Source organism: Dysosmobacter sp. HCP28S3_G4, assembly GCF_052065175.1.
In the GTDB taxonomy this organism is placed as follows: domain Bacteria; phylum Bacillota; class Clostridia; order Oscillospirales; family Oscillospiraceae; genus Oscillibacter.
On sequence record NZ_JBQHUP010000005.1, the window covers coordinates 1 to 56504 of the forward strand.

General features: G+C 62.3%; 57 protein-coding genes (1 of these 57 running past the window's edge). 19 read left to right on the forward strand and 38 right to left on the reverse strand.

Annotated elements, in window-relative coordinates:
- Positions 1 to 216 (forward strand): hypothetical protein (locus tag ACTNBU_RS02235; protein WP_441030283.1); only part of this gene is annotated, 216 nt, incomplete at its 5' end.
- 77 nt (positions 217 to 293) lie between these two features.
- On the opposite strand, the gene ACTNBU_RS02240 is transcribed toward ACTNBU_RS02235, so the two are convergent.
- From ACTNBU_RS02240 to ACTNBU_RS02265, 6 genes are all read right to left on the reverse strand, one after another.
- Positions 294 to 1550, reverse strand: coding sequence for an acetyl-CoA C-acetyltransferase (locus ACTNBU_RS02240; protein WP_441030285.1), 1257 nt, complete (start codon positions 1548 to 1550; stop codon positions 294 to 296).
- 256 nt (positions 1551 to 1806) lie between these two features.
- Positions 1807 to 2922, reverse strand: a complete 1116-nt coding sequence (locus ACTNBU_RS02245) for a hypothetical protein (RefSeq protein WP_441030287.1) — start codon at positions 2920 to 2922, stop codon at positions 1807 to 1809.
- 391 nt (positions 2923 to 3313) lie between these two features.
- Positions 3314 to 6220, reverse strand: a complete 2907-nt coding sequence (locus tag ACTNBU_RS02250; protein ID WP_441030289.1) for an S-layer homology domain-containing protein — start codon at positions 6218 to 6220, stop codon at positions 3314 to 3316.
- Positions 6221 to 6543: 323 nt separating this feature from the next.
- Complete coding sequence (locus ACTNBU_RS02255) at positions 6544 to 6816, reverse strand: hypothetical protein (RefSeq protein WP_441030291.1); 273 nt, start codon at positions 6814 to 6816, stop codon at positions 6544 to 6546.
- Between the two features lie 97 nt (positions 6817 to 6913).
- The gene (locus ACTNBU_RS02260; protein ID WP_441030293.1) at positions 6914 to 8956 is read right to left on the reverse strand and encodes a SpoIIE family protein phosphatase; all 2043 of its coding nucleotides are present in this window, start codon (positions 8954 to 8956) and stop codon (positions 6914 to 6916) included.
- Positions 8957 to 9119: 163 nt separating this feature from the next.
- Positions 9120 to 9650, reverse strand: coding sequence for a nitroreductase family protein (locus ACTNBU_RS02265; RefSeq protein WP_441030295.1), 531 nt, complete (start codon positions 9648 to 9650; stop codon positions 9120 to 9122).
- A 279-nt stretch (positions 9651 to 9929) separates the two neighbouring features.
- Between ACTNBU_RS02265 and ACTNBU_RS02270 the strand changes: the two genes are divergently transcribed.
- Together ACTNBU_RS02270 and ACTNBU_RS02275 are read left to right on the forward strand one after the other, a co-directional pair.
- Positions 9930 to 11093, forward strand: coding sequence for a pyridoxal phosphate-dependent aminotransferase (locus tag ACTNBU_RS02270; RefSeq protein WP_441030297.1), 1164 nt, complete (start codon positions 9930 to 9932; stop codon positions 11091 to 11093).
- Between the two features lie 32 nt (positions 11094 to 11125).
- A complete protein-coding gene (locus tag ACTNBU_RS02275; protein ID WP_441030299.1) occupies positions 11126 to 11725 on the forward strand; it encodes an N-acetyltransferase family protein in 600 nt (199 codons plus the stop codon).
- A gap of 73 nt (positions 11726 to 11798) precedes the next feature.
- Here ACTNBU_RS02275 and ACTNBU_RS02280 read toward each other — a convergent pair whose 3' ends face one another.
- From ACTNBU_RS02280 to ACTNBU_RS02295, 4 genes are all read right to left on the reverse strand, one after another.
- Positions 11799 to 12038, reverse strand: coding sequence for a hypothetical protein (locus tag ACTNBU_RS02280; RefSeq protein ID WP_441030301.1), 240 nt, complete (start codon positions 12036 to 12038; stop codon positions 11799 to 11801).
- A 150-nt stretch (positions 12039 to 12188) separates the two neighbouring features.
- Positions 12189 to 13388, reverse strand: coding sequence for a vWA domain-containing protein (locus tag ACTNBU_RS02285; protein ID WP_441030303.1), 1200 nt, complete (start codon positions 13386 to 13388; stop codon positions 12189 to 12191).
- Position 13389: 1 nt separating this feature from the next.
- Complete coding sequence (locus ACTNBU_RS02290; RefSeq protein ID WP_441030305.1) at positions 13390 to 14214, reverse strand: AAA family ATPase; 825 nt, start codon at positions 14212 to 14214, stop codon at positions 13390 to 13392.
- 185 nt (positions 14215 to 14399) lie between these two features.
- Positions 14400 to 14681, reverse strand: coding sequence for a hypothetical protein (locus ACTNBU_RS02295; RefSeq protein WP_441030307.1), 282 nt, complete (start codon positions 14679 to 14681; stop codon positions 14400 to 14402).
- A gap of 263 nt (positions 14682 to 14944) precedes the next feature.
- On the opposite strand from ACTNBU_RS02295, the gene ACTNBU_RS02300 reads away from it, so the two are divergent.
- The 6 genes from ACTNBU_RS02300 (at position 14945) to ACTNBU_RS02325 (ending at position 19841) form a co-directional block, all read left to right on the forward strand.
- A complete protein-coding gene (locus ACTNBU_RS02300; protein WP_441030309.1) occupies positions 14945 to 15703 on the forward strand; it encodes an ABC transporter ATP-binding protein in 759 nt (252 codons plus the stop codon).
- The gene (locus ACTNBU_RS02305; RefSeq protein ID WP_441030311.1) at positions 15696 to 16526 is read left to right on the forward strand and encodes an ABC transporter permease; all 831 of its coding nucleotides are present in this window, start codon (positions 15696 to 15698) and stop codon (positions 16524 to 16526) included. Before ACTNBU_RS02300 ends, ACTNBU_RS02305 begins: the two co-directional genes overlap by 8 nt.
- Before the next feature lie 52 nt (positions 16527 to 16578).
- The gene (locus ACTNBU_RS02310) at positions 16579 to 17577 is read left to right on the forward strand and encodes an ABC transporter substrate-binding protein (protein WP_441030313.1); all 999 of its coding nucleotides are present in this window, start codon (positions 16579 to 16581) and stop codon (positions 17575 to 17577) included.
- Between the two features lie 176 nt (positions 17578 to 17753).
- Complete coding sequence (rsmH, locus tag ACTNBU_RS02315) at positions 17754 to 18815, forward strand: 16S rRNA (cytosine(1402)-N(4))-methyltransferase RsmH (protein ID WP_441030315.1); 1062 nt, start codon at positions 17754 to 17756, stop codon at positions 18813 to 18815.
- Complete coding sequence (locus ACTNBU_RS02320) at positions 18812 to 19147, forward strand: nucleotide pyrophosphohydrolase (RefSeq protein WP_441030317.1); 336 nt, start codon at positions 18812 to 18814, stop codon at positions 19145 to 19147. The genes rsmH and ACTNBU_RS02320 overlap by 4 nt, the downstream gene beginning before the upstream one ends.
- Position 19148: 1 nt before the next feature.
- A complete protein-coding gene (locus ACTNBU_RS02325; protein ID WP_441030319.1) occupies positions 19149 to 19841 on the forward strand; it encodes a DNA alkylation repair protein in 693 nt (230 codons plus the stop codon).
- 258 nt (positions 19842 to 20099) lie between these two features.
- On the opposite strand, the gene ACTNBU_RS02330 is transcribed toward ACTNBU_RS02325, so the two are convergent.
- The 3 genes from ACTNBU_RS02330 to ACTNBU_RS02340 all read right to left on the reverse strand — a co-directional run bounded on the left by ACTNBU_RS02330 (position 20100) and on the right by ACTNBU_RS02340 (position 22226).
- Positions 20100 to 21125 (reverse strand): rod shape-determining protein, encoded by a 1026-nt coding sequence (locus tag ACTNBU_RS02330; protein ID WP_441030321.1) that lies wholly within the window; start codon positions 21123 to 21125, stop codon positions 20100 to 20102.
- A gap of 161 nt (positions 21126 to 21286) precedes the next feature.
- Positions 21287 to 21997 (reverse strand): ComF family protein, encoded by a 711-nt coding sequence (locus ACTNBU_RS02335; protein WP_441030323.1) that lies wholly within the window; start codon positions 21995 to 21997, stop codon positions 21287 to 21289.
- Between the two features lie 4 nt (positions 21998 to 22001).
- Entirely contained in the window at positions 22002 to 22226 is a 225-nt protein-coding gene (locus tag ACTNBU_RS02340) for a helix-turn-helix domain-containing protein (protein ID WP_441030325.1), read from the reverse strand.
- 180 nt (positions 22227 to 22406) lie between these two features.
- On the opposite strand from ACTNBU_RS02340, the gene ACTNBU_RS02345 reads away from it, so the two are divergent.
- Positions 22407 to 23063, forward strand: coding sequence for an HAD hydrolase-like protein (locus tag ACTNBU_RS02345; RefSeq protein WP_441030327.1), 657 nt, complete (start codon positions 22407 to 22409; stop codon positions 23061 to 23063).
- 82 nt (positions 23064 to 23145) lie between these two features.
- Here ACTNBU_RS02345 and ACTNBU_RS02350 read toward each other — a convergent pair whose 3' ends face one another.
- The 7 genes from ACTNBU_RS02350 to ACTNBU_RS02380 all read right to left on the reverse strand — a co-directional run bounded on the left by ACTNBU_RS02350 (position 23146) and on the right by ACTNBU_RS02380 (position 28546).
- Positions 23146 to 23592 carry a GNAT family N-acetyltransferase gene (locus ACTNBU_RS02350; protein ID WP_441030329.1) on the reverse strand — a complete coding sequence of 149 codons (447 nt, stop codon included), beginning with the start codon at positions 23590 to 23592 and terminating at the stop codon, positions 23146 to 23148.
- 21 nt (positions 23593 to 23613) lie between these two features.
- Complete coding sequence (locus ACTNBU_RS02355) at positions 23614 to 24963, reverse strand: MATE family efflux transporter (RefSeq protein ID WP_441030331.1); 1350 nt, start codon at positions 24961 to 24963, stop codon at positions 23614 to 23616.
- 323 nt (positions 24964 to 25286) lie between these two features.
- Complete coding sequence (locus ACTNBU_RS02360) at positions 25287 to 26054, reverse strand: sulfite exporter TauE/SafE family protein (RefSeq protein ID WP_441030333.1); 768 nt, start codon at positions 26052 to 26054, stop codon at positions 25287 to 25289.
- Positions 26055 to 26088: 34 nt separating this feature from the next.
- Entirely contained in the window at positions 26089 to 26919 is an 831-nt protein-coding gene (locus tag ACTNBU_RS02365; RefSeq protein WP_441030335.1) for a deoxyribonuclease IV, read from the reverse strand.
- A 166-nt stretch (positions 26920 to 27085) separates the two neighbouring features.
- Positions 27086 to 27595, reverse strand: a complete 510-nt coding sequence (locus tag ACTNBU_RS02370) for a GreA/GreB family elongation factor (RefSeq protein ID WP_441030337.1) — start codon at positions 27593 to 27595, stop codon at positions 27086 to 27088.
- A gap of 3 nt (positions 27596 to 27598) precedes the next feature.
- Positions 27599 to 28030 carry a cell division protein SepF gene (locus ACTNBU_RS02375; protein ID WP_441030339.1) on the reverse strand — a complete coding sequence of 144 codons (432 nt, stop codon included), beginning with the start codon at positions 28028 to 28030 and terminating at the stop codon, positions 27599 to 27601.
- A gap of 150 nt (positions 28031 to 28180) precedes the next feature.
- The gene (locus ACTNBU_RS02380; protein WP_441030429.1) at positions 28181 to 28546 is read right to left on the reverse strand and encodes an arsenate reductase family protein; all 366 of its coding nucleotides are present in this window, start codon (positions 28544 to 28546) and stop codon (positions 28181 to 28183) included.
- Between the two features lie 218 nt (positions 28547 to 28764).
- Here ACTNBU_RS02380 and ACTNBU_RS02385 point away from each other — a divergent pair, with 218 nt between their 5' ends.
- The 5 genes from ACTNBU_RS02385 (at position 28765) to ACTNBU_RS02405 (ending at position 34344) form a co-directional block, all read left to right on the forward strand.
- Entirely contained in the window at positions 28765 to 29628 is an 864-nt protein-coding gene (locus ACTNBU_RS02385; RefSeq protein ID WP_441030341.1) for a patatin-like phospholipase family protein, read from the forward strand.
- Positions 29629 to 29863: 235 nt separating this feature from the next.
- Entirely contained in the window at positions 29864 to 31615 is a 1752-nt protein-coding gene (locus ACTNBU_RS02390; protein ID WP_441030343.1) for a Na/Pi cotransporter family protein, read from the forward strand.
- A gap of 308 nt (positions 31616 to 31923) precedes the next feature.
- Entirely contained in the window at positions 31924 to 32784 is an 861-nt protein-coding gene (locus ACTNBU_RS02395) for an ABC transporter substrate-binding protein (protein WP_441030431.1), read from the forward strand.
- Between the two features lie 74 nt (positions 32785 to 32858).
- A complete protein-coding gene (locus tag ACTNBU_RS02400) occupies positions 32859 to 33635 on the forward strand; it encodes an amino acid ABC transporter permease (RefSeq protein ID WP_441030345.1) in 777 nt (258 codons plus the stop codon).
- Entirely contained in the window at positions 33622 to 34344 is a 723-nt protein-coding gene (locus ACTNBU_RS02405; protein WP_441030347.1) for an amino acid ABC transporter ATP-binding protein, read from the forward strand. Before ACTNBU_RS02400 ends, ACTNBU_RS02405 begins: the two co-directional genes overlap by 14 nt.
- 290 nt (positions 34345 to 34634) lie before the next feature.
- Here ACTNBU_RS02405 and ACTNBU_RS02410 read toward each other — a convergent pair whose 3' ends face one another.
- From ACTNBU_RS02410 to ACTNBU_RS02495, 18 genes are all read right to left on the reverse strand, one after another.
- Positions 34635 to 37022, reverse strand: a complete 2388-nt coding sequence (locus ACTNBU_RS02410) for an endonuclease MutS2 (protein WP_441030349.1) — start codon at positions 37020 to 37022, stop codon at positions 34635 to 34637.
- Between the two features lie 29 nt (positions 37023 to 37051).
- Complete coding sequence (locus ACTNBU_RS02415) at positions 37052 to 37486, reverse strand: hypothetical protein (protein WP_441030351.1); 435 nt, start codon at positions 37484 to 37486, stop codon at positions 37052 to 37054.
- A 48-nt stretch (positions 37487 to 37534) separates the two neighbouring features.
- A complete protein-coding gene (gene recO / locus ACTNBU_RS02420; protein ID WP_441030353.1) occupies positions 37535 to 38311 on the reverse strand; it encodes a DNA repair protein RecO in 777 nt (258 codons plus the stop codon).
- Between the two features lie 254 nt (positions 38312 to 38565).
- Positions 38566 to 39465, reverse strand: coding sequence for a GTPase Era (gene era, locus ACTNBU_RS02425; protein WP_441030355.1), 900 nt, complete (start codon positions 39463 to 39465; stop codon positions 38566 to 38568).
- Between the two features lie 162 nt (positions 39466 to 39627).
- Positions 39628 to 42456, reverse strand: a complete 2829-nt coding sequence (gene uvrA / locus ACTNBU_RS02430) for an excinuclease ABC subunit UvrA (protein ID WP_441030357.1) — start codon at positions 42454 to 42456, stop codon at positions 39628 to 39630.
- A 43-nt stretch (positions 42457 to 42499) separates the two neighbouring features.
- Positions 42500 to 42913: a hypothetical protein gene (locus ACTNBU_RS02435; protein ID WP_441030359.1), complete on the reverse strand. Its 414-nt coding sequence runs from the start codon at positions 42911 to 42913 to the stop codon at positions 42500 to 42502.
- Positions 42910 to 43419 (reverse strand): Cys-tRNA(Pro) deacylase, encoded by a 510-nt coding sequence (gene ybaK, locus ACTNBU_RS02440; RefSeq protein WP_441030361.1) that lies wholly within the window; start codon positions 43417 to 43419, stop codon positions 42910 to 42912. The genes ACTNBU_RS02435 and ybaK overlap by 4 nt, the downstream gene beginning before the upstream one ends.
- Before the next feature lie 5 nt (positions 43420 to 43424).
- Complete coding sequence (locus tag ACTNBU_RS02445) at positions 43425 to 44303, reverse strand: DMT family transporter (protein ID WP_441030363.1); 879 nt, start codon at positions 44301 to 44303, stop codon at positions 43425 to 43427.
- Positions 44304 to 44314: 11 nt separating this feature from the next.
- Positions 44315 to 44692, reverse strand: a complete 378-nt coding sequence (locus ACTNBU_RS02450) for an MmcQ/YjbR family DNA-binding protein (RefSeq protein ID WP_441030364.1) — start codon at positions 44690 to 44692, stop codon at positions 44315 to 44317.
- 147 nt (positions 44693 to 44839) lie between these two features.
- A complete protein-coding gene (gene uvrB, locus ACTNBU_RS02455; protein ID WP_441030366.1) occupies positions 44840 to 46813 on the reverse strand; it encodes an excinuclease ABC subunit UvrB in 1974 nt (657 codons plus the stop codon).
- Between the two features lie 131 nt (positions 46814 to 46944).
- Complete coding sequence (locus ACTNBU_RS02460; RefSeq protein ID WP_441030368.1) at positions 46945 to 47622, reverse strand: JAB domain-containing protein; 678 nt, start codon at positions 47620 to 47622, stop codon at positions 46945 to 46947.
- 160 nt (positions 47623 to 47782) lie between these two features.
- Positions 47783 to 48004: a hypothetical protein gene (locus ACTNBU_RS02465; protein ID WP_441030370.1), complete on the reverse strand. Its 222-nt coding sequence runs from the start codon at positions 48002 to 48004 to the stop codon at positions 47783 to 47785.
- Positions 48005 to 48244: 240 nt separating this feature from the next.
- Positions 48245 to 48925, reverse strand: a complete 681-nt coding sequence (locus ACTNBU_RS02470; protein WP_441030372.1) for a DUF2461 domain-containing protein — start codon at positions 48923 to 48925, stop codon at positions 48245 to 48247.
- Between the two features lie 102 nt (positions 48926 to 49027).
- The gene (locus ACTNBU_RS02475) at positions 49028 to 49945 is read right to left on the reverse strand and encodes an RluA family pseudouridine synthase (protein WP_441030374.1); all 918 of its coding nucleotides are present in this window, start codon (positions 49943 to 49945) and stop codon (positions 49028 to 49030) included.
- Complete coding sequence (lspA, locus tag ACTNBU_RS02480) at positions 49917 to 50417, reverse strand: signal peptidase II (RefSeq protein ID WP_441030376.1); 501 nt, start codon at positions 50415 to 50417, stop codon at positions 49917 to 49919. Before lspA ends, ACTNBU_RS02475 begins: the two co-directional genes overlap by 29 nt.
- Before the next feature lie 81 nt (positions 50418 to 50498).
- On the reverse strand, positions 50499 to 50918 hold the full coding sequence (locus ACTNBU_RS02485) for a PPC domain-containing DNA-binding protein (protein WP_441030378.1): 420 nt from the start codon (positions 50916 to 50918) through the stop codon (positions 50499 to 50501).
- A 39-nt stretch (positions 50919 to 50957) separates the two neighbouring features.
- Positions 50958 to 51638 carry an LrgB family protein gene (locus ACTNBU_RS02490; protein ID WP_441030380.1) on the reverse strand — a complete coding sequence of 227 codons (681 nt, stop codon included), beginning with the start codon at positions 51636 to 51638 and terminating at the stop codon, positions 50958 to 50960.
- Complete coding sequence (locus tag ACTNBU_RS02495) at positions 51635 to 52000, reverse strand: CidA/LrgA family protein (RefSeq protein WP_441030382.1); 366 nt, start codon at positions 51998 to 52000, stop codon at positions 51635 to 51637. Before ACTNBU_RS02495 ends, ACTNBU_RS02490 begins: the two co-directional genes overlap by 4 nt.
- A gap of 406 nt (positions 52001 to 52406) precedes the next feature.
- On the opposite strand from ACTNBU_RS02495, the gene ACTNBU_RS02500 reads away from it, so the two are divergent.
- From ACTNBU_RS02500 to aroB, 4 genes are all read left to right on the forward strand, one after another.
- The gene (locus ACTNBU_RS02500) at positions 52407 to 52955 is read left to right on the forward strand and encodes a zinc dependent phospholipase C family protein (RefSeq protein WP_441030383.1); all 549 of its coding nucleotides are present in this window, start codon (positions 52407 to 52409) and stop codon (positions 52953 to 52955) included.
- Positions 52956 to 53313: 358 nt separating this feature from the next.
- A complete protein-coding gene (aroF, locus tag ACTNBU_RS02505; RefSeq protein ID WP_441030384.1) occupies positions 53314 to 54327 on the forward strand; it encodes a 3-deoxy-7-phosphoheptulonate synthase in 1014 nt (337 codons plus the stop codon).
- A gap of 4 nt (positions 54328 to 54331) precedes the next feature.
- Positions 54332 to 55168 carry a prephenate dehydrogenase gene (locus ACTNBU_RS02510; protein WP_441030386.1) on the forward strand — a complete coding sequence of 279 codons (837 nt, stop codon included), beginning with the start codon at positions 54332 to 54334 and terminating at the stop codon, positions 55166 to 55168.
- Between the two features lie 339 nt (positions 55169 to 55507).
- Positions 55508 to 56504, forward strand: the 5' portion of a protein-coding gene (gene aroB, locus ACTNBU_RS02515; protein WP_441030388.1) for a 3-dehydroquinate synthase. 74 nt of this gene lie beyond the right edge of the window; the window shows 997 of its 1071 coding nt (coding positions 1–997); its start codon is at positions 55508 to 55510; its stop codon lies beyond the right edge, outside the window.

Consider the following 56504-nt stretch of genomic DNA (forward strand, 5'->3'; position numbering starts at 1 on the left):
CGTGCATTTTCTTCTGGGGTACGATTCTTTCTGGCCATATGTAATACCTCCGATGTGGTGCTTCTATTCTACACCACATCGGAGGTTTACACAAAATTTGGGATGGTCTCCATGAACCTCAAAAAAATGGCAAGGTGGAAATGGAATGGCTCTGCCCATTTCCTATTTTCGATTCTATTTTCCCGAATATGTGCTGAAAACCCGGTTGCCGCCTAATTGCGCAACCGGGTTTCTCGACAGCCTGAGGACCTCCGGTATCCCGGAGGTCCTCTTTGGGTTCAGTTTTCAGAAGCTCAGCACTTCTCGAAGACGGTGGCAACGCCCATGCCGCCGCCGATGCACAGAGTGGCCAGGCCCTTCTTGGCATCCTCGCGCTTCTGCATCTCATGCAGCAGGGTGACGATGATACGGGCACCGGAAGCGCCGACGGGGTGGCCCAGGGAGATGGCGCCGCCGTTGACGTTGACCTTGCTCATGTCGAAGTTCAGCTCGCGGGCCACGGCGATGGACTGCGCGGCGAACGCCTCGTTGGCCTCCACCAGGTCGATGTCGTCGATGGTCACGCCAGCCTTCTCCATGGCCTGACGGGAAGCGGGAACGGGGCCGACACCCATGATCTTGGGATCGACGCCGCCCTGGCCCCAGCCGATCAGCTTGGCCATGGGCTTCAGGCCGTACTTCTCAACAGCCTCGCCGGAAGCCAGCACGATGGCGGCGGCGCCGTCGTTGATGCCGGAGGCGTTGGCGGCGGTGACGCGCTGCTGGCCCTTGTCGTCGGAATCCTGGATGCCGGCGGGATCAAAGGTGTGGACCACCTGGGGAGCGGGAGACTCGGGACCCACGGGGAAGGCGCCCTTCAGCTTGGAGATGCCCTCGGCGGTGACACCGGCGCGGGGGAACTCGTCGACCTTGAAGTCCACGACCTGCTTCTTGACCTTCACGGGGACGGGAACGATCTCGTCGTCGAAACGGCCGGCGGCCTGAGCGGCCTCGGTCTTCTGCTGAGAAGCGGCGGCGAACTCATCCAGCTCCTTGCGGGTGATGCCCCAGATGTCGCAGATGTTCTCGGCGGTGGTGCCCATGTGGTAGTTGTTGAACGCATCCCACAGGCCGTCCTTGATCATTTCGTCCACCAGCTTCTTGTCACCCATGCGGGCGCCCCAGCGGGCGTCGTTGGAGACGAAGGGAGCGGCGCTCATGTTCTCGGTGCCGCCGCAGACCACGATGTCGGAGTCGCCGGCCAGGATGGAACGGGCAGCCTCGATGACGGACTTCATGCCGGAGCCGCAGACCATGCCCACGGTGTAGGCGGGGACGCTGTAGGGAAGACCGGCCTTGATGGAGACCTGACGGGCCACGTTCTGGCCCAGGCCAGCGGTCAGGATGCAGCCGAACATCAGCTCGTCCACCTGCTCGGGCTTCACGCCGGCGCGGTTCAGCGCTTCCTTTACCACGATGGCACCCAGCTCAGCAGCAGGGGTGCTCTTCAGGGAGCCGCCAAAGGAGCCGATGGCAGTACGGCAGCAGTTCACGACATAAAGATCTTTCATGATGTTCCTCCGTTTTGATGTAGATTTTTTTACAGGGCGTGGGGAAGGTTCCCCGTTCCCTATGGAGTACATTGCCGGGTAAAAGTTTGATAATTTTTTGACAAACGTCTTTCCACTATCAAGCACATGTTTGATTATAGGAGCTTTTTTCTGTTCCGTCAATGGAAATTTCGATGCTTTCCGCATTTTTGTTAAATCTTTGACAAATCGCGTCATTATTTGGGCAGATTGTCCAAGCATTCCTCTTCCATCCTGTCTATTTAGCCGACAGCTCTCCGTCAGACGGTCCGAAGGCACTCTGCGTCGCGCCGGACCGGTCCAGTTGTTCCCTGGCGCTGGTGAGCGCCGCGTAGAATGCCGCCGGGTCGATTTCCTCATATTCATGCGTATATTCCACCTTGGCGGAGACCGCGGCCTGCTGAAGACGGCTGTCGAACCAGTCGGCGGCCACCGCCGTCTCGTCCAGGGGCCGCCGCAAGAGGATGGCTAATCCTCCCGGCACCCCCACTACGCCGCTCCACTGATTCTCTCCCAGCTCCGCGGAGGCCCGCTCCACCGCCCCGCTGACCCGGCCGTCTCCGGGGGAGAAGGTGACGCCCTCGGGACAGTCCTCCCGTCCGGCGTCGCTGTACATCCCCGCCAGTGTGGAGAAATACTCCGCCGGCGCGGCGCTGGACTCCAGCTTGGACAGTGCCAGCTCCGTCCGTTCCCGCTTCTCCGCCAGCGCGGCTTCGTCGTCCTTGGGGACGCCTGCCGTGGAGATGAAGATAGTGTCCACTGTCCGGTAATCCCCGCTCTCCGCGAAGGCGGACAGCTCCTCCGCCGGATAGAGTTCGCTGCCCGGCGTCACGGCCAGCTCCAGCAGCTTGCCGTAGCGGTAATAGTCCGCCGTAAAGGCTCCGGCGGCCTCCCTGTCCAGCCCCATCCAGGCCAGTTCCCCCAGACACCGCTCCTCGCCGCCGTATCGGGCGCACAGGCTTTTCCACTCCGCCTCCATGGCCGTCTGGTCCTCGTCGGTGATGCCGCACCCGTACTGCTCCGCCCAGTTTTCAATGACGGCGTACAGCACCGTAGTGTCCCGGGCCTGGTTCTTGACGTACTGGGTCAGGGGCACGCCGTTCCGCTCACCGCTCCAGTCCAGAGCCTGTCCCTCCGCGTCACAGACGTCTGTGAGATAGTCGCAGTCGTAGGCCAGCCAGTAGCAATACCGCCAGGCCGGGATCTTCCGTCCCTCCGCCGTCAGCAGGACGGTATTGCCCGGCATGCCGGTGATGTCACGATACAGCTCTTTCCCCGTCTCCTCTTCCCGGGCCGCGCAGCCCGTCAGCAGCAGGGCGCACAGCGCCAGCGCCGTCCATCGGAACCCCCGCATATTCTCAGCTCCTTTCCTGCCTCCATTCTATCGGACCGGCGGTGGGGAAACCAAGGGGAATGGGGAGCGTTCCGGATTTTTCGCACCGGGACCCGGGCAAAAAAAGAGAGACGGCTGAAAGCCGTCTCTCAGGCTGTCGAAAAAGTCCATTGGACTTTTTCAACAGCCTTCACAATGCCTCGCTTTTCTGCCCGCGCATCGGGCCGAAAAGCTGCCGCTGCGCGGCGCAAACGCCTGCTGACACAGGCTTTTTGCAGGCATTCGATCCAATACGAGGGGGCTCCCGCCCCCTCGTACTCCCCCTGCAAAAAAGGACTCTTTTCCTTCACGCAGGGTTTTTCGACAAGCTGAGAGACGGCTGAAAGCCGTCTCTCCTGGTCAGGTCGTTTACTTATTTGTCCAGCTGCCGCATCCGCCAGACAATGGCGGAAATCTGGCCGCGGGTCAGGGTGTTGTTGGGCTTGTAGGTGCTGGTGCCCTCGGAGAAGTATCCCTCCACCACACCGGCGGCGTTCAGCGCCTGGACGTAGGGGTCGGTGGTATCGGTGAAGGGCTTCACGCTGGAGAGGTTCTTGGTGTTCAGCTTCAGCGCCTTGGCGGCCAGCTGGGCCACCTGGAGGCGGGTGATGGGCTTGTTCAGGTCGATGGTCCCGCTGACCAGGCCGTCGGCCTTGGCCTTGGTGAGATAGCCGCTGAACACGTGGGAACCGGTGGGCTTCTGTTCCGCGTAGCCGGCGGTCCGCATGATGAGCTTCAGCGCCGCGCCGTAGGTGACGCTGCTGTTGGGCTGGAAGGAGCCATCCTTATAGCCGCTGATGACGCCGGCGTCACTCAGCTCCGCCACGTACTTGTAGCACCAGGTGGAGGAGGTGATATCCGTGAACTTCTTCACAGAGCTGACGATGCCCAGGCAGAACTTGCCGCTGGCGATGGCCGTTCCGCTGGCGTTATAGGCGAGGTACGTCAGCTCCATGGAGCCGGTGTAGCCGGAGGCGGGCACGAACCGCAGCTGGCTGATGCGCTGGCTGCCGCTGGAATAGCCGTACAGGGTCTTGGTGTCGGCCTTGGCGGAGGTGCCGGTGCCCACGTAGACCGTGCCCACAGAGGAATCCGGCAGGTCCAGCAGCCGGATGCTGCCCAGAGCCGTTCCCGTGGCGCTGGACACCGCGCTGTAGAGTGCCGGGGCGGGCATATCCACAGAGGTGTTCTTGGGCGTGACGCCGTACACGTCCGACACAGCCGCCAGCGTCACGCTGATGAGGATGGTGCCGGTGACGGACTTCCCACTGGTGCCGTAGGCGGTGAAGGGGATGCTCTCACAGTAGTTGGCCCGGCTGTTGGGTGTGAAGGTCAGCTCACTGAGGCTGTACTGGCTGGTGGAGGTGGGGCTGAAGTAGAACGATGTGGCGGAGACGCCGGAGGCGCTGATGGCCGTCTTGCGGGCGCCGTAGGTGCTGGTGCCGTAGTAGTTGTAGTACAGGGTGCCGGTGGAGGGTGCGCCGTTCAGCTTCACGTATTGCAGCGTGTCGCTGGGATAGGTCTTGTTGAAATGCCGGGCGATATCGTTGGGGTTGATCTGGAGATTGCTATTGTAGGTGGTGTTATAGCAGATATCCCCGCCGGTGATGGACGTGGTGCCGTCGGGCTTGATGACCAGCGTGCCGTCCACGGAGCGGCCGCCGGTGCCGTAGGCCCGGAATTTCAGGACCAGTGCGGAGTCAAAGCTCCGGCCCGCCGCGAAGGTCAGGGCGTCCAGGGTGTAGCCGTTATCATAGTCGTCCTCGTCCTCGTCGCTGAAATAGAACTCATAGTCGTCCATGGTGCTCCAGGACAGGATGGTCTCCTTGCTGGTGCCCCGGCCGAAGTAGATGATGCCGTTGGGGTTTTTCAGCTTGCCGGCGTTGGTGAAGCTGATGTACCGGAAGCTGCCGCCGCTGGCCTTGTCGTCGTAGAAATTCTCAAAGTCCTCCTCGTGGAAGGCAATCTCCTGGTTGGAGACGGCGGCGTAGTTGATGTCGCCCTTGACGCTGGCGCTGCTCTTGCTGGAGCGGATGACCACCGTGCCGTCCACGTGGCGGTTGCCGCTTCCGTATGCCCGGAATTCCAGCGTCACTGTGTCCTCAAATTCGTCGTCCGCCACAAAGCTCAGCCGGTCCAGGGCGTAATCGCTGATGTCGTCGTTATTGCCGTAGTAAAAATCCGTCTTTTTCAGGCCGGAAGCGGTATACTTCACCTCGCTGCTGCGGCCGTAGTTGCAGTATACATAGCCGTTGGAAGCGGTGAGATTCTCGGAGTCCGTAAAGGTCACGTACTGGAAGGTGCCGGAGGCGTTGTCCTTGTAGTACTCGTTGAAGTCCTCCTCGTCGAACTCCACTTCCTCTCCGGGATCCACCTCGTACTCGATGTCGCCCTCTTTCTCCCCGTCGCCGTTGCCGATGGTGATGACCAGGGTTCCCCGCATGGAGGCGCTGTCGCCGTCCTCGTCCACGCCGTAGGCCCGGAAGTTGATGGACAGCGTGCCGTCCTCGGCGTCCTCATCGGCCACGAAGCTCAGCTTGTTGAGGGGATAGTCGCCGTAATCGGCGGAGCTGTAGTAGAACGGGACGTCGCTGAGGGCGGTTTTGGAGAACCGCTTCTCATTGTCGGTATCGTAGTTGTAGTAGACGTATCCCACAGAGGAGCTGTAGCTGCTGTCCGGAGAGAAGACCACGTAGCGCAGGCTGCCGTTCCGGTACTCATCCTTGAAGCAGTCGGAGAAATCGCCCCGGCTGAAGGTGACTTTCTCACCGGCGTCCACCTGGTATTCGACGTCGCCCTCGGTGTCGGAATCGCTGCTGCTGATCTCAATGTCCAGCGTGCCCTTCCGGTAGACCTCGTCGCCGTCCTCGTCCACGCCGTAGGCCCAGAACTCGATGGTCAGCGTGGTGTCATCGGCGTCCTCGTCGGCCACAAAGCTCAGGTCGCTGAGGGGATAGTCGCCGTATTTGCTGCCGCTGTAGTAGAACTCATAGTCGTCCAGCGTGCTTCTGGAGAACCGCTTCTCGTCGCTGCCCTCGTAGTCGCAGTAGATGTAGCCCACGGAGGCGCTGTAGTCACTGTCCGCGGAGAAGGTCACATAGCGGAGCGTGCCGCCGTCGTATTTGTTCTCAAAGTAGTCCTTGAACTCCGTGCGGTCGAATTCTGCTTCCTCTCCGGCGTCCACCTTGATGAGAATGCTGCCGGAGGCCGCCGACGCGGCGGGCACCAGGCCCAGCATCATCACAAGGGCCATCAGAAAAGCCGGGAGTTTCCGTTTCATAAAGGCTTTCATCGAATTCCCTCCATTTTCAAGTCCGGTTCCATGGTTACATAACACATTTTACTGTTTGCTTATACCATAGCGGAAAAGCCGTTTCTATTCATGAACAAACTATGAACAACCGGGGATTTCACGCAATTTCCGGCCATTCTTTTTTCTGCCCGGAAAAATCTGCGGAAACCGTCTCCGCCGCACCGGAACCGGCGGTTTTCCGCGCCTGTTTGATCTCTGCATGGCAAACGCCCGGCGGCGGCCGGGCGGACGGCGCGGAGACCGGGTCCGCGTCTTCTCCTCCCGCCGCTGCCGGGCGGCGAAGTCTCGTGTCACATCAGCCATACCAGCAGCCACACCAGGCCGATGGCTGCCGCACCCATCAGGGCGTACAGCACCGGGGACAAGTCCCGGAACCGGCGGCTCAGGGTGCCGCCCCCGCCGGAGGCGTAGCTCTTCGCCACCCGCCGGGCCTCCTCCACCAGCTCCCGGGAGGACACGCCCTCCCCGGCGGCGTCGTTCCGCACGATGAAGATCGCCTGCTCAAAAAAACGCTGGTCCGGCGAGTCCACCACGACCACTCTTCTGGAAATTCCCTTGACCATCCTCGACACTCCTCCGCAAATGGATTTTGTTACATGCAGTCTGCCTCAGGACAGCCGGATTTATACCGCCGGACTGGAAAATTTCCGGGCTTCACCGCTACACCTGCCGGGTCTCCGTCTCCGGGTCCAGATACAGCACCTGGACGCCGCAGTCGTCCGCCAGACGGCCCCGCTTCACCGCCTCCCGCATCACCAGTGCCGCCAGCAGTTGGGGGTCCGTGCCGTCCCAGCCTGCCAGCAGATCCTGGAGCCACTCATCCCCCAGGGCATCCGCCACGCCGTCGCTGACCATGACGGTGAAGCTGCCGGTCTCCAGCCGGAACTTCGTCACATCCGGTGACGCGGGGGCATCCCGCAGTCCCACCGGCAGGGCATGTCCGGTGATGCGGCGGACCTTGCCGCCCTTCTTGATGTAGGTAGGTGCCGCGCCGAACTTGTACAGCGCCCCGTCTCCGGAGCGGAGATTCATGGTCAGCAGATCCATGGTGGCGAAGCTGCCGGTCTCCTCGCTGCGGAGGGCCAGGGCAGCGTTCAGCGTCTTCAGTGCCGCCTCCGGCTGGACACCCGCCTCCAGGAACTGGCGCAGCAGACGGTTCGTCAGGGCGGACTCCCGGCGGGCCCCCTCCCCGCTGCCGCAGCCGTCGCTGAGGAGCAGGCATAGCGTGCCGCCGTCGGTCTCAAAGGAGCTGAGGCTGTCGCCGCAGACCGCCTCCCCGTCCTTGGGCCGCAGGGCCGCTCCAATGCGGTAGGACAGTGCCGCCCCGGCGGACACCGTCACCGCGTCCCCCAGGCCCGCCGCGGTGGCGGACAGCAGTTCTCCCAGCTGAGCGTACTGCCCCCGGGCGCTGCGGCGGGCGTCCTCCAGCTGCTTCCGGTACTGCTGGCGCAGCAGGAACGCTGATGTCTCGCCGTTGATGGCGGTGAGAAACTCCGTCAGATGGATGCACCGGCTGGTGAAATAGCCGGGGTAGTCCTTGGCCAGCGTCCGTCCCCGCTCCAGCAGATAGGCGGTGGCATCATTGAGGGCGTTGAAGGTGGAGACGTACTCCTTCTTCCAGCACAGTCCGCACAGTGCGCAGTCCCGGCAGACCTTCTCCGCCGCCCGGTCAAAGATGACGGCGGGATTCTCCTCGGTGCTCTGGATGTTCCGCCCCAGGGTGTCGTACAGGTCCCGCAGGGCAGCGGCGGTCTTAGTGAGCCGGGCCTTCAGGCCCTCTACCGCCGCGGACTGGCGGGCCGGCTCCGGCCGTTGGAGCCGCTTGCCCCCCAGCGCCTTTCCGGGGATCAGAAGAAACACGGGGCAGGCCAACAGGGCCTCCCCCAGCAGCGGCAGTCCCATCTCGTCCCGCACGGTCAGCAGCAGGAGCATGGTGGCCCCCAGATAGATCACCGCTGCGGAAAAACGGTTCCGCCCCGCCCGAAGTCCGGTGATCAGTCCCGCAAAGCCGTAGGCCGCCGAGAAGAACAGCTCCCCGGTCCCGGCGCACAGGTCCATCAGCAGTCCGGCACACAGGCCCATGGTCATGCCCGCCGTGACGCCCTCCTGCCAGGCAGTGAGCATCACCAGGCAGGCGGTGAAGGCCCGTCCCAGGGAGATGCCGGCCACCTCCACTTCCGTCATGCCCGACAGCAGCGTCACCGCCAGGAACCGCAGGGCGTTGGGCTCCGGCGACGCCCGCCCCGGCTCCAGCAGGGGACCATAGGCCCAGGCGGACGCCCCGGTGAGGACGGCGGCGATGAGGCAGGCGGGCAGCCGCTCCAGCGGCGACAGGGATTGGACCACGTACATCAGATGCACCGTCAGATACAGCGCCGCGGCGCAGAAGGGCACCGCCCACTGCCGCCGCAGCAGCTTCAGCCCATGGAGGGCCGTGGCCGTGGTCACCATCAGCACCGCCACCGCCAGATGGGGCAGCCCCTGGTCAAAGGGCAGAAACAGCAGGGTCCCCAGTCCGGTGCCCAGCAGCGCCGCCATACCGGCCCCGCCCGCACCTGCCGCAGCCACGCAGCCCAGGGCAAAGGGCGCTCCGGCCTCCGGAAACTGCGCCGCTGTCAGCGCCGCCGCCAGAAAGAACCGGATGCCCCATCCCGCCAGCCGGGCCGACTGCTCCCGGTCCAGTGTCAGCTTCTTTTTCCACACGGCTTGTCCCTCCCACCCATGATTTTTCCACCATTTTACCGTCCCGTGTGGAAAAATCCCGTCGGGAAATGCAGCCCTCTCACATTTCCGGAAAAGGACATCCCGGACCCCGCCGCGGCGAGATCCGGGATGTCCCTTTTCTCATGTGTTTTTCTGGTTTCCGTCACACCCGGACGATGAAGCCGTCCTTTCTGGGCACCGCCGGACGGGGCTCCCCCGCCGGGTAGCCCAGGACGCAGTTGCCCACGCCCTCCAGCCGTTCCGGAAGGCCCCACTTCCGCAGCATGGTCTTGCCCTCGGACTTGTCAAAAAACTCCTTGGCCCGGTTGATCCAGCAGGACCCCACTCCCAGGGACGCGGCGGCGTTCATCATGTTGCCCATGACCAGGGCGCCGTCCCGCTGGGCGTTGAGGGGCGTTGTAGTGGCCTCCGGGTCTGCCAGGACCACTACCACGGTGGGCGCGCCGTAGAAGGGGTCCGCCTTCGTCCCCATGATCTCCGCGTTGGCGGCGGAGAGGGCCGTGATGGTCTCCTTATCCTGCACCACCACCAGCGTGACAGACTGCTTCCCGTGGGCGGAGGGGGCGTAGGTCCCCGCCTCCAGAATGGCGTCCAGTTCCTGGGGCGCGATCTGCTCCGGCCGGTACGCCCGGACGCTGCGGCGGGCCAGAAGGGTCTTGATGGTCTCGTTCATCGAACTGCTTCCTTTCCATGCACTGTCTCAGGCGTTCTCCGCCTGTCTCATGGCTTCGATTATACCACACCGTCGGGATTTCCACAGTTCTTTTTTCCGCGGAGGAAAATTTTCAGAGCCGGGGCTGGTTTTTCCCCCGCTTCTCTGCTATGATATAGACGGCTTCGGCCGGTCCCCACAGGTTTCCGCGGAAACGGCAAGCCCTTGAGGACTTTTCAGAGAACGATCCGCATCTTAGACATACATCACCATACATAAAATACATAAGGAGTGACGCTCATGCCGCAGCCCCTCTCTGACCGCACAGGCAGCTTTACCGATTCCGTCATCCGCCGGATGACCCGCATCTCCATGAAATACAACTCGGTGAACCTCTCCCAGGGCTTCCCCGACTTCGCCCCGCCTCAGGAGATCACTGACCGTCTGGCGGAGGTGGCCCTCACCGGCCCCCACCAGTACTCCGTCACCTGGGGCGCCCAGAACTTCCGGGAGGCCCTGGCCAAAAAACAGACCCGCTTCATGGGCCGAGAGATCGACCCCAACGGTGAGATCGTGGTCACCTGCGGCTCCACCGAGGCCATGATGTGTGCCATGATGACCGTGGTGAACCCCGGCGACAAGGTGGTGGTGTTCTCCCCCTTCTATGAGAACTACGGCGCCGACACCATTCTCTCCGGTGCGCAGCCCATCTACGTGCCTCTGCATCCCCCGGCGTTCACCTTCAATGTGGATGAGCTGGAGGCCGCTTTCCGCCAGCATCCCAAGGCCATGATCCTCTGCAACCCCTCCAACCCCTGCGGCCGTGTGTTCACCCGGGAGGAGCTGCTGGTCATTGCTGATCTGGCCGCCAAATATGACACCTACGTCATCACTGACGAGGTCTACGAGCACATCGTCTTCGCCCCCCACAAGCACACCTACTTCTGCACCCTGCCGGGGATGTGGGAGCGGACCATCTCCTGCTCCTCCCTGTCCAAGACCTACTCCATCACCGGCTGGCGTCTGGGCTATCTCATCGCCCCGCCGGAGATCATTGAGCGGGCCAAGAAGGTCCACGACTTCCTGACTGTGGGCGCTGCCGCGCCGCTCCAGGAGGCGGTGATCCCCGGTCTGGAGTTCGGCCAGGACTACTACGATGGTCTGGTGACCAAGTACACCCACAAGAAGGAGCTGTTCCTGAGGGGTCTGGACGATCTGCACATCGCCCACAACGACCCGGAAGGCGCCTACTATGTCTTGCTGGACATCGGTGAATACGGCTATGACAACGACCTCCGGTTCTGTGAGGACATGGCCCGGGAGGTCGGCGTGACCGCCGTGCCCGGCTCCAGCTTCTTCCGGGAGCCGGTGAACCATCTCATCCGGATGCACTTTGCCAAGAACGACGAGACCCTGAACGCGGCGCTGAACCGTCTGGAAGCGCTGCCGAAGCTGAAAAAATGACCGGCGGCACAGCCGCCACTGGAGGACACCCTATGAACAGCGGCATTCAGATCCGCGTCGCCGGAGAGGCGGACGCGGAGGCCCTTCTGGCCATTTACGCCCCCTACGTACAGCACACGGCCATCACCTTTGAGTACGAGATACCCTCTGCGGAGGAGTTCCGGGGCCGCATCCGGAACGTGTTGTGCAGATATCCGTACCTGGCGGCGGAAGACGGCGGGGAGATCGTGGGCTACGCCTACGTCAGCCCTTTCAAGGAGCGGGCCGCCTATGACTGGGCGGTAGAGACCTCCATCTACGTCCGTCAGGACCGGAAGCGGGGCGGCGTCGGCCGCAGGCTGTACCAGGCACTGGAGGACATTCTGAAAGCCCAGGGCGTCCTGAATCTCAACGCCTGCATCGCCTGCCCCGCCCAGGAGGACGAGTACCTGACCCGGGACAGCATCGCCTTCCATCAGCGGCTGGGCTATCAGATGGTGGGCGAGTTCCACCAGTGCGGCTGCAAATTCGGCCGCTGGTACAACATGGTCTGGATGGAGAAATCCATCGGCGAGCATCTGCCGGACCAGCCCCCGGTGAAGTCCTTTGACGAGATCCGTCCCCTGCTCCCGGAGATCCTGGGGACCGTCTGACGTTCCGCGATGATACAGCACAAACAAGGCGCCCGAAAGCCAAGGCTTTCGGGCGCCTGTTGTATGGATACGCTTATCTCAGATAGTCGCCCACGTCGTAGTTGTTGTACTGGCGTTTCAGGCGGACGATCAGGGAGCCGTCGGTCTGGGGCAGCTCCTCCAGCACCTTGTAGCCGGTGCGGTTCCGGTCCATCTGCTCCAGATAGTGGCGGTACTCCGCCTGGACCATCTGACGGGCCTCCTCCCGGGGGATATCGTCCTTCATAACAAAACGGATCGTCTGCTCCAGGCAGGCGGACTGAATGCGTTTCATGGGCATTGCCTCCTTTATGAGATGCCCATATTTTAACATTTTCCACCGGGGATTTGTAAGAAAAATTTCAGCCCGAAAATGGATTTTGTGAATTTTTGCAGGTTTCTATTCCGGAAAATTTGTTCATTTTTTTCATATCGCGGAACTTTTTCACCGGTTCACCATCAGCCGCTTCAAAGCGGCGTCCAGCCCCTCCAGCGACAGGGGATACATGTCCACCGTCTCCCGCAGCAGCTGGATGGAGGACCGGCCGTGGATATAGGACCACTGGTTCTCCGGGATGGGATTCAGCCACACCAGATGGGGAAACCGGGCAACGAACCGCCGCACCCAGGTGATCCCCGCCTCCTGGTTGTAGTGGTAGTAGTCGATGGAGCCGCCCTGCTCCGTCAGCTCCGACAGGGCCATGGCGCCGTCGCCCACAAAGATGACCTTCCACTGGGAGGACAGGTCGTGGAGCACCTTCTCCGTAGGGATATGCTCTCCGCTCCAGTAGTTGGCGGACAGGGACAGCGTCTCATAGGGGCAGTTGTGGAAGTAGTAGGTCCGCAGTTCCTTGAAGTGGCTGGACTGATGGACCGCCCGGAACAGCTGGCCGCACAGCTGGGTATAGGGCCACATGGAGCCGCCGCTGTCGAACAGGAGCAGCAGCCGTACCTGATTGGTCCGGGGCCGGTCGAAGGCCAGTTTCAGATGGCCGGCGTTGTCGCAGGTCTCCCGGATGGTCTCCTCCAGCTGCAATTCGTCCTTGGGGCCCTCTGTCCGGCTGGACAGCTGCCGCAGGCGGCGGAAGGCCATCTGGAACTGGCGGGCGTCCAGGGTGGTATCCTGCCGGAAGTCCCGGAACTGCCGCTCCGCCGCCACCTGGACGGCGTTGCGGTGGCGGCTTTCGCCGCCCACCCGGACGCCGGTGGGGGAATAGCCGGAGTTGCCGAAGGGGGACGTGCCGCCGGTGCCGATCCACTTGTTGCCGCCGTCGTGGCGCTCATGCTGGTCCCGGAGCCGCTGCTCCATCATCTTCCGGATGGTCTCCAGATCCAGGCCCGCGAAGCGCCGGTCCACGTCCTCCTTGTTGTACTCTCTGGGCTTGATGGGTCGGCTGAGCCAGTCCAGCAGTTCCTTGGGCAGCTCGTCGAAGGACTGGACGTCTCTGAAGAACTCCAGAAACGCCCGGTCAAAGCGGTCGAAATCCGCCTCGGATTTCATCAGGAGCATCCGGGCCAGATAGTAGAAGCCCGTCAGGCTGGAGTCATGAAGCCCCAGGCGCATGGCCTCCAGCAGGCTCATCCACTCGTTGAGGGACACCTTCAGCCCGCAGGACCGCAGATAGTAGAAAAAATCTGTAAACACGTTACCAGCTCCTGCGGCGGCTAATGGAGGAGACCACCTTGTTCAGGTCCTCCGTCTTTTTCAGCAGCACTCCGGCAAAGGGCAGGGTCTCCCGCAGCTTCTGCGGGTCCATGCCGCCGATGGACAGGGCCTGGACCCAATCCAGCAGCTCCGAGGTACTGGGCTTCTTCTGGACGCCGTAGTTCTCCCGGATGAGATAGAAGGTCTCCATGGCCTGGGCCAGCAGCTCGTCGTCGATGCGGGGATAGTGGGCCCGGACGATGCGCTCCATCATCTCCTTGTCCGGGAACTGGATATAGTGGAAGATGCACCGGCGCAGGAAGGCATCGGGCAGCTCCTTCTCCGCGTTGGAGGTGATGATCACCACCGGACGGTGCTTCGCCCGGACGGTCTCCTTGGTCTCCGGAATGTAGAACTCCATCCGGTCCAGCTCCCACAGCAGGTCGTTGGGGAACTCCAGATCCGCCTTATCGATCTCATCGATGAGCAGCACCACCTGCTCCTCCGACTGGAAGGCCTCGCCCAGCTTACCCAGCTTGATATATTTTCCGATGTCGTTGACACCCTCGCCGCCGAACTGGCTGTCGTACAGCCGGGCCACGGTGTCGTAGACGTACAGGCCGTCCTGGGCCTTGGTGGTGGATTTCACGTTCCAGATGATGAGCCGCATGCCCAGCTGGTCCGCCACCGCCTGGGCCAGCATGGTCTTGCCGGTTCCCGGCTCGCCCTTCACCAGCAGGGGCTTGCCCAGGGCACGGGCCACCTCCACGCTGCGCAGCAGTTCCTCTGAGGCGATATAGGTCTCGCTTCCTGTAAATTCCTTCATAGCTGTTCCTCCGTGATGCGTCTGGTTTTCCGCGTCGGTTCCTTCCCGCCGCGGCAGCTGCTCAAACAGGCATATTGTGAATATGATACCCTGTTTGACCGGATTTGTAAATCAGGGAATGGTGAAAAACGATGCAAACAGCCCCCTGATCCCGTCTTTGGGATCAGGGGACTGTCGTTCACGGTTTACGCTTTTTCCGCTGCTGCCAGATCCAGCTTGTGATTCCGGATGGTCAGCGCCAGGTCGATGGATACCATGAGGATATCCAGGAAGTAGACCGCCAGCACATAGGTGAACTGGCCGCTGATGAACTTGCCGATCACGCCGCAGATATAGCCGATGATGACGCAGGTCTCAAAAAGCATACTCTTGCCCTTGGCGGTGCGGGAGCGCAGGGATTTGGCGATATTGAAGGGCCAGGACACGCCGAAGCAGAGCAGCATAATGGTTTCAAATACTTGTGCCATAACAGAAATTTCTCCTCTCTGAAATACATGGTCTCTCCTTGCAGGAATACGTTCCTATTTTGCAAACTTTTTTTGCAGTTGTCAAGAATTGCAAAAAATTTTTACAGACCCTCCGGACGCCGACGGTCAGGTGCGCCGGACAGCCCTGCCGCATACGATGAGCAAGGAAATCATTTTCCTCCGCCGCGGCGATGCGCGCTGCGCGGTATCCATAGACTATGATCCGTTCCATACGATACAGACCCAAAGGAGGCTATTCTGGCATGATCATTGATCTCCGGCAGGTCGCCCTGACATATCAGTCGCCGGACGGCGAGGTGGAAGCTCTGAGAGAGATCACCTTCGGCATGGAGGACGGGGAGTTCGTCAGCATCGTCGGCCCCTCCGGCTGCGGCAAATCCACTCTGCTGTCCCTCATCGCGGGGCTGGAGAAGCCGGACAGCGGCATCATTCTGGTGGACGGGGAGCTGGTGACGGCACCCTCTCCCAAGATCGGCTTCATGCCCCAGCGGGACCAACTCTTTGAGTGGCGGGATATCTGGTCCAACGTGACCCTGGGACTCCAGGTCCGGCATCAGAACACCCCGGAGCGGCAGGCCCATGTTCGGGAGCTGCTGGACCGGTACGGTCTTGCAGGTTTCGTCCAAAAGCGCCCGTCCCAGCTGTCCGGCGGCATGCGCCAGCGGTGCGCCCTCATCCGGACGCTGGCCACGGAGCCCCGCATCCTGCTGCTGGATGAACCGTTCTCCGCCCTGGACTATCAGACCCGCCTGTCCGTCTCGGCGGATATCCACCACATCATTCGTCAGGAGCACAAGACCGCCCTGCTCGTCACACACGATATTTCCGAGGCCATCAGCATGTCGGACCGGGTGGTGGTGCTGTCCCACCGTCCCGCCTCAGTGCGGGCCATCCACGATCTGGGAAGTCTCCGATCCCTCTCCCCCATGGAGCGCCGGGATGCGGCGGACTTCCGCACATTTTTCAATCTCATCTGGAAGGAGCTGGATGTCAATGCCTGACGCGCCCGTTCTCTCCCCCCGCCGGACGGCCTACCTCCGGAGCAGGCACCGCCGGCGGACCGCTGTCCGGACGGTCCAGATCCTTCTGCTCCTGGCCTTTCTCATTCTGTGGGAGGTCGCCGCCCAGCTGGGCTGGGTGGACACCTTCATTGTCAGCAGTCCCTGCCGGGTGGCCGCCAAACTGGCCCAGCTGTACCGGGACGGGGACCTGTGGCTCCACGTAGGCACCTCCTGCTGGGAGACGGTGATAGGCTTCACCCTGGGCACGGTGCTGGGCACTCTTGCGGCGGTGGCCCTGTGGTGGAGCGATTTCGTCTCCCGGGTGCTGGACCCCTATCTGGTGGTGCTGAACGCCCTTCCCAAGACGGCCCTGGGTCCCATCTTCATCGTCTGGATGGGGGCCGGCACGGGAGCCATCATCACTATGACCCTGGCCATCTCCATCATCGTCACCATCCTCAACATGCACGTGGGCTTTCTCTCCACGGATCCCCGGAAGATCCAGCTCATGCGGACCCTGGGGGCCACCCGGCGGCAGATCTTCACCATGCTGGTATTCCCCGCCAATTACGCCACGCTGTTCAACACCCTGAAGGTCAACGTGGGCCTCTCCTGGGTGGGCGTCATCATGGGAGAGTTTCTGGTGTCCAAAGCCGGTCTGGGCTATCTCATCGTCTACGGCTCCCAGGTGTTCGACATGGACCTGGTGATGGCCACGGTGCTGCTGCTGGCCATCGCCGCGGTGCTGATGTACCAGGCCATCCTCTGGCTGGAAAAGCTGCTGAAAAAATGTCTGGGCCTGTCCGGAGCCGAGAGCCGGTAAAGCCCGCCGTCTTGTCAACTTTTGTGCCGGAAGGCACGTTGGAGGTTATACTATGAAAAAATTTCTATCCCTTTTCTTTGCTCTGGCCCTGACGGCGGCCCTCTGCTGCGGCTGCGGCTCCGGCGGGGAAACCACCGCCACCGTCCGTCTCAACGAAGTGACCCACTCCGTGTTCTACGCTCCACAGTACGTGGCCATGAAGGAGGGCTTCTTCGCCGACGAGGGGTTGGAGATCGAACTGACCAACGGAGGCGGCGCCGACAAGGTCATGACCGCCGTCCTCACCGGCCAGTCGGACATCGGCCTGGCGGGACCGGAGGCCTGCATCTACGTACACAATCAGGGCAAAGAGAACGCCCCCAAGATCTTCGCCCAGCTGACCAAGCGGGACGGCTCCTTCCTGGTGGGCCGCACCGGCGGCGAGTTCCGCTGGTCCGACCTGAAGGGCAAGACCGTCATCGGCGGCCGGAAGGGCGGCGTGCCGGAGATGACGCTGGAATACGTCATGCGGCAGAACGGCGTCATCCCCAACGAGGACGCCGTGGTGGACACCTCCGTCCAGTTCAACATGATGGCCGGGGCTTTCACCGGCGGCAGCGGGGACTACGTGGCCCTGTTTGAACCCACCGCCACGGAGGTGGAGCAGGCCGGCAAGGGCTATATCCTCTGTTCCATCGGCCAGGAGAGCGGCGAGATCCCCTACACCGCCTACTTCGCCGCCCAGGACTACATGGCCGCCAACCCCGGCGTCATCCAGGGCTTCACCAACGCCGTCGCCAGGGGACAGAAATGGGTACAGGAGCACTCCGCCCAGGAGATCGCCGAGGCCATCGCCGACCAGTTCCCCGGCACGGAGGTGGATACCCTGACCGCGGTGGTCCAGCGTTACAAGGACATCGACGCCTGGAACGACACACCGGTGATGAAGCAGGAGTCCCTGGAGCGGCTGGAGACGGTGATGGAATCCGCCGGTGAGCTGGACCGCAGTGAATGGGCGGACTTCGGCCAGCTGGTGGATAACTCCTACGCCGAGTCGGTCCAGGCCGACTGACCGCCGCGTCCGCCAGCCCGGGAAACTCGTTTCCATATATCGATGCAGCCGTCCGGCGGGGTACGCCCCGCTGGACGGTTCTGTTTTCCTCCATACGCGGCCCTTTTCTTTTTCCGGCCATCATGGTATGATGGGCATAATCGGGCAGCGCCCAGACGGACAAAGGAGCGATCCCCATGGAACAGGAGCACAAGAGACGGCCCCGGTACAAGGGCACCCATCCCCGGAACTACAGCGAGAAATACAAGGAGCTTCATCCGGAGCGGTATCAGTTGGAGGTGGAGAAGATCATCCGCAGCGGCCACACCCCCGCCGGGACCCACATTCCTATTATGGTGGACGAGATCCTGGACTTCCTTCAGATTCGTCCCGGACAGACGGGGCTGGATGCCACGCTGGGCTACGGCGGTCACAGCCGCCGTATGCTGGAGCAGCTTCAGGGGCAGGGGCATCTCTACGCCCTGGACGTGGACCCCATCGAGATTGAAAAGACGAAGGCCCGTCTGGCGGGCCTGGGCTACGGGCCGGACATCCTCACCGTCCGGCGCATGAACTTCGCGGACGTGGACCAGGCGGCCCCCGGCGAGAAATTCGACTTCGTGCTGGCGGACCTGGGCGTGTCCTCCATGCAGATCGACAATCCGGAGCGGGGCTTCACCTTCAAATACGACGGCCCTCTGGACCTGCGGCTGGATCCCACCTCCGGCGTCCCCGCCGCCCAGCGGCTTCGGGAGCTGGACGAGGAGGAGCTGACGGCCCTGCTGGTGGAAAACTCCGACGAGCCCTACGCCGCCAGAATCGCCAAGGCCGTCATGACCGTCTACCGGAAGGGTGGCCGCATCGATACCACCAAAGAGCTGGCCGCGGTCATCGAGTCGGCGCTGTCCTTCCTCCCCGCCGGGGAGCGGAAGGAGGCCGCGAAAAAATCCTGCCAGCGGGTGTTTCAGGCCCTGCGCATCGACGTGAACAGCGAGTTCGAGGTGCTGTACGCCTTCCTGGACAAGCTGCCCGACATCCTGAAGGACGGGGGCCGGGCGGCCATCCTGACCTTCCACTCCGGCGAGGACCGGCTGGTGAAGAAGGCCTTCCAGCAGTTTTACCGGCAGGGCGTCTACAGCGACGTGACCCAGGACGTGATCCGCCCCTCGGCGGAGGAGTGCTTCCGGAATCCCCGGGCCCGGTCCACCAAGCTGCGCTGGGCCATCCGGGCGGACCGGGAAAAGGAGGAAACCATATGATCTCCGATGAAACCATTCAGCGGGTATTGCGATTCCGGGATGACCGGAACTGGCGGCAGTTCCACACCCCCAAGGACCTGGCCGTCTCCCTGAGCCTGGAGGCGGCGGAGCTGCTGGAGATCTTCCAGTGGAGCGGCGGCGACCTGGAGTGCGCCGGAAAGCGGGACCATCTGAAGGAGGAGCTGGCGGACGTGCTGAGCTACTGCATCTCCCTGGCGGACGTCTGCGGGCTGGACCTGGACCAGATCCTCAACGAGAAGATCACGAAGAACGAGGCCAAGTACCCGGTGGAGAAAGCCTATGGCCGGGCGGACAAATACACGGAGCTGTGATATGAAAGCCATCGAACAGACCATCCGAGCACGGCTGTTTGCCCTTCAGGACGAAACCTATCAGGTCTTTCAGGCCAAGCTGATCCCCAATGTCCCGCCGGAGACCGTCATCGGCGTCCGGACGCCGGACCTGCGGAAGCTGGCGAAGGAACTGTCCAAAGACCCCGCCGCGGCGGAATTCCTCACCTGCCTCCCCCATGCCTATCTGGAGGAGAACAATCTCCACGGCTTCCTCATCGAAGCCATGAAGGACTACGGCGAGGTGATCCGGGCGCTGGAGGAGTTCCTCCCCTATGTGGACAACTGGGCCACCTGCGACCTCATGTCTCCCAAGGTGTTCAAAAAGCATCTGCCGGAGCTGTATGAGCAGATCCCCATGTGGCTCCGGTCCGAACATCCCTACACGGTGCGGTTCGGTCTGGAGATGCTGATGCGCTGGTATCTGGACGGCGATTTCCGCCCGGAGGTACTGGAGCTGGCCGCCGGCGTCCGGTCGGAGGAGTACTACGTCAATATGATGACCGCCTGGTTCTTCGCCACAGCCCTGGCCAAGCAGTACGACGCCGCCCTCCCCTATCTCACCGGCCGCCGTCTGGACGTCTGGACCCACAACAAGGCCATCCAGAAGGCCGTCGAGAGCTACCGCGTCACCCCGGAGCAGAAGGCGTTCCTGCGGACGCTGAAAATCAAATGATTTTTCCCTGACTGCTCAGATTTCTGAGCATCTCCTGTGATAGGATGGGTACAACAGAGAACCCAAACTCATATGACAGGAGGATTTCAGCATGAAGGGTTATTTCACGGCTCAGGGCTTCTACGGACTGGTAAACGGGCAGTACGTCCTGTTCTCTTGCGACAGCGACTACTTCGAGATGATGGAGTCCGCCTCTGAAGAATAACGAAAAACGCGCCCCTTTCGCATCAGCGAAAGGGGCGCTGCGCTTTTCGGAGCTCAGTTCATCTGCTTCCGGCGGGACAGGTTCATGGTGCCGTCCTGCATGTTGTTCAGCTCGTCCAGGCTCTTGCCGGTGCCCAGGGCCACGCAGGAGATGGCGTCGTCGGCGATGACGGTGTGGATGCCGGTGCGGGCGGAGACCAGCTTGTCGAAGCCGTCCACCAGACTGCCGCCGCCGGTCATGACGATGCCGTTGGTGGAGATATCCGCCACCAACTCCGGGGGCGTGCGCTCCAGCACGGAGTGGATGGCCTCCACGATGCGCTCCACCGGCTCCTCGAAGGCGTCCATCATCTCCGTGGAGCTGACGGTGACCACCTTGGGCAGGCCGGTCAGCAGGCAGCGGCCCTTGACGTCCAGCGTGGCCTCCTCCTCCTTCGGGAAGACGCAGCCGATCTTGATCTTCATATCCTCGGCGGTGCGCTCGCCGATGAGCAGGTTGTGCTTCCGGCGCATATACTTCACGATGGACTCGTTGAGCTGGTCGCCGGCGATCTTGATGGAGGCGGACTCCACCACGCCGCTGAGGGAGATGACGGCGATGTCCGCCGTGCCGCCGCCGATATCCACCACCATGTGGCCGTCGGGCTTGGTGATGTCGATGCCCGCGCCGATGGCGGCCGCCACCGGCTCCTCGATGAGGTAGACCTTCCGGGCGCCGGCCTGGATGCCCGCGTCGATGACGGCGCGCTCCTCAACCTCCGTGATACCGGAGGGGACGCAGATGATGACCCGGGGCTTGAAGAACTGGAAGCCCGCCACCTTGTGGATGAACTCCTTCAGCATCCGCTCCGTCATGTCGTAGTCGGAGATGACGCCCTCCCGCAGGGGGCGGATGGCGATGATGTTGCCGGGGGTACGGCCCAGCATGGCCTGCGCCTCGGAGCCCACCTTCAGCAGCTTGCCCGTGTTCTTATCCATTGCCACCACGGACGGTTCGTTCAGCACGATGCCCTTGCCCTTTACATACACGAGGACCGATGCGGTCCCCAGATCAATACCGATATCCTTTGCCATGGACATTTCTCCACCTCATTGAACTTTCTGTCATTATTATAATCAAATCACTTCAAAAGAATCCCCACGGACCCTTTCAGCTTTGTTGACCATAGGAGCGGTTTCCCGCGTACAATCATACAAGGTACATTATAATGACAGTTTTCGCCGAATGCAACAACATTTTTTCATTCTTTTCCGCAAAAAACGGCGGGCGCTTCCTCCGCTTTTCTATCGCTTTTCACCGCGCCGCCATGCCGGGTCCGGGCCGCGGCGGCACAGACCACGCTCTCTGCGCCGGCCTCCCGCAGGACTTTTGCGCACTCGGACAGGGTGGAGCCGGTGGTGACGATGTCGTCGATCAGCAGCACCCGCCGGCCCCGGACAGCGGCGCTGTCCGCCCGGTAGACGCCGTGGACATTACTCCGGCGGGCGTCCGCGTTCTCCAGGCCGGACTGCGCCCGATTGTGGACCGTCTTCCGCAGTAGCCGGACGGGACGGATGCCCCAGCTGCGGCAGGCGGCCTCCGCCAGCAGCTGCGTCTGGTCATAGCCCCGCTTCCGCAGGCGCCTCCGGCTCACCGGCACCCAGGTCACCAGATCGAACTCTCCGTCAAAATGCTCCGCCGCGCAGTCGGCAACGAGGCCGCCCAGTTCCCCGGCGGCGCCGGTGACGCCGCCGAATTTCAGCCGCAGAAAGCAGTCCCGCACCAAATCCTCGTACCACAGCGGCGCGGCGCACCGGGAGCCGTCAGGCAGAATCTGCTCCTGCTCCGGCCCTTCGGTTCTGGACAGACCATTCCAGCAGGCCGGACAGATGCCGGACGCATCCTGAATTTTGCCGCAGACGGGGCACTTAGGCGGGAACAGCAGGTCCAGCAGCCAGTCCTTCAGGCCCATGGCGTCACTTCTTCTTTCTGGGGTAGGGCCTCTGCTCGTCCGTCACCCCCACCAGATAGTCCACGCTGACACCGTAGAATTCCGCCAGCCGGACCGCCAGACGCAGGGGAAGCTCCCGCTCGCCCCGCTCATATTTGGAGTACAGAGACTGGTCACAGAGCAGATACGCCGCCACCGCCGCCTGTTTCAGGTCCTTGTCCTCGCGTAGATCACGAATCCTCAAATCCATTTGAATCACCGAGATGATTCTATTGATAGGACATATTGTACTGCTCTATTTTGGACTATTTGTCCTAAATCATTCTGAGCATCTGCGCTTGTCCACTGATTTTATCTGTCTGCGCCGTTTCCTCCTCTTGCGTCCCGGACGGAATCATGGTACACTTTTTGCGTGAATGAGGTGAGTGAAATGTACAAATACATCCTGTTTGATCTGGACGGCACCCTGACGGACTCCAAGGAGGGCATCGTCAACTGCGTTCGCTACGCCCTGGAGAAAATGGGCCGTCCCATTCCCGACGGAGAGACCCTGCTGCGGTTCATCGGTCCTCCCCTGGCGGACTCCTTCCAGGACTTCTGCGGCATGTCCCGGGAAGACGCCGTTCAGGCCGTGGAGCTGTACCGGGAGCGGTACACCCCCATCGGCAAATTTGAGAATGCCCCCGCACCGGGGATGGCGGCGCTGTGCGCCCGGCTGAAGGAGAAGGGCTATGTGCTGGCCCTGGCGTCCTCCAAACCGGAATCCATGTGCATTCCCATCTGCGAAAAATTCGGCTTCGCCCCCTATCTGACGGTGATGGCCGGCAGCCCTCCGGGAGACGACTGGAAAAAAGAGGACGTCATCCGGGACGCCTGCCGCCGGCTGGGCCTGACGGATGCCGACAAGCCCTCCATCCTCATGGTGGGCGACCGGAAGTTCGACGTGCTGGGCGCCCGAGCCTGCGGCATCGACTGCGCAGGTGTGGAGTTCTTCGGCTATGCCCTCCCCGGTGAGCTGGCGGGGGCCGGCGCCGCGGCGGTGGCGCAGACCGCCGAGGAGCTGGAGCAGTTCATCCTGACCCATTAAGCGGAAAGCATAATAGAAAGACGCCATTCGGAGGACGGTTCAATGCCCTTCCGGATGGCGTTTTTGTGTCGTTTTCCCGATGTCAGTTTCCGGGCGCCGTCCAGGTCATGCCGATGTGGGGGATGCCGTCCTCCAGGAACTCCTCCGACGTCTGGACGAAGCCCAGCTTTTCATACAGCCCCCGGGCGTATGTCTGGGCCTCGATCTTGATGGTCGTTGCCCCGAATTTCTCTTCGGCGACCTTGATCCCGGCGGCGACGATCTCCGTGCCCAGGCCGCACCGCCGCTTCACCGCAATGACCCGCCCGATGGCCGCGGTGTCGAAGACCGCCTTGGGCGGCAGGACCCGCAGATAGGCCTGAATGCCCTCCGCGTCCTTCAGATAAACATGGTACGCCAGCCGGTCCGCGTCGTCGATCTCCTGATAGGGGCACTGCTGTTCCACCACGAAGACCGATACCCGCAGCCTGTAGATCTCAAACAGTTCCTCTCGGCTCAGCTCTGAAAAATGCCTGACGATCAGTTCCATGCTTTGACCTCCAAAATGTATTCAGCGGGACGATTCCCGTGTCCCCGCGCCGCCGATGCGTGTCTCCGCGGCCCGCATGGTGCGGCGGAGGAAGATGCTGCTGAGGATCAGGGACACCACCTCCGCGATGGGGAAGGACAGCCACACCAACTCCAGCCGTCCGGTCTGGGCCAGCAGCCACGCAGCCGGCAGCAGCACTGCCAGCTGGCGGCACACGGAGGCGGTGAGGCTGTACAGGGGATTGCCGATGGCCTGACACACGGAGCCGGCGATGATGTCGAAGCCCGCCAGCAGGAAATGAATGCTGATGACCCGCAGGGCCACCACGCCGATGGGCAGCATCTCGTCCGAGGCGCTGAACATCCGCAGCAGGATATCCGGGCACAGCTGGAACAGGGCGAAGCCCAGCGTCATGATGGCCACGGCGGTGAAGATGGTCAGCTTGACCGTCCGCTTCACCCGGTCCAGTCGGGCAGCGCCGTAGTTGTAGGCGATGATGGGCACCATGCCGTTGTTCAGGCCGAACACCGGCATGAAGATGAAGCTCTGGAGCTTGAAGTAGGCGCCGAAGGCGGCGGTGGCGGCATCGGTGAAGGAGATGAGGATCTTGTTCATACCGAAGACCATGATGGAGCTGATGGACTGCATGACGATGGACGGAATGCCCACCTGGTAGATCTCCCCGGCCACCCGGCGGTCCCAGCGGATGCTCCGGAGGCGGATGTGGATATCGGGGTTGCATTTGAGGTTCAGCACGACGGCCGCGATGGCCGCGATGATCTGACCGGTCACTGTGGCGATGGCGGCGCCGGCCACCTCCAGACGGGGGGCGCCCAGCAGGCCGAAGATCAGGATAGGGTCCAGGATGATGTTGATGACGGCGCCCAGGATCTGGGTGCACATGGCGTGGGCGGTGCGGCCGGTGGATTGGAGCAGCCGCTCAAAGCAGAACTGGCTGAACAGGCCGATGGAGCAGCCCAGGCAGATCCGGGCGTAGACGGCGCCGTAGTCTACAATGGCGGCGATGTCCGTCTGGGCCAGGAAGAAGAGCCGGGAGAGGGTCAGACCCGCCGCGGCAAACACCGCGAAGCTGCACAAGGCCAGGAAGATGCCGGTATTGGCGGCCTTGTCGGCCATCTCCTGCCGCTTCTCTCCCAGGGAGCGGGACAGCAGGGCGTTCATGCCCACGCCGGTGCCGCCGGCCACGGCGATCATCAGATTCTGGAGGGGGAATGCCAGGGATACGGCGTTGAAGGCGTCCTGACTGAGTTGGGCCACGAAGATGCTGTCCACCACGTTGTACAGTGCCTGGACCAGCATGGAGATCATCATGGGCACAGCCATGGCGGCCAGCAGCTTTCCCACTGGCATGACGCCCATTTTGTTTTCCCGGGGCGCTCCTCCGGCGGCCGGGGTCGAGTGTTCTGACATGATTTTTGGTTTCCTTTCTCGTTCCGTCAGCGGGAGACGGGAGCAGATCCGCCGTCCCCGCCTGTTTTTAGCGGTATTTTTTCATGGTATATCCTATCCCGCCATGTCAGGATTGTCAATTGCGGGTTTTGGTTTGTGATTTCTTTTCAGACGGACGGCAGGGCGGCAATGGAACGCACTGGCCCGCAGTCCTTCAAAACGGCGCGTGAGAGGTGTTCTCTCACGCGCCGTCTCCCATGTTCCCATACAGTTTTGGGACGCTCTCAGGTCAGCAGCTCCCAGATCATCTTGGCAAACAGCAGGCCCAGCACCACGAAGATCATGCCCCGGACCTTCTGGCTGCCGCCGCGGATGGCGAACCGGGTGCCGCAGATGCTCCCCAGAATGGAGCAGACCACAGCCGGCAGCACCAGCGTCCACATCACCTTTCCGCCGATGATCCACACCACGGCGGAGGCAATGTTGGAGGCCAGATTGGCCACCTTGGCGCAGCCGGAGGCCATCAGCAGGTCCATACCCAGCACCAGGGTGAAGGCCATGATCATAAACGTTCCGGTGCCCGGGCCGATCATTCCGTCGTACATGCCGGTGACCACGCCGATGACCACACTGAGCAGATGGATCTGCCGGACTGTCCAGTCCTTTTCGGCGGTCTCCCTGCCGAAGTCCTTCTTCACCACCAGGATCACCGCCACCACCGGCAGAGCCACCAGCACGCAGGTCTGGAGCATCCGCTCCGAGAACCACAGGGCCAGCCGTGCGCCCACGGCCGCGCCGGCCAGCGCGCCGCCCGCGGCCCAGACCGCCGCCCGCAGGTCCACCTTTCCGCTTCGGAAATACCGCCACGCGGCCACGGCGGTGCCGGTGCTGTTGACCACTTTGTTGGTGCCCGACGCCAGATGTACCGGGATGCCCACGAACAGATACGCCGGCAGGGAGATCAGTCCTCCGCCGCCTGCCACGGAGTCCACGAATCCCGCCAGGAAGATCAGCGGACACACCACCAGGCACATCCTCAAAAGCTCGTTCATCTTGATATCCCCCTCTTTTTCTCTCCGGCGGTCCTCACTCCGCCGCCTGCCGCATCAGGGCGATCTCCGCCTGATAGCCCGGAAGCTCGTTGGGCGTCTCCAGACAGAAGGGCAGGTCCCGCAGAGCGGGATGCCGCACCACCCGGGTCAGCGCCTCCAGGCCGATGCAGCCCTGGCCGATCTTCTCATGGCGGTCCTTCCGGCTGCCAGTGGGATTTTTGCTGTCGTTCAGATGGATGGCCTTCAGCCGGTCTAGGCCGATGATCCGGTCGAACTCCGTCAGCACTCCGTCCAGATCGTGGATGATGTCGTACCCGGCATCGGAGACATGGCAGGTGTCCAGGCACACGCCCATCTTCTCACCCAGGGTCACTCCGTCCAGAATGGCCCGGAGTTCCTCAAACCGGCCGCCCACCTCGCTGCCCTTCCCGGCCATGGTCTCCAACAGGACGGTGGTGGACTGCTCCGGCATCAGCAGCCCGTTGAGCATTTCGGTGATGAGCCGGATGCCGGTGTCCATTCCCTGGCCCACATGGCTGCCGGGATGGAAGTTGTAGTACTGTCCCGGCAGGGACTCCATCCGCCGCAGATCATCGGCCATGGTCTGCCGGGCGAAGTCCCGGGTATTCTCCGCAGCGGAGCAGGGGTTCAGGGTATAGGGCGCGTGGGCCACGACTTTTGCGAAGTGATGCTCCGCCATCAGGGCCCGCAGCGCCTCCGCGTCGGCGGGGTCGATATCCTTGGCCCGGCTGCCCCTGGGGTTCCGGGTGAAAAACTGAAAGGTGTCCGCCCCCAGCTCCAGTGCCGTCCGGCCCATGGCCAGAAAGCCTCCGGATGAGGACAGATGGCATCCGATATGCAGCATAGGTTCCCTCCATTCCGCCGCTTTCGGGCCAGTTGGCCCCTTCGACGGCGTTCGTACCGCCCAGTGTATCACACCCCTGTCCGCTTGGCAATGCCCTGTTTTGCGGGAAAATCCTGTTTTCGGGCATAAACAGGCCGGACATGCGGCGCATGTCCGGCCCTCCCGTTCAATATCCGCTGATATCCAGGCTCTCGTCGTCCGTGCCCTTCTCGATGGCTCGGATGACGGCGCAGTACTTCAGGTCCGGCCCCACCTCAATGAGGACCCGGTCTCCCACCCGGTGTCCCATCAGGGCCTTCCCCACCGGGGACTCCTTGCTGATCAGGTTCTTCATCACGTCCTGCCGCAGGGTGGTGACGATCTGAATGGTCATCTCCCGGCCCAGCTTTTCGTTGAGGAACGTCACCTTGTCGAACAGCCCCACCATGTCTCCCGCGGCGTCCGCCTCCACCTCAATGACCTTAGCGGTGCGGATCATCCGCTCCAGATAGCGGATGCGGCTCTCGTTGCGGTTCTTGGCCTGCTTGGCACATTTGTACTCGTAGTTCTCGCTGAGATCGCCAAAGGCCCGGGCGGTCTGCACCTCCTCAATGAGCTGGGGGCGCAATTCCCGGACGCGGTAGTCGATCTCCTCCTGCATCTTCCGGATGTCGACTTCAGTCAGTTCGTCGTACATGGCTCAGAAATCCAGTCCCCCGCCCAGAACGCCGCTGCTGGTCAGTTCGTCCATTAGGCTGCCCTCGAACTCCACGTTGAAGGGCACGATCATATACGTATTGGACGCGATTCGGGACACGGAGGCATCCAGGCCATAGGCCACGCCGGAGAGCACATCCAGGATGCGGCGGATCAGATCCCGCTCCAGTGTCTCCAGATTCAGGATGATGGTCATGCCCTCCTTCAGCTCGTCGGCCACCGCGGGCAGATCCTCCAGACGCCGGGGCTGGGCGATCATCACCTTCAGGCGGGTGGTGGTGCGGATGCTGACCTCCCGGCCGCTGCGGGGACGCTCCTCCGTCCGCTCCGTCAGCGCCCAAGCCGAGGTCATGTCCTCGTCGTCCTCATCCAGATCCGGATGGGCCCACTGTCTCAGATTCTCCATCAAGCTCATAGTTCTCCACTCCTAAAATATGGTTCATGGTCTGGTTTCCATAAAACCGTTATCTTCTTCTCCAGTATATCACACTTCCGCTGTTCGTAAAGGATAAAATTGCCGAAAACCTGAAATCTTTTCAGATACGCTCCCCGTCGGCAGATCCCCTCAGATCCCTTCCGCGGCCTCCAGCGCTTTTTCCCAGTTCTCCTGCCGGAAGCCCACCAGCACGAAGCCGTCGCCCACCAGGATGGGCCGCTTTACCAGCATCCCGTCGGTGGCCAGCAGGGCGGCCATCTCCGCCTTGTTCATGGACGGCACTTTCTCCGACAGACCCATTCCCCGGTACAGCTGGCCGCTGGTGTTGAAGAACTTCTTCATGGGCAGACCGCTCCGGGCCTGCCAGTCCAGCAGCTCCGCCTCGATGGGGCGTTCCTCCTTGATATCCCGCACCGTGAATGCGGTGCCGCGGCTCTCCAGAAATTTCCGGGCCTTCTGGCAGGTGGTGCATTTGGGATAGCAGACAAACAGCAGCATGGCAGGCTCTCCTTCTCCGGCTTCCACCGGGCCTTTTTCAGGCAGAATGTTTACGGCGGCAGGGATCTCCGCCGCCAGTCTCTTATTCATCTTATCATACACGTTTCCCATCCGCAACCGTGTCCGGACCTGTGACACAGAAATTTTCCGTTTCTTTTTCCCCCGAAAAGGCGTATACTAACTGCAATATCATCAACTTCTCACAGGAGGCAACTATGAAAACCGGAATCGTCCTGGAGGGCGGCGCTCTCCGTACCATCTTCTCCGCCGGCGTCTGCGACGCGTTTCTGGATGCCGGCCTGATGCCGGACTACCTGATCGGCGTCTCCGCCGGTGCCGCCTACGGCGTCAGCTATCTCTCCCGCCAGAAGTGGCGGAACCTGAACATCGTCTGCCACTACGCCAACGACCGGCGGTATATGGGCATCGGCAACCTGCTGAACCCCAGGAACCGCTCCTATTTCGGCCTGACCTTCTCCTACGAGACCATTCCCAATGAGCTGATCCCCTTTGACTACGAGACCTTCGCTGCCTATCCCGGCACCGTGGAGGCGGTGGTGACCAATTTGAACACCGGCCGGGCGGACTATCTGCCGGTGCCCCGGCGGGACGACCACTTCACCGTCCTCCAGGCCACCTGCGCCATGCCGCTGCTGTTCCCCATCTTCCGCATCGGCGGCCAGCCCTATCTGGACGGCGGCTGTTCCGACGCCATCCCCTACCAGCGGGCTTTTGACTGCGGCTGCGACCGGGTGGTGGTGGTCCTGACCCGGGAGCGCTCCTTCCTCCGCAAGCCGGAAAAGGTGGAGGGTGCCATCGACCGTAAGTACCGGAAATATCCCAACTTTCTGGACACCATGCGCCGCCGGTCGGACGCCTACAACCAGTGCCGGGAGCGGCTGTTCCAGCTGGAGCGGGACGGCCGGGTCATCGTCATCGCGCCGGAGTCTACCGCCGGTTTCTCCCGGACGGAGCGGGATCTCACCAAGATCCGCTCCCTGTGGCAGGACGGCTATTTTGCCGGCCGTCGGGCCGCTCCGGCGGTCCGGGAGTTCTGGACGGACGGAACGTCCCTGTGAAAACCATCGGACCGGCGGCTCTCCGCTCCGTGGAGGGCTTCCGGTCCTTGTCCGGACACGGGAGCCCCGCCGCCGTCCTGCCGCTTCCCTGAAAATTTTACATAGATTTTACATGATTCGCAGTGGCGGTGTCTTTTCGCGGATGGATTTTACATATATAATGGTAGAGACTGCGCTGTGTAAACAACGCATTGTCCCTGTGTAAAATCAAAATCAATCGGCTGAAGGAGTTCTTATGGATATCTTTTCTGTCCTTACCCTCTGCGGCGGCCTGGCCTTTTTCCTCTATGGTATGCACACCATGTCCAAAAGTCTGGAAAAAATGGCCGGCGGCAAGCTGGAGCGTCTGCTGAAGCAGATGACCTCCAATCCCTTCAAGAGCCTGCTTCTGGGTGCCGGCATCACCATTGCCATTCAGTCCTCCTCCGCGGTGACAGTGATGCTGGTGGGCCTGGTAAACTCCGGCGTCATGGAGCTGGGCCAGACCATCGGCGTCATCATGGGTTCCAACATCGGCACCACCCTGACGGCGTGGATCCTGTCCCTCACCGGCCTGGAGAGCGAGAACGTCTGGATCAATCTGCTGAAGCCGGAGAACTTCTCCCCCGCCATCGCCCTCATCGGCGTCATCCTCATCATGGGCGGAAAGAAGCAGAAGCAGCGGGACGTGGGCCGCATCATGGTGGGCTTCTCCATTCTGATGTACGGCATGGAGCTGATGAAGAACGCCGTGGCGCCTCTGGCGGATATGCCGGAATTCAGCAGTATCCTCACCGCCTTTGAGAATCCCCTGGTGGGCGTTCTGGTGGGTGCCGTGTTCACCGGCGTCATCCAGTCCTCCGCCGCCTCGGTGGGCATTCTCCAGGCTCTGGCCCTCACCGGCAGCATCTCCTACGGCATGGCCATCCCCATCATCATGGGCCAGAACATCGGCACCTGCGTCACCGCCCTCATCAGCTCCATTGGCGTCAACCGGAACGCCAAGCAGGTGGCAGTGGTCCATATCTCCTTCAACGTCATCGGCACCGCCATCTGCCTGATCCTGTTCTACGGCGCCCACGCCATCCTGCAGTTCACCTTTATCGACAATCCCATCAACGCGGTGGGCATCGCCTTCTGCCACACCGTCTTCAACGTCTTCACCACCATCATCCTCCTCCCCTTCTCGCGCCAGCTGGAAAAACTGGCGCGAACCTTGGTCAAGAGTGAGGACAAGTCCCAGGACTTCGCCTTCCTGGATCCCCTGCTGCTCCGGACCCCCAGCGTCGCCATCAGCGAGTGCGTCTCCAAGACCAATCAGATGGCCGAGGTGGCTCACCAAAACCTGCTGCTGTCCATTGAGCAGTTCCGCGAGTACTCCTCCTCCCGGGAGGCCGCCATCAACGACAATGAGGACAAGCTGGACACCTACGAGGACCGTCTGGGGAACTATCTGGTGGAGATCTCCCGCCATAACATCTCCATGGCCGACGGCCGGGACGCCGCCCGTCTCCTCCACGCCATCAACGACTTCGAACGCATCGGCGACCACGCCCTGAATCTTCAGGAGACGGCTCAGGAGCTCCACGACAAGGGCCTGGCCTTCTCCGACGACGCCCGGGCGGAGTTGAACGTGCTGGTGTCCGCCCTGACGGATATCCTGGACCAGGCGTTCTCCTGCTTCACCCAGAACGACGCCCAGGCTGCCGCCCATGTGGAGCCTCTGGAGGAGACCATCGACCGCCTCATCGAGGAGATCCGCCTGCGGCACATCGAGCGCCTGCAGAGCGGCCGCTGCACCATTCAGCTGGGTTTCATCCTCAACGACTTCCTGACCAACTGCGAACGTGTCTCCGACCACTGCTCCAACATTGCCCTCTGTGTCATCGAATCCAAGGGCAGCAACATCAGCGCCCACGCATATGTCAACGAGATCAAGGCCGAGAGCACAGGATTCTCCCAGGACCTCCGCGCGGACCTGAACCGCTACACCCTTCCCAACCCCTGATTCGTCTGCAAAAGAGCCGGCCCAATGGGCCGGCTCTTTCATTTATGCATTCTTTCTTGCATTTTTTACTGGTGATTTTGTATGGTCTTTCGCTTTGTTCTTGCATGAATATTTGTTATTTCCACAAAAGCCTAAATATTGGCTGGTTTTTAGCAAATATTTATTCACTTTTTAGTGGATAAAGTATTGACATTGAAAATTGAACGTGTTAAGGTATCAACCATCCACTTGGGGGGAGCTGCAAAACGGCGCAGCGCCCGGCGCGTTCCCCCGGCGGACAGACCAAATAAAAAGGATGATTGGTTATGATGAAGAAGATTTTGACAATGGCTCTGGCTCTGTCCATGGCCCTGACCATGGCCGCCTGCGGCAGCAGCAACAGCGGCGCCGCCTCCACTCCCGCGGCCGGTTCCTCCGCCGCCTCCGCGTCCGCTGCCGGCAGCTCCGCCGCCGCTGAGCCGGAAGACGCCTTTACTACCGTGGAATCCGGCAAGCTGCACATGGCCACCAACGCCGCGTTCCCTCCCTATGAGATGACCGACGACAACGGCGGCTTCGAGGGCATCGACGTGGAGATTGCCACCGCCATCGCCGACAAGCTGGGCCTGGAGCTGGTGGTGGATGACATGGACTTTAGTTCCGTCATCAACGCCGTCCAGGGCGGCAAGGCCGACATCGCCATGGCCGGTCTGACGGTCAACGAGGAGCGCAAGCAGAACGTGGACTTCACCGCCTCCTACGCCACCGGCGTCCAGGTGGTCATCGTCCCCGAGGACTCCGACATCACCACCGTGGATGACCTGTCCAACGACAAGATGATCGGCACCCAGGAGGCCACCACCGGCTACATCTACTGCTCCGACACCCCGGAGAACGGCGGCTACGGTGAGGACCACGTTGTGGCCTACACCAACGGCGCCACCGCCATCCAGGCGCTGCTGGGCGGTAAGGTGGACGCCGTGGTCATCGACAACGAGCCTGCCAAGGCCTTCGTAGCAGCCAATCCCACGCTGAAGATTCTGGACACCGAGTATGTCACCGAGGAGTACGCCATCGGCATTTCCAAGGAGAACAACGCCCTGCTGGACGCCGTCAACGGCGCGCTGGAGGAGCTGATCGCCGACGGCACCGTGCAGTCCATCGTTGACAAGTACATCACCGCGGACTGAACTGCACAGCACGTAAGGGGGGGCGGCAAAGCCGTCCCCCTTTCCATAGGAATCCACAGGAAGGAGAAACACGCATGGGATTCTGGGAATCTGTCATGGCGCAGTACGCGGAGCTGAACGCCGCCAAAGCGTCCATCCCTTTCCACATCAGTATGCTTCACGACTTCTATCAGAGCTTCATCGAGGGCGACCGCTGGCTCCAGTACCTGAAGGGCCTGGGCGTCTCCATTGAGGTCACCATCGGCGCCCTGATCCTGGGCATCATTCTGGGCGTTCTGGTAGCCGTGGTCCGGACCCTCCACGACCAGCAGCGCCCCGGCCAGTCCAATCACCTGCTGAGCCTGCTGAATGCCCTCTGCAAATTCTACACCACCGTCATCCGCGGCACCCCCATGATGGTCCAGCTGCTGATCATGGGCTTCGTCATCTTTTCCGCCAGCCGGAATCTGGTGGGCGTGGCCGTGCTGACCATGGGCATCAACTCCGGCGCCTACGTGTCGGAGATCATCCGGGGCGGCATCATGTCCATCGACCCCGGCCAGATGGAGGCCGGCCGCTCCCTGGGCATGGGCTACGTCCCGGTGATGCGCCACGTGGTGATCCCCCAGGCCATCAAGAACATCCTGCCCGCCCTGGGCAATGAGTTCATCACCCTGTTCAAGGACACCTCCCTGGTGACGGTCATCGGCCTGCGGGACCTGACCAAGGCGGCCATCCAGATCCAGGCCAAGACCTATCAGGCCCTGATGCCCTTCATGGGCATCGCCGTCATGTACCTGCTGGTGGTCATGTTCCTGACCTGGCTGCTGGGCATTCTGGAAAGGAGGCTGCGTCAAAGTGATCGACGTTAAGAACCTGTCCAAGTCCTTCGGGGATCATCTGGTGCTGGACAATATCTCCGAGCACATCTACCCCGGCGAAAAGGTGGTCATCATCGGCCCCTCCGGCTCCGGCAAGTCCACGTTCCTGCGGTGCCTGAATCTGCTGGAGGCCCCCACCTCCGGTACCATCACCTTTGAGGGCACGGCCATCACCGATCCCAAGGTAAAGATCGACGCCATCCGCCAGCAGATGGGCATGGTGTTCCAGCACTTCAACCTGTTCCCCAACATGACCATTCAGAAGAACATCACCCTGGCTCCCGTCCAGACCGGCCTGATGAAGCAGGAGGAGGCGGACGAGACTGCCATTCAGCTGCTGAAGCGGGTGGGCCTGGAGGAGAAGGCGGATTCCTATCCCGCCCAGCTCTCCGGCGGACAGAAGCAGCGCATCGCCATCGTCCGGGCGCTGGCCATGCGGCCCAAGGTGATGCTGTTCGACGAGCCCACCTCCGCCCTGGACCCGGAGATGGTGGGCGAGGTGCTGGAGGTCATGGAGCAGCTGGCCGACGAGGGCATGACCATGGTGGTGGTCACCCATGAGATGGGCTTCGCCCGGGAGGTGGGCAGCCGTGTGCTGTTCATGGAGGGCGGCCACATTCTGGAGCAGAACGAGCCCCATGAGTTCTTCGCCCATCCCAAGTGCGAGCGTCTGCAGTCCTTCCTGGACAAGGTGCTGTGAAGTCTTTCCCTTTTACTGAGAAAACCGGTTCTCCGGAGCAGCTGCTCCGGAGAACCGGTTTCGTTTATCTCTGCCGTATTGCGTTCAGCTCACCTTGCGGCTCGGGCGAACCGTCACTTCAGCGTTACAACCGTCACGCCGCTCTCGCCCGCCTCCCATCGGCGCAGCCGATGGGAACCCTCCGGGGCGATTCTGTCCGCGACGGGCGGAGTGAATCCGCCCTGCGGCAAGGTTTTGCTCCGCAAAACGCTTGGACGCCGCTTCCGCGGCGATTCGGCTCGGGCGAACCGTCACTTCAGCGTTACAACCGTCACGCCGCTCTCGCCCTCGCCGTAGACGCCCAGGCGGAAGGACTTCACCGATTTGTTCCGCCGCAGGATGTCGTGGACGGCCTTCCGCAGGGCGCCGGTGCCCTTGCCATGGATGATGGTAACGGTCTCCAGCCGTCCCATGACGGCGACGGACAGGAAGTTCTCCACCACGGTCTCCGCCTCGATGGTCTCCATGCCCCGGATATCCAGCTCCGACGCGGCTGCCGCCCGGAACGACTGGGACGCGCCCTTCCGGATGGTGACGGTGGGCTGTTTGCTCCTCCGCTCCGTCTCCTCGATGAGCCGCACTTCGTTGGCCTTCACGGTCATCTTCAGCGCCCCGGCCTTCAGGGACAGACTGCCGTCCTTCCCCACGGACACCACTTCCGCCGGCTGGCGGACGCCGGGCAGCTCCACCAGGTCCCCCGCCCGGATGGGACGGCTGGGCGCCGGAATGGGCTCCCGCTCCTCATGCCGGACGCCCACGGCAGCCTCCGCCTCGTTCAGCGTCCGGAACAGGCTGGCCCGGGCCTCGTTCTCATTCTCCGCCCGCTCCGCTCTGGCCTGCCGCTTCCGCATCTCGCTCAGCTCCGCGAAGACGCTGTCAGCGGTGTCCCGGGCGTCCTTCAGGATGCGGCGGGCCTCCGCCTCGCCCCGGGACCGGGCATTCTCCTTGGCCCGCTCCATCTGCTCCCGGAACTCCCGGGCCTTCCGGGCGTCCGTCTCCCGCTGGACGTACAGGCGGTCGATCTCCGCCTGCTTCTTCTCCAGCGCCTGACGCTTGCCCTCCAGCTGGGTCAGCACGTCCTCGAACCGGACGCTCTCGCCGCTCATCTGCCGCTTGGCGTCGTCGATGACGTCTTCCGGCAGGCCCAGCCGCTTGGAGATGGCGAAGGCGTTGGACTTGCCGGGAATGCCGATGAGCAGCCGGTAGGTGGGGCACAGGGTCTCCACGTCGAATTCGCAGGAGGCGTTCTCCACCCCGGCGGTGGTCATGGCGAAGGTCTTCAGCTCCGCGTAGTGGGTGGTGGCAGCCACCTTGGCCCCCGCCTGACGCACCCGCTCAATGATGGCGATGGCCAGCGCCGCGCCCTCCACCGGGTCCGTACCGGCGCCCAGCTCATCGAACAGCACCAGGCTCCGCTGGTCCGCCTCCTTCAAAACAGCCACGATATTGACCATATGTGCCGAGAAAGTAGACAAACTCTGCTCAATGCTCTGCTCGTCGCCCACATCCGCCAGCACCGCCCGGAACACGGACACGGCGCTGCCGGATGCCGCCGGGATCTGCAAGCCGCACTGGGTCATCAGGCACAGCAGGCCCAGGGTCTTTAGACTGACGGTCTTGCCGCCGGTGTTGGGGCCGGTGATGACCAGCGTGTCGAAGGTGTCTCCCAGCTGGATGTCGATGGGCACGGCCTTGGCCGGGTCCAGCAGGGGATGCCGGGCCTTCCGCAGCTGGATGCCGCCGTCCCGGCGGATGACAGGCCGCACGCAGTCCAGCTTGTAGCTCAGCTGTCCTCTGGCGAAGATGACATCCAGATGCACCAGGGCGTCGTAGTCCCACTGGATGTCGTCCTTGTGGGACGCGGCGGCGGCGGACAGCTCCGCCAAAATGCGCTCGATCTCCTTCTTCTCCTTGGCCTCCAGCTCGATGAGCTCATTGTTGGCCTGGACGACGCCCATGGGCTCCACGAACAGCGTGGCGCCGGAGGAGGAGATGTCGTGGACCAGGCCCGGCATGTCTCCCCGGTGCTCCGCCTTCACCGGCACCACGAACCGGCCGTCCCGCTGGGTGATGATGCTCTCCTGCAAGATCTTGGAGTAGCTGGGGGAGGAGATGATACGCTGTAAAATTTGGCGGCTCTTGGCCTGGGCCGCCCGCATGTGCCGCCGGATGTCCGCCAGCTCGGAGGAGGCAGTGTCGGCAATGGTGTCCTCGTCCAGAATGGCGCTCTTGATCCGATCCTCCAGAAAGCGGTTGCCGTGGAGGGACAGGAACAGGTGGTCGATGGCGGTCTTCTCCGCCGCATCGTCGTTGAAATACTCCCGGGTCCGGCGGGCGCAGGTCAGCAGACCCGCGATGGTCAGCAGCTCCCGAGTGTTGAGACTGCCGCCCCGGTCCGCCCGATCCAGAGCCTCCGCCACCGGCTTCACGCCGGAGAAGGACGGGCTGCCCCGTAGGCCGATCATGGTCCGGGCCGCCTCGGTCTGGTCCTGGAGACGCTCCGCCTCCTCCGGCTCCGTCTCCGGGCGGAGGTTCTCGCAGCGGCGCTTGGCCTCGTCGCTGACGGCCTGATCCGCCAGCAGAGCCAGCACTCTGGGCAGCTCCAGCGTGCGGATGGATTTTTCAAATAATTCGCTCATAAGTCATTCTCCCGAAAAGAAGATTTACTTTACAGTTCTTCCAGCGCAGGATTTTCCAGCAGCCACGGCAGTTCCATGGCCACGTTCAGCTGAAAGCAGGGGCGGGGAAAATCCTCCGGGAGCAGATCACAGTCCGGAGAAAAGCCCACTTCGGCTTCCCCGATTTCTAACCGGTCCGGGGCGTTGGTCTCCAGCGTCCCCGCCAGGTGATAGAAGTTCTCGTAAAGGCGATGTCCTTCCGCCCTGGGTCCCAGCTCCATGGCCTCCCGGGGCTTTCGGATATCCAGGCCCAGCGCGTCGAAAAAGTCCCGGATCTCCGGAGAGACTGTCTCCACGGCGGCGGTGAAGTTGCGGCAATAGGCGCAGTCACAGCCCCCAGCGACTTCCCCGTGGGCCGCATACCAGTCCCGTGTCCGCTTCACATCCACCGTCAGTCGGCAGGGGCCAAAGGCAAATTTTGTCATTTTTTGTTCCATATCGTATAATTGGCAAAAGATTATACAAACTGTATCCTATTTCGACAGTTCCTCCGGCGGCTGTAAGCTCTTATAGAAGTCCAGCGTCCGGAAGCCCCGCTCCAGCTGGGTCTCCGTGAAGGCCTCCGACGCCACGGCCAGCCGGTCCAGAGCCGGGCCCCCCAGCTTGAAGGAGTACAGCCGCTTGGGGTCGCCGTACAGGATATGCCGCAGGGCCGCCAGGGAGTCCCGGCACAGCGGCAGGGAGCGTCCTGTCTCCCCCGCGCCGCACGTTTCGCACCGCAGCACGCCCTGCACCACGTCCAGCAGGGGCTTCTCCGGGTCCGGACAGCCGCAGTAGGCGCAGGCGTCCGCCAGCGGCTCATAGCCTGCCAGACACAGCAGCCGGAACTCGAAGGCCGCCTTGGCCAGCTTCTCCGGCTTTTTCAGCTTGTCCAGGGCGTACAGTCCGTTGAGCAGATGACTCAGCAGGGCCGCCGCCGGTTCCCCGGGATTGGTCACGCTCTCCGTCAGCTCCGCGAAATAGGTCCCCAGCGCCAGACGGGTCAGGTCCCGCCGCAGCCCGCCGAACATCTCGATGGTTGCGCCCTCGTTGGCGTAATGCCAATCCCCTTTCCGGTACAGCGTCCATTCGGAGAACGCCAGTAGCTGGGCGGCGGCGGCAAATTTGCAGACCTTCCGCCGGGCGCCCCGGGCGATGACGGAAATTTTGCCCTGTTCAGCGGTCAATAGGGTCAATATTTTGTCCGATTCTTTGGTCTCCGTCTCCCGGAGGACGACGCCTTTTACAACGATGTACGGCGCGGCGGCCACAGTGTTCCCCCTCTCCTATGTAGGGCGGGGCACGGCCCCGCCGTCACGCGGACTTCATGCCGCTCTCCGCCTCCAGCAACTCCCGGTAGAGCAGATAGTACTCCGGCGCCCCGGTGGCGCAGAACAGCGCCCAATACACTTCCGGTCTCATATGGCAGACCTCCTTACGGGAATAGTCTGCGAAATACGTCGAATTTTATAGCTGGAAAAGTCTCACTGGAAAGCGAACCGGCACCGGCACGGATGTCTCCGTCTCAGTTGTCGTCGTAGCCGAAGCTCCGCACGTAATTGACGTTCTCCCGCCAGTTCTCCTTGACCTTCACCCAGGTCTCCAGATAGACCTTGGTGCCCATGAATTTCTCCATGTCCTGACGGGCCAGGGTGCTGATCTTCTTCAGCATGGTACCCTGCTTGCCGATGATGATGCCCTTGTGACTGACCTTTTCGCAGTAGATCGTGGCGTCCACATCGATGACGCCGCTGTCCCGCTCGGAGAATTTGGTGATCTCCACGGCGGTGCCGTGGGGGATCTCCTTGTCCAGGCACAGCAGCAGCTTCTCCCGCAGGATCTCGCCCATGACCTGCCGCTCCGGCTGGTCGGAGGTCTGTCCGTCCGGGAACAGCTGGGGGCCCTCCACGGCGTATTTGGACAGTTCCTTCATCAGATCGTCCAGGCCGCTGCCGGTGTGGGCGGAGATGGGGATGATGGCGTCAAAGCCGTCCCAGGTCTCGTTGTAGGCAGCGATGACCGGCAGCAGTTCGTCGGGCTTCACGGTGTCGATTTTGTTGACGCACAGGATGCAGGGGATCTTCTCCTCCCGGATGCGGTCGATGAGTGCCTGCTCCGGCCCGCCCACATGGGCAATGGGCTCCACCAGCAGCAATGCGCAGTCCACGTCGGACAGGCTGGAGGTGACCACCTTCACCATATAGTCCCCCAGGGCAGACTTGGGCTTGTGGAGACCCGGCGTGTCCATCAGGACATACTGGGTGTCTCCCCGGTTCACCACGCCGCAGATGCGGTTGCGGGTGGTCTGGGCCTTGTTGGAGACAATAGCGACTTTTTCGCCCACCAGGGTGTTGGTCAGGCTGGATTTGCCCACGTTGGGCCGGCCGCAGACAGTGACCATGGCAACTTTTTTGATCTCAGACATAACAGGTGATCCTCAACTTTCTTCTCATTTGAGCAATTGATTGTTTGCGGCATCCGCCGCGGGAATACATGTTTGTTTATAGACCCATAAAGGGTCATGGCGGTTGTCCTGCCCGGGAATGCTTTCCCGCGGAGCACGGGAGTGCCGGGGAAGCCCGGCACGTCACCGCTCCAGCACCTTTTTCAGATACTGTCCGGTGTAACTCTCCCCACAGGCGGCCACGGTCTCCGGGGTTCCGGCGCAGACGATGTTTCCGCCGCCGTCGCCGCCCTCCGGTCCCAGGTCGATAAGCCAGTCGGCGCACTTGATGACGTCCAGATTGTGCTCAATGACCACTACGGTATTCCCCGCGTCCACCAGCCGCTGGAGCACTTCCAGCAGCTTCTTCACGTCCTCGGCGTGGAGGCCGGTGGTGGGCTCGTCCAGAATATAGATGGTACCGCCGGTGGCCTGCTTGCTCAGTTCCGTGGCCAGCTTTACCCGCTGGGCCTCGCCGCCGGACAGCTCCGTGGAGGACTGGCCCAGCTTTACATAGCCCAGGCCCACGTCGCACAGCGTCCGGATCTTGTTGGCGATCTTGGGGATGCTCTGGAAGAAGTCCGCCGCCTGCTCCGCCGTCATGTCCAGCACCTCGGCGATGTTCTTCCCCTTGTAGCGGACCTCCAGGGTCTCCCGGTTGTACCGGCTGCCCTTGCACACCTCACAGGGCACGAAGATGTCCGGCAGGAAGTGCATCTCGATCTTGATGAGGCCGTCGCCGGAGCAGGCCTCACAGCGGCCGCCCCGGACGTTGAAGGAGAACCGTCCCGGTCCGTAGCCCCGGCTCTTGGCCTCCTGGGTCTGGGCGAACAGGGTGCGGATGTCGTCAAACACGCCGGTGTACGTGGCGGGATTGGACCGTGGCGTCCTGCCGATGGGGCTCTGGTCGATGCCCACCACCTTGTCCAAATATTCCAGGCCGTCCATGCGGGTGAACTTGCCGGGCCGGACCTTCATCCGGTTCAGGGACGCCCCCAGCTTTTTGAACAGTATCTCGTTCACCAGAGAGGACTTTCCGCTGCCGGACACGCCGGTGACCACGGTGAAGGTCCCCAGCGGGAACTGCACGGTGATGTTTTTCAGATTGTTCTCACGGGCTCCCACCACGGTGAGGAACTTCCCGTTGCCGGCGCGCCGCTCTTTGGGCACTTCAATGCGCCGGGTGCCCGCCAGATACTGGCCGGTGATGGAGTCGGGGTTGGCCATGACCTCCTCCGGCGTGCCGGCGGCCACCACCTGACCGCCGTGGACGCCGGCGCCGGGGCCGATGTCGATGAGATAGTCCGCCGCCCGCATGGTGTCCTCGTCGTGCTCCACCACCAAAACGGTGTTGCCCAGATCCCGCAGGCGCTTCAGGGTGTCCAGCAGCTTGTCGTTATCCCGCTGGTGGAGGCCGATGGAGGGCTCGTCCAGAATATACAGCACCCCCATCAGGGAGGAGCCGATCTGGGTGGCCAGCCGGATCCGCTGGCTCTCGCCGCCGGACAGCGTGGCGGCGGACCGGCTGAGGGTCAGATACCCCAGTCCCACGGACTGCAAAAAGCCCAGCCGGTTCCGGATCTCCTTCAGGATGCGGTCGGCAATGAGCATCTGCTGGTTCGTCAGCTTCAGGCCGTTGACCACGTTCAGCTCGTCCACCACGGACAGCTCCGTGAAGGCGTGGATGTCCATGTCCCCCACCGTCACCGCCAGGGACTCCTTTCGCAGGCGGCGGCCCTTGCAGGCGGGGCAGGGGCAGTTGGACATGGTCTCCTCCAGTTCCCGCTTGGAGGCGTCGCTCTGGGTCTCCAGATACCGCCGCTCCAGATTGTTGCAGATGCCCTCAAAGGTCTGATACAGCACGCCCTTGCCCCGGGGCTGGTCATATTTCAGCTCCAGCTTCTCGTCTCCGGTGCCGTAGAGGATGATGTCCCGCACCTCCTCCGACAGCTCCTTCCAGGGCGTGGACAGAGAGAAGTGATATTTCTTGGCCAGGGCATCGAAGTACATCCGGGAGATGCCGTCGCCGCGGATATTGTTCCAGCCGCTGGCCTGGATGGCCCCCTCCAGAATGGACAGATTCTTGTCCGGGATCACCAGATCCGGGTCCACTTTCTGCTGGAAGCCCAGGCCCGTGCAGGTGGGGCAGGCGCCGAAGGGATTGTTGAAGGAGAACATCCGTGGCGTCAGCTCCTCGATGGAGATACCGCAGTCCTCGCAGGCATAGTTCTGGGAGAACATCAGATCCTGCTCCTCCCGCAGGAGGTTCACCACCACGATGCCCCCCGCCAGGGCGGAGGCCGTCTCCACGCTGTCCGTCAGCCGCTGGCGGATGTCGGGCCGGATGATGAGCCGGTCCACGATGATCTCGATGCTGTGCTTTTTGTTCTTCTCCAGCTTGATCTCCTCGTCCAGCTCATAGAGGGAGCCGTCCACCCGGACACGGACATAGCCGGACTTCCGGGCGTTCTCGAAGACCTTAGCGTACTCGCCCTTCTTCCCCCGGATCACCGGGGCCATGACCTGAATGCGGGTGCCCTCCGGCAGGGCCAGCACCTGGTCGATGATCTGGTCGATGGTCTGCTGGCGGATCTCTTTGCCGCACTTGGGACAGTGGGGCGTGCCCACTCTGGCCCACAGCAGACGGAGGTAGTCGTAGATCTCCGTCACCGTGCCCACAGTGGAGCGGGGGTTCTTGCTGGTGGTCTTCTGGTCGATGGAGATGGCCGGAGAGAGGCCGTCGATATAGTCCACGTCCGGCTTGTCCATCTGTCCCAGGAACATCCGGGCATAGGAGGACAGGGACTCCACATACCGCCGCTGCCCCTCGGCGTAGATGGTATCGAAGGCCAGAGAGGACTTGCCGGACCCGCTGAGTCCCGTCAGCACCACCAGCTTGTCCCGCGGGATGGTGACGTCGATGTTTTTCAGGTTGTTGGCTCTGGCGCCTTTGACGACGATTTTGTCTTGCATGGATGTTGTTTTCTCCTTTTCAGGTCTGCATAGGCGAATTTGCTCATGCCAGCTCCAGCGCCGACAGGCAGGCCTTCACCGCCTTTTCCGCCGTGCGCTGGTTGATCAGTCCCTCTTTTGCCCAGGCGCTGATTTCAAGGGCATCCTCACGGAAGCACAGTTCCACGGCGGCAGGATTCCGGTTCTGGAAGCCGCTGCCCACCAGCAGGACCATATGATCCCGCTCCTTCAGGACGCATTCCGTACAAAGCCCCCGCAACTTCTCCCACGCTGTCTCACACAGCGCCTTCTTCGCTTTGACGGACACGCTCTTTCCCGACATCCTGCATTTGCGGTAGCTCTTTACCGCTGGATTGTCCTCTATCCACCGGGAGTCCGCATCCGCTCCTCCCGCGGTCCGGAGCTGTGTCTCAAAGGCCTCTTCCAAAATCCGCTTTGCCTCTGTCTCCTGCATCATGCCTTTTCCTCCGTAATGATATCCGCCGTCCCGGCGCGCAGAAGCTCCAGCAGCGCCTTGGGCGCCACTTCCACCTGGGCGCCGATCTTTCCGCCGGAGATGAATACGGTATCGTAGTCCGTCACGGTCTCATGGAACACCGTGGGATACTGCTTCTTCATACCGATGGGGCTGCATCCGCCCCGGATATAGCCGGTGACGGCGTTGATCTCCGCCACGTGGAGCAGCTCGATGGACTTCTCCCCCACCGCCCGGGCGGCTTTCTTCAGATCCAGGTTCTCCGCCACCGGCACCTCAAACACGTAGACGCCCTTGGATGCGCCCCGGGCCACCAACGTCTTGAAGCCCCGGGCAGGATCCTGTCCCAGCGCCTGAGCCACGTGGACGCCGTACTCCCGGGTACCCTCCGGCCCCTCGCTGTCGTCATAGAACCGGGCCGTGTAGGGGATCTTCCTCTGGTCCAGGATCCGCATGACATTTGTCTTTTCTTCCTTATGCTTTGCCATTGATCTCACCTCAAAATGATAACGCCCGCCAGTACCAGGGCGATGCCCGCGGCGGTCAGAAGCCCCATGGGCTCCCCGAACACCAGCACCCCCGCCAGGGAGGCTACCACTGGCTCCAGGCTGGCCATGATGGAGGCCCGTCCGGATTCCACCTGGCTGAGCCCTTTTGTATACAGGATGTAAGGCAGCACTGTGGAGAATACCACCAGTCCCGCCGCCGTCAGCCAGGCGGAGGGCGTCAGCGCCGCCAGCTCGGCGGGCCGCAGAAACACCAGGGACGCCGGCCCCGCGAACAGGAAGGTCCAGACCGTCACAGTCATGGAGTCGTAGTGGGACAGGGCGTATCGCCCGAAGATGCTGTACAGGGCATAGAAGAAGCCTGCGCCCAGTCCCAGCAAGATACCTGTAGCGGTGACGGTCAGGTCCTCAGAGAACAGGCCGCACACGCAGGCGCAGCCCACCAGCGTCAGTCCCAGGGCGGTCAGCTTCTTTCCGGTGACCGGCTCCTTCCAGAGAATGGCGGACAGGATCACCACAAAGGACGGCGCGGTGTACAGCAGAACGGAGGCCACCGCCAGGGAACAGATCTTCTGGCAGGAGAAATAGCACGCGGTGAACAGCACCACACTGATGACGCCGGTGCCGAAGAAGTATTTCAGATGCTCCCGCCGCACCCGGAACACGTTCCGGTCTTTCACAGTGAAGATGGCCGAAAGCAGAAGCATTCCGCCCAAATTCCGCACCGTCACGATGGTGGTGGGCGACAGGCCCGACGCCAGCAGCCGCCGGTTCCACAGTCCGATGACGCCCCACAGCGCGGCGGCCGCCAGGATGCAGGCGCAGGCGCCGCCGCTTTTCTTCCGTTCCTTGATGGTCTCCTCCATATGAACTCCTCTCAGTCTCCCAGGATCTCCCGCTGCACATACTTGGGCAGCTTTTCCAGCACCAGCCGGTGGGATTCCCCACACAGCTCCCGCAGCGTCTCCTCCGGCAGCTCCCCGTCCAGCAGGCAGGCGATCCAGTTCTGTTTGTCCGTGTAAAAGCCCGGCAGGATCTCCGGATGCGCCGCCCGCAGCAGCTCCGCCCTGTCCGGCCGGCATTTCAGATTCACCAGATCGTGCCCGCCGTAGATCTTGTGTTCCGGCCCCGGCGAACAGACGGCGGCAAACAGCTTGCCCCGGATCATGTACCGGAACCACTGCCACTCGGGCTTGTAATCCTTCTCCGCCCCGGGCAGGGACAGGAGATATTCGTCCAGCCAGTCGTATTTCATAGGACATTCTCCTCATAATAACAGTCCGCCGCCGCGTCGCCGCAAACTCTCTCATTTCGCTGCGGCTCCTTTTCTCACGCGACCCGCTTCGCTGGGCTCGCGCGGGAGCCCTGTTTTGCTGATCCCGACAGTGGAAATGAAAGAGGCTCACTTGTCTCCTTTCAGCTCGATGATCCGGTCCCGCAGGATCGCCGCGTACTCGAACTCCAGCATTTTGGCCGCCTCTTTCATTTCCTTTTCCAGCTTGGCGATCTCCGCCTGACGCTCCTGGTCGCTGAGCTTCGTCTTGCGGCGCTTCTTCTTTCCGCCGGTCTCGTCCGTGGACTTGGAGATCTCCAGCACGTCCCGGACGCCCTTGATGATGGTCTTCGGCACGATACCGTGTTCTTTATTGTAGGCGTCCTGGATGGCCCGGCGGCGGGCGGTCTCATCCATGGCGGCCCGCATGGCCGGGGTGATCTGGTCGGCGTAGAGCACCACCAGACCCTCCGCGTTCCGGGCAGCCCGGCCGATGGTCTGGATCAGGGATGTCTCGGAGCGCAGGAAGCCCTCCTTGTCCGCGTCCAGCACCGCCACCAGGGATACCTCCGGCAGGTCCAGGCCCTCCCGCAGGAGGTTGATGCCCACCAGCACGTCGAACTCGCCCAGCCGCAGGTCCCGGATGATCTCCATGCGCTCGATGGTCTCCACATCGGAGTGCATGTACCGCACCCGGATGCCGGCGTTCCGGAAGTACTCCGTCAGGTCCTCCGCCATTTTCTTGGTCAGGGTGGTCACCAGCACCCGCTCGTTCCGTCCGGCACGCTGGTTGATCTCGCCGATGAGGTCGTCGATCTGCCCCTCTACAGGCCGGACCTCCACCACCGGGTCCAGCAGACCCGTGGGACGGATGACCTGCTCCACCACCTGTCCCGCCCGCTGGCGCTCGTACTCGCCGGGGGTGGCGGACACGTAGACGGCCTGGTTGATGCGCTCCGCGAACTCCTCGAACTTCAGAGGCCGGTTGTCGTAGGCGCAGGGCAGGCGGAAGCCGTATTTCACCAGTGAGTCCTTCCGGGCGTGGTCGCCGTTGTACATGGCCCGGACCTGGGGCAGCGTCACGTGGCTCTCGTCCACGAACAGCAGGAAGTCCTTGGGAAAAAAGTCCAGCAGCGTCATGGGCGCCGACCCCACCGGACGGCCGGAGATGACCCGGGAGTAGTTCTCGATGCCGGTGCAGTAGCCCAGCTCCTTCATCATCTCCATGTCGTACTCCGTGCGCTGGCGGATGCGCTGGGCCTCCACCAGCTGGTTATTGTCCGTAAAGTACCGGACCTGCTCGTCCAGCTCCCTGCGGATCTCCTCCACGGCCCGGTCCATCTTGTCCTGGGTGGTGACGTAGTGACTGGCGGGGTAGATGACGATGTGGGCCAGATTCTTCTCCGCCACGCCGGTGATGGGAGAGAACTCGCTGATGCGGTCGATCTCGTCCCCGAAGAACTCCACCCGGACGGCCCGGTCCTTGTAGTAGGCGGGATAGATCTCCACCGTGTCGCCCCGGACCCGGAACATGTTCCGCTCAAAGGCGATGTCATTGCGCTCGTAGCGGCTCTCCACCAGCTTCCGCAGCAGCAGCTCCCGGCTGTACTCCGTCCCCGCCCGAAGGGAGATGGCCATACCGGCAAAGTCCTCCGGCTCGCCCAGACCGTAGATGCAGCTGACGGACGCCACCACGATGACGTCCCGCCGTTCCAGCAGGGAGAAGGTGGCGGACAGCCGCAGCCGGTCGATCTCCTCGTTGGTGGAGGCGTCCTTGGCGATGTAGGTATCCGTGTGGGGGATATAGGCCTCCGGCTGATAGTAGTCGTAATAGCTGACGAAATACTCCACCGCGTTCTCCGGGAAGAACTCCTTGAACTCGGAGCAGAGCTGGGCCGCCAGGGTCTTGTTGTGGGCCAGCACCAGGGTGGGGCGCTGGACCTTTTCGATGACCTTGGCCATGGTGAAGGTCTTGCCGGAACCGGTGACGCCCAGCAGCACCTGTTCATCCAGTCCGTTGAGGACGCCCTGGGCCAGGGCCTCGATGGCCTCCGGCTGGTCGCCGGAGGGCTCATATGGCGCGTGAACTTTGAATTTCGGCATAGTCACTCCTCCAGCACACAGGAAATGGCGGGCAGGCCGTCCGGGCCTGTCCGCGGGACCGTCTCTCCGCTCTCTATCTTACTATGATCGTTGCAGGATTGCAACATCTGTTCGATTTTTCTTCCGGCGTATTACCGCATCAGCATCCCTGAATCGGCCATGGAGACGAAGTCCCCGTCCGCCACGATGATATGGTCCAGCAGCCGGACGCTGATGGCGGACAGTGCTCTCTGTGCCTGGTCGGTGGCGGCATAGTCCTCCGGTGAGGGCAGGGCGATGCCGCTGGGGTGGTTGTGGGACAGCACCACGCCGCTGGCGGCAGTCAGCAGGGCGCACTCCACCAGTTTGCGGATATTCAGACCGGCGCTGGCGGTGTCGCCCTCGCCGATGCGCTTACAGGCCAGCAGCTTTCCCTTCCGGTCGATGCACAACGCGTAGATGACCTCCGCCGTCTCGCCGGAGAAGCGCTCGATCAGATAGTTCCCCGTCTCCTCGGTGGTATTCAGGATCACGTCCCGTCCGCCGCCGCTGAGCTTCGCCTTCTGGCAGACCGCCGGAACCAGCTTCAGAAAGACCGCCGCGCTCTCGCCGATGCCCTCCGCCTTCATCAGATCCTCCACCGGCGCGTTGAACACGGCGGAGAGGGAGCCGTACCGCTCCAGCAGCAGATGGGCGGTCTCGTTGGTGTCCTTCCGGGGGATGGCGTAGAACAGCAGAAGCTCCAGCGCCTCATGGTCGGCGAAGTGCTCCAGGCCGCCGCTGAGAAACCGCTGACGCATCTTCTCCCGGTGCCCGTCGTGGATGCCCATACCCCTCTCCCCTTTCCGCCCGGCCGCTGATGACCGGAATATAGTATTATACCATTTCTCCCTGCTGCCCGGCAAGTATCTCTTTTGTCCATGTCCCATGCCGAATCGCACTGACGCAGAGGAGCCCGGCGCCTGTCGGCGCTGGGCTCCCTCCGGGCAGTCATGCCATTTTTTCCACCAGTCTGCTGAAGGACCGGGGATTCACATCGTCCTCCGCCACAACACGGGCCTTTTTGCCCACCAGGGCGTACAGCCCCAGCAGGGAACGGGCGTCCAGCATCACTGTGTCGGTACTCAGCCACACCTCATAGGGCATCCGGCTGGCCAGTTCGCTGATCCGGCGCACCTGATCCCTGCTGGTGATATCGATAGTCTTGGTCATACAATCACTTCCTGCATTTTGCGGAACGCGCTCCGGCGCCCCTGAGTTCGCCCATATTCTAGCAGTGCACCCCTCCGGCGTCAACGATATATTTTATCAGATTTATTAAAAGTAATCGTTTTCTTTTTGTGCATATTATAATTTTGTTCGCCAATAAATCCCGCTTTACAGATTCTCTCGGAGCAAAAAACGCAGGCCCTGCCGGGCCTGCGTCTGCATATGGTGAGGCGTTCGGCCGGCTCAGGGATCCCTGGGATCCGGATCGCCCTCCAGTGTGACGAAATACTGATAGTAGGGGATCAGGAAGTCGAAGCCGGTGAGGAGCCGGTCCACGATGGCCCGGCTGAACAGCTCCTCTGTCAGCGGTTCTTCATGGCCGATGGAAAAGTTCTTCTTCAGATACCAGGGCTCCAGCAGCTGGGAGGGAGCGGCGCTCCGGGGACGCTTGTACTCCTGGCCGTCCAGAACGAACTCCGTCTGGCGTTCCAGCTTCCGGGTCAGCTTTTCCATGGGTGCGGGGTCCCGGTCGATCCTGGCCCGGAGCTTGGCCATGGTCAGCGGACGGGCCATGTAATAGCCCATGCCGTAGGACCAGTTCTCCGGCCCCAGCTCGAACCAGAAGCAGGGCGCGGCAGTCCACTGTTCGTGGGGCTGCTCCACGCTGAGCCAGAGGTGGTCCTTGTAGGGTCCCCGGCCGAAGAGCCGCCGGGCGTCCCGGTAGATGCGGGAGACCTTGCCAATCAGGCCGCAGTCCGGCAGCTGTCCGACGATATGGTCGTAGACCTCGTCCCCCAGTTCCCGCATGGGGGTGTAAAAATGGTCCAGATACTCCTGCTTGTGGGCCTCGAACCAGGGCTTCTCGTTGTTGAAGCGGATGCCCCACATGAAGTCCACGGTGGTGTCGTCAAATCCCTGAAACATGGGTCTCCCTCTCCTTCTGATCACTTATGGCCTGTCTGAGCGGCCTGTCGGATCGTCCGGACCGACACGGCGGAGCCGCAGACCGCCGGTCTCCGCCGGACATCACATCCTCGCCTCCAGCTTCCGCAGCTGCTCCCGGAACTCCTCCGGCAGCGGACAGGACAGCTCCACCATCTCCCCGGTGCGGGGATGGACGAACCGCAGTCCCACGGCGTGGAGGCACTGTCCCTGGAGCCCCGGCACCGGCTTTTTCGCGCCGTATACCGTGTCCCCCAGGATGGGGTGGCCCAGATAGGCCATATGCACCCGGATCTGGTGGGTGCGGCCCGTCTCCAGGCGGCACTCCACATAGGTGAAGCCGGGATACCGGGCCAGAACGGTCCAGTGGGTGACGGCGGGACGGCCATTGGCCACCACCGCCATCTTTTTCCGGTCCACGGGATGCCGTCCGATGGGGGCATCCACGGTGCCGCTGTCCTCCCGGAGGTTCCCGGTGACGACGCACTGGTACGTCCGGGCCAGGGTGTGGTCCTGGAGCTGGGCCGCCAGCTTCTGATGGGCGAAGTCGTTTTTCGCCGCGATGATCAGGCCGGAGGTGTCCCGGTCGATGCGGTGGACGATGCCGGGGCGCAGGGCGCCCCCCACGCCGGAGAGGCTGTCCCCGCAGTGGTAGAGCAGGGCGTTCACCAGCGTGCCGTCGGGATGGCCCGGCGCCGGGTGGACCACCAGTCCCTTGGGCTTGTTCACCACAATGACGTCCCCGTCCTCGTAGACGATGTCCAGGGGGATGTCCTGGGGCGCCGCGTCCAGGGGGACGGGGTCCGGCAGGGAGACCTCCACCGTCTCGTCGCCGGTGAGCCGGTAGTTCTTCGCCAGGGGCTTCCCGGCGCAGAGGACGCTCCCCTCCTCCAGCAGGCGTGCGGCGGCGGAGCGGGTCGTGTCCGGCAGGACGGACGCCAGCCAGGCGTCGATCCGCTTCCCCGCGTCGTCCTTATTCGGTTGGAGCGTCAATGTCTCCATGCTGTCCGCCCTTTTTGTCGTATTTTTCGTAGAACCAAAGATAGTATGCCGCCCCCATGAAGGCGCCGCACACCACGCAGATATCCGCCACGTTGAATACAGGATAGCTCATGAACTGGAAGTTGAACATATCCACCACGTAGCCCAGCCGTAGCCGGTCGATAATGTTGCCCAGGCCGCCGGAGATGATCAGGGCACAGGCCAGTACGCCCAGGGGATGGCGGACGATGCGGCGCGCCAGCACAAAGGCCACCGCCGCCACAATGACGGCGGTGACGCCCACCAGAAGCCACCGCATTCCGGAGAAGCTGGACCAGGCGGCGCCGTAGTTGTGGACCCGCAGCAGCTCCACGAAGCCCGGCAGCAGCGGGCAGGACTCCCCCAGCGCCAGATGGGTGACGGCCCAGTATTTTACCCACTGATCCGCAGCCAGCAAAACGGCGGCCAGGATCAGGGAAACAGCATACAGCATGTTTGTTCTCCTCCCGGTGGATGATTTGTGAAACAGTCTACACGCTTTTTGGGGGAAACGCAAGCCGGACCGGCGGAAAACTCAGAACTTCAGCAAATTCAGTCCGATCTCCTCACTGAACTGCCGGTCCAACTGGCCGTCGATGACGGTGACGATCATCTCGCAGGTGGCGCTGATGACCGCCCGGTTCAGATGGCCGCCGAAGACCTGTCCCTGGGCGTTGCCAGCGCTCATGTGGAGATGGGTGTAGAACTTGCCGTCCATGGTGTCGATGGTTCCGGTGAGGGACACGATCTCATAGGGGCCCTGGAAGCGGTTGGAGCCGTAGACCTTGGTCTCCGTGTTGAACACGCCCACGGTGAAGTCGTTGACGGCGCCCAGCGCCTGGACAGAGGCCAGGCGGATCTGCTCCCGCTCCGCCAGGACCTTCACCTGCTCCACGATGTCCTCGCCCCGGTCCATCCGGACCACGATGTTGTTGCCGAACCGTTTGTACTCCATAAAAATACCTCCTGATATAAATATAGGCTCTATAAGCTCTTACACGATGAACAGGGCCACTACGGCGGTGAGCAGGCCGCACAGGCCCATGGCCAGACCGCTCATGGCGCCCTGAGTCTCTCCCAGCTCCAGCGCCTTGGCGGTGCCGATGGCGTGGCTGCACGCCCCCAGGCCCAGGCCCACGGCCAGCGGCTCCTTCACCCGGAACAGCCGGATTAGCAGCGGTGCCGTCAGGTTCCCCAGAATGCCGGTGAAGATCACCGCCGCCACGGCGATGGAGACGATGCCGCCGTGGCCCCCCGCCACGGCGGTGGCGATGGGGGTGGTGACAGACTTGGGCAGCAGAGACATGGTCATCTCATGGTCCAGGCCGAACAGGCGGCACATCAGCAGGATGCTGCCCATGGACACCAGCGTACCCGCCAGACAGCCCGCCACCACCGGCAGCCAGTACTTCTTCAGCAGGTCGATCTTGGAGTAAATGGTCACCGCCAGGCAGGCCGTGGCCGGGGCCAGGAACAGGGTGATGATGCTGCCGCCCTGGTTGTAGTCCTCGTAGGAGATGCCGGTGAGCTTCAGCACCGCCACGATCAGCAGTCCGGCGATGAGCAGGCTGTTGCATACCACAAGGCCGGTCTTTTTCTGGATCTTCACGCCGATCCAGTAGGCGATGATGGACAGGCCCGCGCCGAAATAGACAGAACCGGTCAGTGCGCTCATCGGGACGCCTCCTTTTTCTTCATCAGGGCCATCACCAGACGCACCGTCCAGACGGTGGCGCCGTAGGTCAGGAACAGCGACACCACGCAGATGGTGAGAAAGGGCACGATATTGGCCCAGATGACGCCTGCGTAGTTCATGATGCTCACCACGGAGGGCACGAAGAAAAAGGGCAGATTACCCAGGAGAAAGTCGGATTTCTCCCGGATATGATCCACCCGCAGCACCCGCGCCAGCAGCAGGATCAGCAGCAGCACCAGCCCGATGACGCTGGCGGGAAATGAGACGGGCAGCACCTGCTCAATACACTGGCTCGCCCAGCAGATGCCGAAAATAATACCGATCTGTCCCAGAATTTTCAAGAAAACCTCCACCTTTCTATGTCTGCGGTGCCGGGAACAGTCCCCCGTTTTCCCCGTGCCGCGGGGCGGGACGGCACCGCCGGAAAGCCGCTTGGCGCGGCCGGATCAGCAGACATTATTTTAAGGACCCGCAGGGTGGATGTCAAACAAAAAGGACGGGCAGCGCCCAAAAACACCGGATTTCGTCGAAAGCGCCAAGGACGGCCCGGGAATTTCCAGGCTTCTTGTCTCTTTCCCGCCCGACTCTGCCGGGGAGAGAAAACGGCGCGTCTCGGAAAATTTCATCCAAATTTCACGTTTTGCCGCTTGCGCTTTCTTCCAACACCGTGTTATACTGACCGCAGTTTTGAATTTGCATGCACAGTCCGGGCATACAGGTTCTGCAATTCTCCCCTGGAGGTGCGCCTTGCAAAAAAGAAGTCACAAGCTGCTGGCCCAGACGCTGCTGGACCGCCGGGACGGCTTCCGGAAGAAGCGGTATGAATTGGCCTTCCTGTTCGGCTCCTTTCAGCCGGACTGCAATCCCCTCTCCTATCTGAAGGGTTCCCTTCGGGCGCAGAAATTCATGGGCCACAATTTCTCCAACTCCCATTCGTATATCGAACGGCACATTGCCGGGCTCCAGCGCAGCACCCATTGGACCATGTGGCAGTACTATACGTTAGGGAAGCTGACCCACTATCTGGCGGACGCCTTCACCTTCCCCCATAATGAGACCTACACGGACTCCCTGCTGGAGCACCGCCGCTATGAGGACGATCTGCGCCTCCAGTTCGCCCGGTATCTGGCCGACTGTGCGCCTTTCCGCGCCCGCAGTGAAAAGGATGTGGCCGACGCCATCCACCAGCTCCACCAGCAGTATCTGGCCGTCCGGTCCGACCTGCGGCGGGACATCCGCTTCATCCTGGCAGCCAATGAGCTGCTGATGAGCTCTGTGCTACCCCAGGCCGCATAAGCGCCCCATTCTTTGTCAAAACGCCCAATATTTTTGCGTTGTTCCCCATATCATTTGTCCGTATTGACAATTTTCTTTTCCATTTGCGTGTGTTATGCTTTAAACATCTAAAGAATCAAGGAGACCCTGTACCATGATGACGCTGTCTCGCGCTGCCGAATACCGCTACTTTAGCTTTACCTACTTTACGGGTAAGGCTTATTTCGGTTTGGCTGAAAGCGCGAACGCTTGAATGCAGGAGTTGTCAGAGTTCCCCAGTGCGCATGACGACCCGCAGCCGAACCGGCTGCGGGTCTTTTCTGTTTCACCAACCAAAAACAAAACAAAAACCGTTAAAAAATTTTAGGAGGAAGCAATCATGATCGTCATTCTGAAGCAAAACCCCAACCGCGACCAACTGGACAGTCTCATCTCCTGGCTCCAGGACAAGGGCATCTCCATCCACACCAGCATCGGCGAGGCCCACACCATTCTGGGCCTGGTGGGCGACACCTCCAAGCTGGACATCGACCTGATCTCCGCGCTGGACATCGTGGAGGACGTGAAGCGGGTCCAGGAGCCCTATAAGAACGCCAACCGGAAGTTCCACCCCGAGGACACCATCATCCACGTGGGCAACACCCAGGTGGGCGGCGGCAATCTGACCCTCATGGCCGGTCCCTGCTCCGTGGAGAGCGAGGAGCAGGTGGTGGCCATCGCCAAGGCCGTGAAGGCCAGCGGCGCTACCATGCTCCGGGGCGGTGCCTTCAAGCCCCGCACCTCCCCCTACTCCTTCCAGGGCCTGGGCGAGACCGGTCTGAAGTACCTGGAGATCGCCAAGGAGGAGACCGGCCTGCCCATCGTCACCGAGCTGATGGATTTGAGCCAGTTGCCCCTGTTCAAGAACGTGGACGTCATCCAGATTGGCGCCCGGAACATGCAGAACTTCGATCTGCTGAAGGCCGTGGGCCGGCAGGAGAAGCCCGTCATGATCAAGCGGGGCATGTCCGCCACCTACGAGGAGTGGCTCATGAGCGCCGAGTACGTCATGGCCGGCGGCAATCAGAACGTCATCCTGTGTGAGCGGGGCATCCGCACCTTTGAGAGCTACACCCGGAACACCCTGGATCTGGCGGCCATCCCCGTGCTGCGGAAGCTGACCCATCTGCCCATTATCATCGATCCCAGCCACGCCACCGGCAAGAACTGGCTGGTGGAGCCCCTGGCCCTGGGCGCTGTGGCCACCGGCTGTGACGGCCTGCAGATCGAGGTTCACAACGACCCCGCCCACGCCCGCTGCGACGGCCCCCAGTCCCTGCGGCCGGAGACCTTCGACCAGGTGGCGAAGAAGCTGCTGAAGCTCCACGAGATGATGAAGACGCTGGAGGATTGATTGTATGAATGTTGGTATTGTGGGTCTGGGCCTCATCGGAGGCTCCATGGCCAAAAGCATCAAAGCCCGCACCGGCCACACGGTGTACGGCATCGCCCGCAGCGAGGAGACCCTGATGATGGCCCGGATGTGCGGCGCCATCGACGGAGCGCTGACAGACGAGACGCTGCCCCAGTGTGACCTGATCCTGGTGGCCATCCGGCCCCAGGCTGCCATCGACTGGGTGAGAGACCACGCGGACAGGATCGCCAAATCCGCCATTCTGGTGGATCTGTGCGGCGTGAAGCGCACCGTGGTGGCAGCCATCTCCCCCATCGCCGAGGCGCACGGCTTCGCCTATATCGGCGGCCATCCCATGGCCGGCAAGGAGCGGGGCGGCTTCACCTCCGCCACAGAGGATCTGTACGTAGGCGCTTCCATGATCCTGACCCCTGACAAGCGGACGGACATGCGGCAGCTGGATATCCTGAAGGCTTTCTTTTTGGATGTAGGCTTCGCGGGGCTGACCTTCTCCACCCCGGAGGAGCACGACCGCATCATCGCCTACACCTCCCAGCTGGCCCATATCGTCTCCAGCGCCTACATCAAGTCCCCCGAGGCCCAGCGCCGCCGGGGCTTCTCCGCCGGCAGCTTCCGGGATATGACCCGGGTAGCCCGTCTGGACGAGGACATGTGGACCGAGCTGTTCCTGGACGACGCGGACTATCTGACGGAGGAGCTGGATATCCTGATCCAGCACCTTCAGGAGTACGCCGCCGTGCTGAAGGACCGGGACGCCCAGAAGCTCCACGACCTGCTGAAGGACGGCCGGGAGAAGAAGGCGTCGGCAGGCGGTCACTGACGCAGGCTTCAAGGGGGAGCAGGCTCCCCCTTGAGGAACCCCCACCACCAGTGACGTCGGTCACTGGTGTGTGCGCCCAATGGCGCACGAGTCAAGGTATTTTTCCGACGTACACGCCGCCGGAAAAATGATTCCGGCAGATTGCTCCGCCCCTTGGGCGGAGCAACCGGGAACCTACGGTTCCCTGGCCCCTCCCTTTGTTCTTTCGCCGGAGGCGAAAGAATTGGGTGGGAACCGCTGGTTCCCACCCAACCCTTTTCCCGGGTCGGCGGCTGCGGGAAACGCCGCAATTCTCTGACCTATTCCCATCTATTCATTCATATATAAGGATGTACCGTTATGTCTGACTCCATCAAAACTGTTGATATCCGCGTGAATCCCCCCTATCAGGTCCACATCGGCGGCGGTCTGCTGGCCCGATGCGGCTCTTATCTGCTGGATGCCGTGGGCATGTGCCATCTGGCCGTGGTGGCGGATTCCACCGTGGCCCCTCTGTATCTGGACACCATGACGGACAGCCTGCGTCAGGCGGGCTATCCGGTGAGCACCTATATCTATCCGGCGGGAGAGGCCCATAAAAATCTGGACACCTTATCCGATATCCTGGAATTTCTGGCGGCGGAGCATCTGACCCGTTCCGACTGCGTCGTGGCCCTGGGCGGCGGCGTGTGCGGCGACATGGCAGGCTTTGCCGCCGGATGCTATCTCCGGGGCATCCGCTATGTCCAGTTGCCCACCACCCTGCTGTCCGCCGTGGACTCCTCCGTGGGCGGCAAGACCGCCATTGATCTCAAGGCGGGCAAGAATCTGGCGGGCGTGTTCCTCCAGCCCTCCGCCGTCCTCTGTGACACGGACACCCTCCGCACCCTGCCGCCCCACGTCTTCGCCGACGGCGCCGCCGAGGCCATCAAGACCGGCGTCCTCAGCGACGAGAGCCTGTTTGCCCTGTTCGATACCGACGATCTCCAGGCGGACATCGGTGAGGTGGCGGCCCGGTGCATCGCCTTCAAGGGCAGCGTGGTGGAGCAGGACGAGAAGGACAATGGCGTCCGCCGGACGCTGAATCTGGGCCACACCGCCGGACACGCCATTGAGAAGTGCGCGGGCTTCACCATCACCCACGGCCACGCCGTGGCCATCGGCATGGTGCTGATCGCCCGGGCGGTGGAGAAGCTGGGCTGGTGCGAGGAGCCCTGCGCGGAGCGCATCGCCGCCGTGCTGCGGCGGAACCATCTGCCCACCTCCACGGAGTACACCGCAAAGGAGCTGGCGGAGGCCGCCCTGTCCGACAAGAAGCGCCGGGGCGGCACCATCTCCCTGGTGATCCCCCGGCGGA

Coding starts and splice junctions, on each gene's coding strand:
- ACTNBU_RS02245 (WP_441030287.1), bottom strand. CDS start 2,922: ATGCGGGGGTTCCGATGGACGGCGCTGGCGCTGTGCGCCCTGCTGCTG.
- era (WP_441030355.1), bottom strand. CDS start 39,465: ATGTCTGAGATCAAAAAAGTTGCCATGGTCACTGTCTGCGGCCGGCCC.
- rsmH (WP_441030315.1), top strand. CDS start 17,754: ATGGAACAGGAGCACAAGAGACGGCCCCGGTACAAGGGCACCCATCCC.
- ACTNBU_RS02290 (WP_441030305.1), bottom strand. CDS start 14,214: ATGAAGGAATTTACAGGAAGCGAGACCTATATCGCCTCAGAGGAACTG.
- ACTNBU_RS02490 (WP_441030380.1), bottom strand. CDS start 51,638: ATGAGCGCACTGACCGGTTCTGTCTATTTCGGCGCGGGCCTGTCCATC.
- ACTNBU_RS02305 (WP_441030311.1), top strand. CDS start 15,696: ATGCCTGACGCGCCCGTTCTCTCCCCCCGCCGGACGGCCTACCTCCGG.
- ACTNBU_RS02255 (WP_441030291.1), bottom strand. CDS start 6,816: ATGGTCAAGGGAATTTCCAGAAGAGTGGTCGTGGTGGACTCGCCGGAC.
- ACTNBU_RS02295 (WP_441030307.1), bottom strand. CDS start 14,681: ATGGCACAAGTATTTGAAACCATTATGCTGCTCTGCTTCGGCGTGTCC.
- ACTNBU_RS02395 (WP_441030431.1), top strand. CDS start 31,924: ATGAAGAAGATTTTGACAATGGCTCTGGCTCTGTCCATGGCCCTGACC.
- ACTNBU_RS02450 (WP_441030364.1), bottom strand. CDS start 44,692: ATGAAATACGACTGGCTGGACGAATATCTCCTGTCCCTGCCCGGGGCG.
- ACTNBU_RS02340 (WP_441030325.1), bottom strand. CDS start 22,226: ATGGATTTGAGGATTCGTGATCTACGCGAGGACAAGGACCTGAAACAG.
- ACTNBU_RS02385 (WP_441030341.1), top strand. CDS start 28,765: ATGAAAACCGGAATCGTCCTGGAGGGCGGCGCTCTCCGTACCATCTTC.
- ACTNBU_RS02345 (WP_441030327.1), top strand. CDS start 22,407: ATGTACAAATACATCCTGTTTGATCTGGACGGCACCCTGACGGACTCC.
- ACTNBU_RS02320 (WP_441030317.1), top strand. CDS start 18,812: ATGATCTCCGATGAAACCATTCAGCGGGTATTGCGATTCCGGGATGAC.
- ACTNBU_RS02310 (WP_441030313.1), top strand. CDS start 16,579: ATGAAAAAATTTCTATCCCTTTTCTTTGCTCTGGCCCTGACGGCGGCC.
- uvrB (WP_441030366.1), bottom strand. CDS start 46,813: ATGCCGAAATTCAAAGTTCACGCGCCATATGAGCCCTCCGGCGACCAG.
- ACTNBU_RS02435 (WP_441030359.1), bottom strand. CDS start 42,913: ATGATGCAGGAGACAGAGGCAAAGCGGATTTTGGAAGAGGCCTTTGAG.
- uvrA (WP_441030357.1), bottom strand. CDS start 42,456: ATGCAAGACAAAATCGTCGTCAAAGGCGCCAGAGCCAACAACCTGAAA.
- ACTNBU_RS02410 (WP_441030349.1), bottom strand. CDS start 37,022: ATGAGCGAATTATTTGAAAAATCCATCCGCACGCTGGAGCTGCCCAGA.
- ACTNBU_RS02375 (WP_441030339.1), bottom strand. CDS start 28,030: ATGAGCTTGATGGAGAATCTGAGACAGTGGGCCCATCCGGATCTGGAT.
- ybaK (WP_441030361.1), bottom strand. CDS start 43,419: ATGGCAAAGCATAAGGAAGAAAAGACAAATGTCATGCGGATCCTGGAC.
- aroF (WP_441030384.1), top strand. CDS start 53,314: ATGATCGTCATTCTGAAGCAAAACCCCAACCGCGACCAACTGGACAGT.
- ACTNBU_RS02415 (WP_441030351.1), bottom strand. CDS start 37,486: ATGACAAAATTTGCCTTTGGCCCCTGCCGACTGACGGTGGATGTGAAG.
- ACTNBU_RS02270 (WP_441030297.1), top strand. CDS start 9,930: ATGCCGCAGCCCCTCTCTGACCGCACAGGCAGCTTTACCGATTCCGTC.
- ACTNBU_RS02470 (WP_441030372.1), bottom strand. CDS start 48,925: ATGTTTCAGGGATTTGACGACACCACCGTGGACTTCATGTGGGGCATC.
- ACTNBU_RS02300 (WP_441030309.1), top strand. CDS start 14,945: ATGATCATTGATCTCCGGCAGGTCGCCCTGACATATCAGTCGCCGGAC.
- ACTNBU_RS02240 (WP_441030285.1), bottom strand. CDS start 1,550: ATGAAAGATCTTTATGTCGTGAACTGCTGCCGTACTGCCATCGGCTCC.
- ACTNBU_RS02460 (WP_441030368.1), bottom strand. CDS start 47,622: ATGGGCATCCACGACGGGCACCGGGAGAAGATGCGTCAGCGGTTTCTC.
- ACTNBU_RS02330 (WP_441030321.1), bottom strand. CDS start 21,125: ATGTCCATGGCAAAGGATATCGGTATTGATCTGGGGACCGCATCGGTC.
- ACTNBU_RS02445 (WP_441030363.1), bottom strand. CDS start 44,303: ATGGAGGAGACCATCAAGGAACGGAAGAAAAGCGGCGGCGCCTGCGCC.
- ACTNBU_RS02370 (WP_441030337.1), bottom strand. CDS start 27,595: ATGTACGACGAACTGACTGAAGTCGACATCCGGAAGATGCAGGAGGAG.
- ACTNBU_RS02475 (WP_441030374.1), bottom strand. CDS start 49,945: ATGGAGACATTGACGCTCCAACCGAATAAGGACGACGCGGGGAAGCGG.
- ACTNBU_RS02275 (WP_441030299.1), top strand. CDS start 11,126: ATGAACAGCGGCATTCAGATCCGCGTCGCCGGAGAGGCGGACGCGGAG.
- ACTNBU_RS02250 (WP_441030289.1), bottom strand. CDS start 6,220: ATGAAACGGAAACTCCCGGCTTTTCTGATGGCCCTTGTGATGATGCTG.
- ACTNBU_RS02485 (WP_441030378.1), bottom strand. CDS start 50,918: ATGGAGTACAAACGGTTCGGCAACAACATCGTGGTCCGGATGGACCGG.
- ACTNBU_RS02510 (WP_441030386.1), top strand. CDS start 54,332: ATGAATGTTGGTATTGTGGGTCTGGGCCTCATCGGAGGCTCCATGGCC.
- ACTNBU_RS02360 (WP_441030333.1), bottom strand. CDS start 26,054: ATGAACGAGCTTTTGAGGATGTGCCTGGTGGTGTGTCCGCTGATCTTC.
- ACTNBU_RS02390 (WP_441030343.1), top strand. CDS start 29,864: ATGGATATCTTTTCTGTCCTTACCCTCTGCGGCGGCCTGGCCTTTTTC.
- ACTNBU_RS02350 (WP_441030329.1), bottom strand. CDS start 23,592: ATGGAACTGATCGTCAGGCATTTTTCAGAGCTGAGCCGAGAGGAACTG.
- ACTNBU_RS02365 (WP_441030335.1), bottom strand. CDS start 26,919: ATGCTGCATATCGGATGCCATCTGTCCTCATCCGGAGGCTTTCTGGCC.
- ACTNBU_RS02335 (WP_441030323.1), bottom strand. CDS start 21,997: ATGGGCCTGAAGGACTGGCTGCTGGACCTGCTGTTCCCGCCTAAGTGC.
- ACTNBU_RS02355 (WP_441030331.1), bottom strand. CDS start 24,963: ATGCCAGTGGGAAAGCTGCTGGCCGCCATGGCTGTGCCCATGATGATC.
- ACTNBU_RS02400 (WP_441030345.1), top strand. CDS start 32,859: ATGGGATTCTGGGAATCTGTCATGGCGCAGTACGCGGAGCTGAACGCC.
- ACTNBU_RS02280 (WP_441030301.1), bottom strand. CDS start 12,038: ATGAAACGCATTCAGTCCGCCTGCCTGGAGCAGACGATCCGTTTTGTT.
- ACTNBU_RS02325 (WP_441030319.1), top strand. CDS start 19,149: ATGAAAGCCATCGAACAGACCATCCGAGCACGGCTGTTTGCCCTTCAG.
- ACTNBU_RS02265 (WP_441030295.1), bottom strand. CDS start 9,650: ATGAACGAGACCATCAAGACCCTTCTGGCCCGCCGCAGCGTCCGGGCG.
- ACTNBU_RS02465 (WP_441030370.1), bottom strand. CDS start 48,004: ATGACCAAGACTATCGATATCACCAGCAGGGATCAGGTGCGCCGGATC.
- lspA (WP_441030376.1), bottom strand. CDS start 50,417: ATGCTGTATGCTGTTTCCCTGATCCTGGCCGCCGTTTTGCTGGCTGCG.